General features: G+C 40.5%; 54 protein-coding genes, 1 rRNA gene and 1 pseudogene. 23 read left to right on the forward strand and 33 right to left on the reverse strand.

Annotated features, from left to right (window positions below; all coding sequences use genetic code 11):
• Positions 1–48 precede the first annotated feature (48 nt).
• Positions 49–1,584 (reverse strand): 16S ribosomal RNA (locus L641_RS22250).
• A gap of 595 nt (positions 1,585–2,179) precedes the next feature.
• On the opposite strand from L641_RS22250, the gene L641_RS0106485 reads away from it, so the two are divergent.
• Positions 2,180–2,719 (forward strand): gamma carbonic anhydrase family protein, encoded by a 540-nt coding sequence (locus L641_RS0106485; RefSeq protein ID WP_016900050.1) that lies wholly within the window; start codon positions 2,180–2,182, stop codon positions 2,717–2,719.
• A 14-nt stretch (positions 2,720–2,733) separates the two neighbouring features.
• On the opposite strand, the gene L641_RS0106490 is transcribed toward L641_RS0106485, so the two are convergent.
• Positions 2,734–2,988, reverse strand: a complete 255-nt coding sequence (locus L641_RS0106490) for a DUF1488 domain-containing protein (protein WP_013463676.1) — start codon at positions 2,986–2,988, stop codon at positions 2,734–2,736.
• A complete protein-coding gene (gene aroE, locus L641_RS0106495; RefSeq protein ID WP_016900049.1) occupies positions 2,985–3,809 on the reverse strand; it encodes a shikimate dehydrogenase in 825 nt (274 codons plus the stop codon). The genes L641_RS0106490 and aroE overlap by 4 nt, the downstream gene beginning before the upstream one ends.
• 52 nt (positions 3,810–3,861) lie before the next feature.
• Here aroE and L641_RS0106500 point away from each other — a divergent pair, with 52 nt between their 5' ends.
• Positions 3,862–4,299 carry a group II truncated hemoglobin gene (locus L641_RS0106500; RefSeq protein WP_013463674.1) on the forward strand — a complete coding sequence of 146 codons (438 nt, stop codon included), beginning with the start codon at positions 3,862–3,864 and terminating at the stop codon, positions 4,297–4,299.
• Between the two features lie 102 nt (positions 4,300–4,401).
• A complete protein-coding gene (locus L641_RS0106505) occupies positions 4,402–6,006 on the forward strand; it encodes a methyl-accepting chemotaxis protein (protein WP_020476972.1) in 1,605 nt (534 codons plus the stop codon).
• 46 nt (positions 6,007–6,052) lie between these two features.
• Here L641_RS0106505 and hemF read toward each other — a convergent pair whose 3' ends face one another.
• The 6 genes from hemF to L641_RS0106535 form a co-directional block, all read right to left on the reverse strand.
• Complete coding sequence (gene hemF / locus L641_RS0106510; protein ID WP_016900046.1) at positions 6,053–6,970, reverse strand: oxygen-dependent coproporphyrinogen oxidase; 918 nt, start codon at positions 6,968–6,970, stop codon at positions 6,053–6,055.
• A gap of 2 nt (positions 6,971–6,972) precedes the next feature.
• A complete protein-coding gene (locus tag L641_RS0106515; RefSeq protein WP_016900045.1) occupies positions 6,973–7,536 on the reverse strand; it encodes an L-threonylcarbamoyladenylate synthase in 564 nt (187 codons plus the stop codon).
• Positions 7,537–7,559: 23 nt separating this feature from the next.
• Positions 7,560–8,135, reverse strand: coding sequence for a type I DNA topoisomerase (locus L641_RS0106520; RefSeq protein ID WP_024601479.1), 576 nt, complete (start codon positions 8,133–8,135; stop codon positions 7,560–7,562).
• 111 nt (positions 8,136–8,246) lie between these two features.
• A complete protein-coding gene (locus L641_RS0106525) occupies positions 8,247–8,720 on the reverse strand; it encodes a DUF494 family protein (protein ID WP_013463668.1) in 474 nt (157 codons plus the stop codon).
• Position 8,721: 1 nt separating this feature from the next.
• On the reverse strand, positions 8,722–9,813 hold the full coding sequence (gene dprA, locus L641_RS0106530; RefSeq protein WP_024601480.1) for a DNA-processing protein DprA: 1,092 nt from the start codon (positions 9,811–9,813) through the stop codon (positions 8,722–8,724).
• A gap of 28 nt (positions 9,814–9,841) precedes the next feature.
• On the reverse strand, positions 9,842–10,963 hold the full coding sequence (locus L641_RS0106535) for a LysM domain-containing protein (RefSeq protein ID WP_016900042.1): 1,122 nt from the start codon (positions 10,961–10,963) through the stop codon (positions 9,842–9,844).
• Between the two features lie 119 nt (positions 10,964–11,082).
• Between L641_RS0106535 and def the strand changes: the two genes are divergently transcribed.
• From def to trkA, 4 genes are all read left to right on the forward strand, one after another.
• A complete protein-coding gene (gene def / locus L641_RS0106540) occupies positions 11,083–11,589 on the forward strand; it encodes a peptide deformylase (RefSeq protein ID WP_013463665.1) in 507 nt (168 codons plus the stop codon).
• 31 nt (positions 11,590–11,620) lie between these two features.
• Positions 11,621–12,574, forward strand: a complete 954-nt coding sequence (gene fmt, locus L641_RS0106545) for a methionyl-tRNA formyltransferase (RefSeq protein WP_016900041.1) — start codon at positions 11,621–11,623, stop codon at positions 12,572–12,574.
• Positions 12,567–13,862 carry a 16S rRNA (cytosine(967)-C(5))-methyltransferase RsmB gene (gene rsmB / locus L641_RS0106550; RefSeq protein WP_016900040.1) on the forward strand — a complete coding sequence of 432 codons (1,296 nt, stop codon included), beginning with the start codon at positions 12,567–12,569 and terminating at the stop codon, positions 13,860–13,862. The genes fmt and rsmB overlap by 8 nt, the downstream gene beginning before the upstream one ends.
• A 75-nt stretch (positions 13,863–13,937) precedes the next feature.
• Positions 13,938–15,314 (forward strand): Trk system potassium transporter TrkA, encoded by a 1,377-nt coding sequence (gene trkA / locus L641_RS0106555; RefSeq protein ID WP_008112933.1) that lies wholly within the window; start codon positions 13,938–13,940, stop codon positions 15,312–15,314.
• 85 nt (positions 15,315–15,399) lie between these two features.
• Here the strand turns inward: trkA and L641_RS0106560 are convergent, their stop codons facing one another.
• The 9 genes from L641_RS0106560 to L641_RS0106600 form a co-directional block, all read right to left on the reverse strand.
• Positions 15,400–15,615, reverse strand: a complete 216-nt coding sequence (locus L641_RS0106560) for an EF-hand domain-containing protein (RefSeq protein ID WP_016900039.1) — start codon at positions 15,613–15,615, stop codon at positions 15,400–15,402.
• Between the two features lie 64 nt (positions 15,616–15,679).
• Positions 15,680–15,892, reverse strand: a complete 213-nt coding sequence (locus L641_RS0106565; RefSeq protein WP_016900038.1) for an EF-hand domain-containing protein — start codon at positions 15,890–15,892, stop codon at positions 15,680–15,682.
• Positions 15,893–16,030: 138 nt separating this feature from the next.
• Positions 16,031–16,243: an EF-hand domain-containing protein gene (locus L641_RS0106570; RefSeq protein ID WP_013463659.1), complete on the reverse strand. Its 213-nt coding sequence runs from the start codon at positions 16,241–16,243 to the stop codon at positions 16,031–16,033.
• A gap of 70 nt (positions 16,244–16,313) precedes the next feature.
• A complete protein-coding gene (locus L641_RS0106575; protein ID WP_013463658.1) occupies positions 16,314–16,526 on the reverse strand; it encodes an EF-hand domain-containing protein in 213 nt (70 codons plus the stop codon).
• Between the two features lie 513 nt (positions 16,527–17,039).
• Positions 17,040–17,702: a flagellar brake protein gene (locus L641_RS0106580; RefSeq protein ID WP_016900037.1), complete on the reverse strand. Its 663-nt coding sequence runs from the start codon at positions 17,700–17,702 to the stop codon at positions 17,040–17,042.
• 24 nt (positions 17,703–17,726) lie between these two features.
• Positions 17,727–19,178 carry a TrkH family potassium uptake protein gene (locus tag L641_RS0106585; protein WP_013463656.1) on the reverse strand — a complete coding sequence of 484 codons (1,452 nt, stop codon included), beginning with the start codon at positions 19,176–19,178 and terminating at the stop codon, positions 17,727–17,729.
• A gap of 93 nt (positions 19,179–19,271) precedes the next feature.
• A complete protein-coding gene (locus L641_RS0106590) occupies positions 19,272–19,886 on the reverse strand; it encodes a YigZ family protein (RefSeq protein ID WP_016900036.1) in 615 nt (204 codons plus the stop codon).
• Between the two features lie 97 nt (positions 19,887–19,983).
• Positions 19,984–21,306, reverse strand: a complete 1,323-nt coding sequence (pepQ, locus tag L641_RS0106595) for a Xaa-Pro dipeptidase (RefSeq protein ID WP_013463654.1) — start codon at positions 21,304–21,306, stop codon at positions 19,984–19,986.
• A gap of 117 nt (positions 21,307–21,423) precedes the next feature.
• Entirely contained in the window at positions 21,424–23,310 is a 1,887-nt protein-coding gene (locus L641_RS0106600; protein WP_024601481.1) for a lytic transglycosylase domain-containing protein, read from the reverse strand.
• Between the two features lie 303 nt (positions 23,311–23,613).
• On the opposite strand from L641_RS0106600, the gene fadB reads away from it, so the two are divergent.
• The 3 genes from fadB (at position 23,614) to tusA (ending at position 27,437) form a co-directional block, all read left to right on the forward strand.
• Entirely contained in the window at positions 23,614–25,773 is a 2,160-nt protein-coding gene (gene fadB, locus L641_RS0106605) for a fatty acid oxidation complex subunit alpha FadB (protein WP_024601482.1), read from the forward strand.
• A 4-nt stretch (positions 25,774–25,777) separates the two neighbouring features.
• The gene (fadA, locus tag L641_RS0106610; RefSeq protein ID WP_013463651.1) at positions 25,778–26,947 is read left to right on the forward strand and encodes an acetyl-CoA C-acyltransferase FadA; all 1,170 of its coding nucleotides are present in this window, start codon (positions 25,778–25,780) and stop codon (positions 26,945–26,947) included.
• Between the two features lie 250 nt (positions 26,948–27,197).
• Positions 27,198–27,437 carry a sulfurtransferase TusA gene (gene tusA / locus L641_RS0106615; RefSeq protein WP_024601483.1) on the forward strand — a complete coding sequence of 80 codons (240 nt, stop codon included), beginning with the start codon at positions 27,198–27,200 and terminating at the stop codon, positions 27,435–27,437.
• Positions 27,438–27,498: 61 nt separating this feature from the next.
• Here the strand turns inward: tusA and L641_RS0106620 are convergent, their stop codons facing one another.
• The 8 genes from L641_RS0106620 to dnaA form a co-directional block, all read right to left on the reverse strand.
• On the reverse strand, positions 27,499–29,124 hold the full coding sequence (locus L641_RS0106620) for a P-loop NTPase fold protein (protein ID WP_024601484.1): 1,626 nt from the start codon (positions 29,122–29,124) through the stop codon (positions 27,499–27,501).
• Between the two features lie 71 nt (positions 29,125–29,195).
• Positions 29,196–29,648, reverse strand: coding sequence for a hypothetical protein (locus L641_RS0106625; protein ID WP_024601485.1), 453 nt, complete (start codon positions 29,646–29,648; stop codon positions 29,196–29,198).
• 79 nt (positions 29,649–29,727) lie between these two features.
• On the reverse strand, positions 29,728–31,797 hold the full coding sequence (gene glyS, locus L641_RS0106630) for a glycine--tRNA ligase subunit beta (protein ID WP_024601486.1): 2,070 nt from the start codon (positions 31,795–31,797) through the stop codon (positions 29,728–29,730).
• Between the two features lie 2 nt (positions 31,798–31,799).
• On the reverse strand, positions 31,800–32,702 hold the full coding sequence (glyQ, locus tag L641_RS0106635) for a glycine--tRNA ligase subunit alpha (protein ID WP_024601487.1): 903 nt from the start codon (positions 32,700–32,702) through the stop codon (positions 31,800–31,802).
• 142 nt (positions 32,703–32,844) lie between these two features.
• Positions 32,845–35,271, reverse strand: a complete 2,427-nt coding sequence (gyrB, locus tag L641_RS0106640) for a DNA topoisomerase (ATP-hydrolyzing) subunit B (RefSeq protein WP_013463644.1) — start codon at positions 35,269–35,271, stop codon at positions 32,845–32,847.
• Positions 35,272–35,283: 12 nt separating this feature from the next.
• Positions 35,284–36,378 (reverse strand): DNA replication/repair protein RecF, encoded by a 1,095-nt coding sequence (gene recF, locus L641_RS0106645; protein WP_024601488.1) that lies wholly within the window; start codon positions 36,376–36,378, stop codon positions 35,284–35,286.
• A gap of 15 nt (positions 36,379–36,393) precedes the next feature.
• On the reverse strand, positions 36,394–37,497 hold the full coding sequence (gene dnaN, locus L641_RS0106650; RefSeq protein ID WP_008112965.1) for a DNA polymerase III subunit beta: 1,104 nt from the start codon (positions 37,495–37,497) through the stop codon (positions 36,394–36,396).
• A gap of 13 nt (positions 37,498–37,510) precedes the next feature.
• On the reverse strand, positions 37,511–38,899 hold the full coding sequence (gene dnaA / locus L641_RS0106655; protein WP_024601489.1) for a chromosomal replication initiator protein DnaA: 1,389 nt from the start codon (positions 38,897–38,899) through the stop codon (positions 37,511–37,513).
• A 506-nt stretch (positions 38,900–39,405) separates the two neighbouring features.
• Here dnaA and rpmH point away from each other — a divergent pair.
• From rpmH to L641_RS0106685, 6 genes are all read left to right on the forward strand, one after another.
• A complete protein-coding gene (gene rpmH / locus L641_RS0106660) occupies positions 39,406–39,540 on the forward strand; it encodes a 50S ribosomal protein L34 (RefSeq protein ID WP_008112968.1) in 135 nt (44 codons plus the stop codon).
• 7 nt (positions 39,541–39,547) lie between these two features.
• Positions 39,548–39,973, forward strand: coding sequence for a ribonuclease P protein component (rnpA, locus tag L641_RS0106665; protein WP_008467046.1), 426 nt, complete (start codon positions 39,548–39,550; stop codon positions 39,971–39,973).
• Positions 39,974–40,099: 126 nt separating this feature from the next.
• The gene (gene yidD / locus L641_RS0106670) at positions 40,100–40,375 is read left to right on the forward strand and encodes a membrane protein insertion efficiency factor YidD (RefSeq protein WP_024601490.1); all 276 of its coding nucleotides are present in this window, start codon (positions 40,100–40,102) and stop codon (positions 40,373–40,375) included.
• 8 nt (positions 40,376–40,383) lie between these two features.
• Positions 40,384–42,021, forward strand: a complete 1,638-nt coding sequence (gene yidC, locus L641_RS0106675) for a membrane protein insertase YidC (protein WP_024601491.1) — start codon at positions 40,384–40,386, stop codon at positions 42,019–42,021.
• A gap of 130 nt (positions 42,022–42,151) precedes the next feature.
• Positions 42,152–43,516: a tRNA uridine-5-carboxymethylaminomethyl(34) synthesis GTPase MnmE gene (mnmE, locus tag L641_RS0106680; RefSeq protein WP_024601492.1), complete on the forward strand. Its 1,365-nt coding sequence runs from the start codon at positions 42,152–42,154 to the stop codon at positions 43,514–43,516.
• A 176-nt stretch (positions 43,517–43,692) separates the two neighbouring features.
• Positions 43,693–44,826 carry a site-specific integrase gene (locus L641_RS0106685; protein ID WP_024601493.1) on the forward strand — a complete coding sequence of 378 codons (1,134 nt, stop codon included), beginning with the start codon at positions 43,693–43,695 and terminating at the stop codon, positions 44,824–44,826.
• Between the two features lie 307 nt (positions 44,827–45,133).
• Here L641_RS0106685 and L641_RS0106690 read toward each other — a convergent pair whose 3' ends face one another.
• Positions 45,134–46,426: a hypothetical protein gene (locus L641_RS0106690; protein ID WP_024601494.1), complete on the reverse strand. Its 1,293-nt coding sequence runs from the start codon at positions 46,424–46,426 to the stop codon at positions 45,134–45,136.
• On the reverse strand, positions 46,423–46,983 hold the full coding sequence (locus tag L641_RS0106695; RefSeq protein WP_024601495.1) for a recombinase family protein: 561 nt from the start codon (positions 46,981–46,983) through the stop codon (positions 46,423–46,425). Before L641_RS0106695 ends, L641_RS0106690 begins: the two co-directional genes overlap by 4 nt.
• 333 nt (positions 46,984–47,316) lie before the next feature.
• On the opposite strand from L641_RS0106695, the pseudogene L641_RS23570 reads away from it, so the two are divergent.
• The 3 genes and pseudogenes from L641_RS23570 to L641_RS23360 form a co-directional block, all read left to right on the forward strand.
• Positions 47,317–47,604, forward strand: a pseudogene (locus tag L641_RS23570) (PAAR domain-containing protein); the annotation flags it as partial.
• A gap of 909 nt (positions 47,605–48,513) precedes the next feature.
• The gene (locus L641_RS0106705; protein ID WP_024601497.1) at positions 48,514–49,017 is read left to right on the forward strand and encodes a hypothetical protein; all 504 of its coding nucleotides are present in this window, start codon (positions 48,514–48,516) and stop codon (positions 49,015–49,017) included.
• Positions 49,018–49,056: 39 nt separating this feature from the next.
• Positions 49,057–49,218 carry a hypothetical protein gene (locus L641_RS23360; protein WP_171048693.1) on the forward strand — a complete coding sequence of 54 codons (162 nt, stop codon included), beginning with the start codon at positions 49,057–49,059 and terminating at the stop codon, positions 49,216–49,218.
• A gap of 648 nt (positions 49,219–49,866) precedes the next feature.
• Here the strand turns inward: L641_RS23360 and L641_RS0106720 are convergent.
• Complete coding sequence (locus L641_RS0106720; RefSeq protein ID WP_024601498.1) at positions 49,867–50,973, reverse strand: XRE family transcriptional regulator; 1,107 nt, start codon at positions 50,971–50,973, stop codon at positions 49,867–49,869.
• A 5-nt stretch (positions 50,974–50,978) separates the two neighbouring features.
• The gene (locus L641_RS0106725) at positions 50,979–51,653 is read right to left on the reverse strand and encodes a hypothetical protein (protein ID WP_024601499.1); all 675 of its coding nucleotides are present in this window, start codon (positions 51,651–51,653) and stop codon (positions 50,979–50,981) included.
• Positions 51,654–52,289: 636 nt separating this feature from the next.
• Here L641_RS0106725 and L641_RS0106730 point away from each other — a divergent pair.
• Positions 52,290–53,156, forward strand: coding sequence for a phage integrase N-terminal domain-containing protein (locus L641_RS0106730; RefSeq protein WP_024601500.1), 867 nt, complete (start codon positions 52,290–52,292; stop codon positions 53,154–53,156).
• 69 nt (positions 53,157–53,225) lie between these two features.
• Here the strand turns inward: L641_RS0106730 and L641_RS23365 are convergent, their stop codons facing one another.
• Entirely contained in the window at positions 53,226–53,375 is a 150-nt protein-coding gene (locus tag L641_RS23365) for a hypothetical protein (protein ID WP_006793968.1), read from the reverse strand.
• A gap of 286 nt (positions 53,376–53,661) precedes the next feature.
• On the opposite strand from L641_RS23365, the gene L641_RS0106740 reads away from it, so the two are divergent.
• The 3 genes from L641_RS0106740 to L641_RS23715 are packed head-to-tail and all read left to right on the forward strand — an operon-like array spanning position 53,662 to position 54,386.
• Entirely contained in the window at positions 53,662–53,862 is a 201-nt protein-coding gene (locus tag L641_RS0106740; protein WP_024601501.1) for a hypothetical protein, read from the forward strand.
• A 29-nt stretch (positions 53,863–53,891) separates the two neighbouring features.
• Positions 53,892–54,254 (forward strand): hypothetical protein, encoded by a 363-nt coding sequence (locus L641_RS0106745; RefSeq protein WP_239982414.1) that lies wholly within the window; start codon positions 53,892–53,894, stop codon positions 54,252–54,254.
• Positions 54,255–54,263: 9 nt separating this feature from the next.
• Positions 54,264–54,386, forward strand: coding sequence for a hypothetical protein (locus L641_RS23715; RefSeq protein ID WP_275450848.1), 123 nt, complete (start codon positions 54,264–54,266; stop codon positions 54,384–54,386).
• Positions 54,387–54,489: 103 nt separating this feature from the next.
• Here L641_RS23715 and L641_RS0106760 read toward each other — a convergent pair whose 3' ends face one another.
• Positions 54,490–55,200, reverse strand: a complete 711-nt coding sequence (locus L641_RS0106760; protein ID WP_024601503.1) for a reverse transcriptase domain-containing protein — start codon at positions 55,198–55,200, stop codon at positions 54,490–54,492.
• The gene (locus tag L641_RS0106765) at positions 55,197–55,958 is read right to left on the reverse strand and encodes an IS5 family transposase (RefSeq protein ID WP_024600859.1); all 762 of its coding nucleotides are present in this window, start codon (positions 55,956–55,958) and stop codon (positions 55,197–55,199) included. Before L641_RS0106765 ends, L641_RS0106760 begins: the two co-directional genes overlap by 4 nt.
• Between the last annotated feature and the right edge of the window lie 90 nt (positions 55,959–56,048).

The following is a 56,048-nucleotide window of genomic DNA, read 5'->3' on the forward strand; positions in this document are numbered from 1 at the left end:
TAACAATCATCTGTGTGGACACTACGAACAAATAAGTTCTAAATCGTATAAGGAGGTGATCCAGCCCCAGGTTCCCCTAGGGCTACCTTGTTACGACTTCACCCCAGTCATGAATCACTCCGTGGTAAACGTCCTCCCGAGGGTTAGACTATCTACTTCTGGAGCAACCCACTCCCATGGTGTGACGGGCGGTGTGTACAAGGCCCGGGAACGTATTCACCGCGTCATTCTGATACGCGATTACTAGCGATTCCGACTTCATGGAGTCGAGTTGCAGACTCCAATCCGGACTACGACGCACTTTAAGTGATTCGCTTACTCTCGCGAGTTCGCAGCACTCTGTATGCGCCATTGTAGCACGTGTGTAGCCCTACACGTAAGGGCCATGATGACTTGACGTCGTCCCCACCTTCCTCCGGTTTATCACCGGCAGTCTCCTTAGAGTTCTCAGCATTACCTGCTAGCAACTAAGGATAGGGGTTGCGCTCGTTGCGGGACTTAACCCAACATCTCACAACACGAGCTGACGACAGCCATGCAGCACCTGTATCAGAGCTCCCGAAGGCACCAAACCATCTCTGGTAAGTTCTCTGTATGTCAAGTGTAGGTAAGGTTCTTCGCGTTGCATCGAATTAAACCACATGCTCCACCGCTTGTGCGGGCCCCCGTCAATTCATTTGAGTTTTAACCTTGCGGCCGTACTCCCCAGGCGGTCTACTTAATGCGTTAGCTTTGAAAAACAGAACCGAGGTTCCGAGCTTCTAGTAGACATCGTTTACGGCGTGGACTACCAGGGTATCTAATCCTGTTTGCTCCCCACGCTTTCGTACATGAGCGTCAGTGTTGACCCAGGTGGCTGCCTTCGCCATCGGTATTCCTTCAGATCTCTACGCATTTCACCGCTACACCTGAAATTCTACCACCCTCTATCACACTCTAGTTTGCCAGTTCGAAATGCAGTTCCCAGGTTGAGCCCGGGGCTTTCACATCTCGCTTAACAAACCGCCTGCGTACGCTTTACGCCCAGTAATTCCGATTAACGCTCGCACCCTCCGTATTACCGCGGCTGCTGGCACGGAGTTAGCCGGTGCTTCTTCTGTCAGTAACGTCACAGCTAGCAGGTATTAACTACTAACCTTTCCTCCTGACTGAAAGTGCTTTACAACCCGAAGGCCTTCTTCACACACGCGGCATGGCTGCATCAGGCTTGCGCCCATTGTGCAATATTCCCCACTGCTGCCTCCCGTAGGAGTCTGGGCCGTGTCTCAGTCCCAGTGTGGCTGATCATCCTCTCAAACCAGCTAGGGATCGTCGCCTTGGTGAGCCATTACCTCACCAACTAGCTAATCCCACTTGGGCCAATCTAAAGGCGAGAGCCGAAGCCCCCTTTGGTCCGTAGACATTATGCGGTATTAGCAGTCGTTTCCAACTGTTGTCCCCCACCTCAAGGCATGTTCCCAAGCATTACTCACCCGTCCGCCGCTCGTCAGCAAAGTAGCAAGCTACTTTCTGTTACCGCTCGACTTGCATGTGTTAGGCCTGCCGCCAGCGTTCAATCTGAGCCATGATCAAACTCTTCAATTAAAAAAGTTTTATGTCTTTCGACAGCTCAATGAATTCTGAATTTATTTAATATCTTTCGATATTGAATTGACTGTGCTGAATAATTACCGAAGTAACTATTCTGTTGGTCACTCAGCTTCTCTTTCGAGAAATCACATTGAGACTCTAAATTTGTTTGCCTCACTACCTAAGTAGCTTGGCTGTTAGAACTCAATCTGTACGAGTGCCCACACAGATGATTGCTTTATATTGTTAAAGAACGTTGCGACATTGTCGCTAGGGATGCGTATAATACATCCTTTATTTTTCGAGTCAACACTTAATTTTAAACTTTCTTTCGATGATTTAAACTTAAGTTTTACTTAACTCTTTGAGTAGCTCGTGCCTCGCTATGCGTTGCCCTTCCCCGTCTCAGTGGGGTCGCATTATAGGGAGAACAGATTTTTACGCAAGTACTTTTTTAAAGAAAAACTAAAAAAACACACTGCTCGGTCAGTATCTGAGCTAAAACAGATGAAACAGCTAGTTTTATAATCAAATCAGGCTTTGCTGGTACTTAAATAAGCGCTACTGTTACACTGATACTATTCATATTGTTTAATTTAAAGGTGCATATATGGCAATACGTTCTTATAAAGGAATAACTCCTGCGTTTAATGATTCTGTTTATATAGACGAGTCGTCTGTATTAGTCGGTGATATCACTATAGGTGATGATAGCAGTGTATGGCCGTTAGTTGCTGCCCGTGGTGATGTTAACCATATTCGTATTGGTCAGCGTACTAATATACAAGATGGCAGTGTTTTACATTTATCAAGAGCGACTAAAAGCAATCCTGAGGGTTACCCACTTATTATTGGTGATGATGTTACCGTGGGTCATAAGGTAATGCTGCATGGCTGCGTTCTAGGTAACCGCATACTCGTGGGCATGGGCGCCATTATTATGGATAACGTGATTGTAGAAGACGAGGTGATTATTGGTGGTGGTGCTTTAGTACCTCCTAATAAGCGTTTAGAGTCTGGCTATTTATATGTAGGTAGCCCAGCGAAACAAGCCCGCCCTTTAACAGAGCAAGAGCTGAGCTTTTTAAAAGTGTCTGCCGATAATTACGTGCAGCTTAAAGATGAATACTTAGCTGAAGACGCGAAATAACCACAACTTTTTGCTTAATTAAGTAAACTCACTTCTATTTGCCCTGCCGAGTTATAGCTTTCGTCTTCGATTAGCTGCTCGGCACGCTCTTCATAATCAAATCGGTATTGTTCAAAATAACGCGTTGCATGACTCTCATCGGCTAAATTTAAACTACTTACAGCAATCACACACTCAACTAGCATTCCGCTTACTTGTGCAAAAAAAACTAATTGATGAGTTGGCTCTCTAAATTCGAGTCGGTCTATAAACTGTATTGCTTGGTTCATTTAAGTACTCCCTGCTTTAATGCAATAACAACGGGAACAATGTCCGGCATTTTATTTCGCCATACATAATAAGCTTGTGCAGCTTGCCCTACTAACATGCCACTGCCATCTAATAGCTTAGCCGCTTTATTGTGTTCGCTCACCCAATTCATAAATAGCGTATTTTGCGTCGCATAAAACATATCGTAAGCCATTTCACATGCGCTTAAGTGCTTTTCGCTTAACGCAGGTAACTCGTTATTCATGCTACTTGAGGTTGAGTTAATAACTAAATGATAATCGGCAGAAGGAAGGTCGTCAAAACCATACCCCGAAACATTGCCGTGCTCGGTAAAGAGTTTTGCCAATGTTTGGGCTTTGTGTGCCGTGCGATTAACGATAATAATTTCTTTAGGCTGCTGCTCAAGTAAAGGTAAAATAACACCACGGGCAGCGCCACCTGCACCAATTATCAATAGGCGTTTACCTGTTATTATTATTTTATTCGCTAGTAAATCGTTCACAAAGCCTATGCCGTCGGTGTTATCACCGAGTAAGGTACCATCATCGCGCTTTTTAAGGGTGTTTACTGCGCCTGCAAGTTTAGCCACTGAGGTTAGTTCATCGGCTAAAGCAAAGGCCTGCTCTTTAAAAGGAACAGTGACATTTGCGCCTTTGCCCCCTTGCTCAAAAAAAGTCGCGACTGTTTTTTCAAATCCATCGATAGGTGCTAATATTGCGCGATAGTCGATTTGCTCTCCCAATGACTTAGCAAACTGCTGATGTATGCTGGGAGATTTTGAATGTTTGATTGGATTTCCAAAAACCGCATATTTATCCATTTTAAACAACCTCTTTGCAGTTTTAGTACTGCCTATTAACGATGATAAAACTATGATTAAAAGACTCTTTTCAAGATCAAAGCCGTCTACAACCACTCAAGCGCCTACGCCAGAGAAAACCCCGTATGAAATCATCGGCGGAGAAGCGCCCACGCGTGCAATTGCCAATAGATTCTACGACATAATGGCCAGCGATGAATACGCTAAACCGTTATATGATATGCATCCTCAACCATTAGATAGAATTCGCCAAGTATTTTTTGAGTTTTTATCGGGTTGGCTTGGTGGCCCAGACTTATTTGTAGAAAAACATGGCCATCCAATGCTGCGCAAACGCCATATGCCATTTCCTATTGATCAAGATTTACGTGATCAGTGGATGTATTGCATGAATAAAACCTTAGACATAGAAATTGATAACCCCGTTTTACGCGAAGGTTTACGCCAATCACTGGCACAGCTTGCCAGTCATATGATTAATCAGCATTAATTTACCCCGTTCTTTAATTGGGGATTATTTGCGCTAAGTCAAAACCCGCTTTTCTAAAATAGAGATAATACCCTATTAAATAGTTAGAAAAGCGTGGCGCGTGTGAAATCAATCCAACATAAAATTTATGCTTTGTTAGCGTTAACCGGCATTATTGTACTCATAGCCAGTATTTTTAGTAGTGCGAGCCAACAGCGCACACTCGCACAAGATACGGTGGCAGAAAACATCAAGCTACTTGCCGACAATTACTTCGACTCAATAAACACCATGATGCTAACGGGCACTATGGCTAATCGAGAATTATTGAGCCAAAAGCTTCGTAAACATCCTAATATTGAAGACGCTCATATTATTCGCTCTGACATAGTCAATAAGCTGTATGGACCAGGCAATAAAAACCAAACAGCGAGTAATAACAACGAACGCGAAGCACTGCAGGGTAAAGAAAGCTTATTTATAGAGCAAAACACTGATAGCCGCAGTATGACCTACCTACGCCCGATGTATGCGAGCTCTGATTATAAAGGTACAAACTGTTTAGGCTGCCATCAAGCACAAGAAGGCGATGTACTGGGTGTGGTAAAAATTAGCTATTCCTTAGCCGATATTGATAGCGAGGTAACTTACAACACCTTAATAACCACCAGCCTACTGTCTACTATTTTTATTATTGCCTTTGTGCTGCTAGGTATAGTGTTTAGAAAAATATTTATAGTGCGCCTTAAAAAGCTCGGCCATGCAATGCACCTAGCCACTACTAATAAAGATTTAACCTTACGCATTGAAGATAACGCCGAAGATGAACTCGGCTGGCTTGCCACTAGTTTTAACCAAATGATTGCTACGTTTAAAGATAACATTGCTCAGGTATCTCACTCTTCAAAAGTGCTTATTCATTCAGCAGAGAAAATTTATACTTCTGCCGATACTACTGAGCGCGCTATTTTAGAACAAAAGAAAAGTACCGACTCGGTAGCCGCAGCAATTAATGAGCTAGAAAGCTCATCCAATGAAGTAAGAAACACCACTCATTTTGCTCAAGAAAAATCTGAGAACAGTAATGAGCTAGCACAGCAAAGCATGCAGGTTGCAGAGCAAACCGAACTCAGTATAAATCAACTAGCTGAAGATGTACGCCAAGCGGCAGATCAAGTGAGACAACTGCAAGAGCAAACGCTTGAAGTGGGTAAAGTGCTTGAGGTGATCAGCAGTATCGCCGAGCAAACAAATTTATTAGCACTTAATGCAGCCATTGAAGCTGCCCGTGCAGGTGAAGCAGGAAGAGGATTTGCCGTTGTTGCTGATGAAGTACGAACTTTAGCAACCCGAACTCATGCCTCTACCGATGAAATACGCCGTACTATAGATAAGTTGCAATCAGAAGCAGCGCAAACAGTTAAAACCATGGGTGAGTCCTGTGCGGAGGCAGACGAAAGAGCGCAACAAGTACAACAAGTTGCACAGGCTTTAAAAGATATTTCTAGCCAAATGAATGAAATAAATGAGCTAAATATACAAATAGCCGATGCAACAGAGCAGCAAAATCTAGCCGCCGAAGAAATAAACAGAAGCGTTGTTGGTATCAGTGATAATGCAGAGCAATCGTTAGTGGATGCGGATGAAAATCAAAAAGTCAGTGAAGAGTTACTCAATTTAGCTCGCTCGTTAGATGAGCAGGTACGAAGCTTTAAACTAAAACAATAATTTTAAAAGCCAGTCAATAAGTAGTTTATTGACTGGCATATCATTCTTAGCCCAGAGCTAACCAATCACGTGGCTTTAAGAAGTCTTTATATAGCAATGCCTCTGCACTATCTTCGGCTGGGGTAAAGTTATATTCCCAACGGGCTAAAGGTGGCATCGACATTAAAATAGATTCAGTTCGGCCACCGCTTTGTAAGCCAAATAATGTGCCGCGGTCCCAGACTAAATTAAACTCAACATAACGACCACGGCGATATAATTGAAAGTCGCGTTGTTGTTCGGTGTACTTATCGTTTTTGCGACGCTCAATAATAGGAACGTAAGCATCTAAAAAGCCATTACCCACCGATTGCATAAATGCAAAGCTTTGCTCAAAACCTAACTCATTCAAATCGTCAAAAAATAAGCCGCCTACGCCGCGGGTTTCATCACGATGTTTTAAATAAAAGTATTCGTCACACCATTTTTTATATTTTGGATATACATCATCACCAAACGGCTGACACACATCGTGCGCAACTTGGTGCCAATGCACTACATCTTCAAGTACAGGGTAAAACGGGGTTAAATCAAAACCACCACCAAACCACCAAATCGGTTCTTCACCTTCTTTCTCGGCAATAAAAAAGCGCACATTGGCATGGCTTGTTGGTATATGTGGGTTTTTAGGGTGGATCACTAACGATACACCACACGCATGAAAACTGCGCCCGGCAAGCTCAGGTCTATGTGCAGTGGCAGAGCCCGGCATAGAGGCACCAAATACATGAGAGTAATTAACTCCCCCTTGCTCTATCACATTACCATTGGTGATAACGCGAGTACGACCACCGCCGCCCTCTTCTCGCTGCCAGCTGTCTTCAACAAACTGTGCTTTCCCGTCTGCTGCTTCTAAGCCTTGGCAAATGGTATCTTGCAAAGCCATAAAGTACGCTTTTACTTGTTTTAATAATTCGCTTTGCATCGTTAACCTCTGAATACATTGCCTGTCATGGCATCTTTAATGGTACTTGGTTGCGTATTACCACCTAATGGTTCATCAACATAAAAACTAACCTGCTCGCCAAACTGCTGCTGAGCTTCAACAATACTTGTTACCGTTGCTTGGCCGGTTAAATTTGCACTTGTTGATACCAGTGGTTTACCAAACTGTTGGCATAAACGTTTAACTGTAGGGTGGTTAGTTACTCTTACTGCAATAGTATCAAACTGCCCTGTTAACCACTTTGGGGTAGACTTAGCTGCAGGCATCACCCAAGTGAGTGCGCCTGGCCAACTTGAAAAAATATCGGCACGTTTATCCATAGGCAGCTTAGCGTCATCGACGTATTTTAATAATTGCCCGTAATTGTCAGCAATTAAAATAAGCCCTTTTTCAACGGAGCGTTGTTTAATATCAAGTAAACGTTCCACCGCCTGTTGATTGTCAGGATCGCAACCAAGGCCATAAACAGCTTCGGTTGGGTATAAAATAACATCGCCTTGTTCTAAGCTAGTTATTGCAGCAGATAAAGAAGAAAGGTCAGACAAAATTGTCTCCAGAGATATTTACGTTATTCAGTGGCAGCAAACTTATGCATACAGCTTTTTTGTGGGCATTGTAACACAACACCACTCGCAGTTTTTTTCTCAGTAACAACTGGCCAGTCACATACAGGACACGCTTGAGCTACTGGCTTGTGGTTTAGCGTATATTTACAGCTTGGGTAACAGTCGCAAGAATAAAACACTTTCCCAAATTTATTGCTGCGTGAAACCAAGTGGCCTTTTTTACATTTAGGGCAACTAATCACAGGCTCTTCACTTGGCGTATCGTCATGCTCACTGGCAATATAATGACATTCAGGGTAACCGGTACAGCCAATAAACATACCATAGCGGCCATTTTTCACCACCAGCGGCTTGCTACACTCTGGACACTCGCTGTCCTCAAGTACTTTGATTTCATTGCTATCATGATGTGCAAGCGGGCGAATAAAATCGCACTTAGGGTAACTAGCGCAGCCTAAAAAAGGCCCAGATTTACTATTACGAATGACGAGTTCTGAACCACATTGCGGGCATATCTCATATTCTTTTTCTAAGGCGTGTTTATTAGCCGAGAAAAGTGAATGATCGATTTTACTCATGTAAATCCTAGTGGTTGGTGAATTTTCGCCTAATATACCCAAAACCCTTAAAGATACAAGCTATGGCAGTCGGTTTGTTAACGCTGAAAATAATAAAACACGCAATAATGATTAATGTAACACTTCACTGGGCTCATCAAAAATAAGATCTTCCATTTGCTCATACGCCTGCTGAGAATCAGGGGCGTTAAATAACACCATAAGAATTAACCATTTTAAATCTTCCAAAGTAATAGCTGAATTATCAAGCGCCGCTAAACGGTCCATCACCATTTCACGAGTGGTGCTATTAATAACGCCCGTTTGTTCAACAAACATTAAAAAGCCGCGACACTCGGTGTCGAGAACTTGGCACTCACTGTCGGTAAAAATACGCACTGCATGTTGTGGAGTGGCTAATAAATAAGGCGATTCATTGCTGTATTGTAATGCGGCAAGTTGATCTAACCAGTCAATGGCTTTGTTAATTTCGGGTTTGTTAAACCCAGCGCGCAGTAGCTCATCAGTAAGTGTGCTTTGCTCAACAAATACATCACTTTCGCTGTGAACATAGTTTTCAAATAAATACATGAGAATATCAAACATATTATCCTCCAGCGCTTAATTTAATATAGCCGTCTAATACACGTTCAATTTGATCGTCTAACTCTAAATCAAGCAATCGCGCTTGTACTTTATCAATTGGCCACTGTACTCGACGCATAATATCGTCCACACTGGTCACCTCAAAACCAATACTGTTAAGCACCTCGCAATCTGAGGTTACAGCATCAGTTAACTCTTTATAGTTTAGACCAGAAGGGTATGAAAAGTTCATCTCATCAAGAATATCGGCGACGTTTTCTACCAGCTTAGCACCTTGCTTAATTAAAAAATGACTTGCTTGTGCCAGCGGGTTTTTAATTGAGCCTGGCACCGCAAAAACGTCTTTATTTTGTTCAAGCGCATAACGTACGGTGATCAGTGAGCCACTTTTAATTTCGGCTTCAACAATTAAAACGCCTAAAGAGAGTCCTGAAATAATACGATTACGCCGTGGAAAGTTATGCGCGTTGGCCGCGGTGCCCGGTAAAAACTCACTTACCAATAAACCCTGTGTTAATACTTGATCTGTAAGTAACTTATGGCGTTTAGGGTAATAAACATCAACACCAGTCCCTAGTACGGCAATGGTTTTACCATTTCCTGCCAGCGCTCCTTTATGGGCAGCACCATCAATGCCACGCGCCATACCAGAGGTTACTGTTATGCCAGCAAGCGTTAGCTGATGTGCAAATTCTGCAGCAATTTCAAGTCCTGTGGTGGTTGCATTTCGACTGCCAACAATCGCAATTTGTGGAGAAGACAGTAAGCTGATATCGCCTTTACAAAAAAGTAATAATGGCGCACTGGCTATTTGTTTTAGGTGTTCTGGGTAGGTGGTATCAAAAATACTAATAACAATAATATGTTGCTGGCTAATAAGCTGTTCATAATGCGCAACTTGCTGCCAATTTGTATTACGTAAATTGCTTGCTTGGCTCGCTGTTAAGCCCAACATAACCAGCTGGGAATGCGATAAGGAAAACAGCGACTCTAAACTGTGCTGCTTAGAGAGGGCTAATAGCGTTTTTATTCCAAGCCCTTTGCATAAGTAAAAGGCAAGCCAATGGCTTAGCTTGCCAAACGATTGCTCCATGTTCCCTCCTAGAACACCGACTCGCTACTTAATGAATTACTGCCAAATCTCCAATGCGAATTGGGTGCTGATTTTTAGTGATCAGCGCATAACTAACTTTGTCATACACTTTAAAGATAATCATTTCACCAACTTTCTCTGCTGGCATTTTCCAAGTAACGCTATCTTCATCGGTTTCTGAGCCAAATAATTCGCTAGTAGCCGATACCAATTTTTCTAAACGACTTGAATCTTCGGTATAACGCGGGCCTCTGGCACTATCAATCACCTTAGGTGACTGACGTTCAATATCCAGTACATGACCTACTTTAACTTGTTGCTCTGAACCTAAGTTTAGCACCACTACATCCATCGTGCTAAATTCTCTCACCTCGCGCGGAGAGGCAATCACTTGACCCTGCATTGGCTGTTCAGGACGATGCATCTCAAAATATACTGGCAGCATCTGCCCTTCCATTGCAGGTAATAAAAAGTCACCCTGTTTGATCTCACGTTTTACTGATTCAACTCTTACTGAGGCAGGTTCGCCATTGGCCGCATCACCTGTTCTAAATGCACGAGCCATACCCACATAAGATGCTCTACTCGCTAACTCTTCACCGGTATTAGGGTCAGTATAAGGCGCACCTTTATGATAAATAGCATATGCCTGATGACGTTTTAAGTTACCTTTTACATATAAAATATGGTCAATAGTTTGGGTTTTGGTATTTTCGTTGGCGCCCAAAATATAGGGCTTTTCTTTTATCGAATCGCTGTTAATAGCTTGCTCAAACGACAAATACGGTTTAATCAACGCAAGAGGTAAAGTTGTTATCGCATCTTTCCCTTTTGGCGTAATACGTCCCATAGGTGATAGCTTTCGATACGCTTTATTAATCACTAAACGCGGATTACCGTCTGTATCGTAAATTAATGCTAACGCATCTCCCGGATAAATAAGGTGAGGGTTGTCTATTTGTGGATTCATTTGCCATAGTTCAGGCCATAACCAAGGTTCGTTTAGATATATAGCTGAGATATCCCAAAGCGTGTCACCTTTTTTCACAACATACTGTTTAGGCGCATCTTTTTTTATAGTTAGTACATCTGCCAGCACAGGAAAAGTTGCACCTAATGCAAGTATAATTGCAATTAATGGAGATTTCATTGAGCTTCCTCATAGTGTTTTTTCATTATTATTAACCAAAACCTGTTAAAGGGGAACGTGAATGGCTAAAATAAGAACATACAATACCCTAAATTTAAGCATAAGTGTAAAAGGTAACTATGGCTAGGTTAGAAGTTTTAAGATTTCCAGATGAACGTTTACGTACAATCGCAAAAGAAGTAACTGTTGTTGACGATCAAGTGCGTGAAATTGTCAAAGATATGCTAGAAACTATGTACGATGAAAATGGTATTGGGCTTGCTGCTACACAGGTTGATATTCACCAGCGTATTGTGGTGATCGACGTATCAGAAGAGCGCAATGAACCACTCGTGCTTATCAATCCGCAAATTATCAAAAAAGATGGCTCAACCGTGAGCGAAGAAGGCTGTTTATCAGTTCCTCATTCGTATGCAAAAGTTGACCGTGCAGAAACCGTTACCGTAGCTGCACTGAACGAAGAAGGTAAAGAATTTATTCTTGATGCTGACGAATTATTAGCGATTTGTATTCAGCATGAACTTGATCACCTTCAAGGTAAATTATTTATTGATTATTTATCTCCATTAAAGCGCCAACGCATTCGTAAAAAGCTTGAAAAAGAAGCGAAGTTTGCAGCGCAGTAATAAGCACCTTAGTAAATAATTAGGAAACTCAGTGACACAACCATTACGCATTATATTTGCCGGTACGCCGGACTTTGCTGCACGCCATCTGCAAGCACTCATAAATAGTGAACACCAAATAGTGGGCGTTTACAGTCAACCAGATCGTCCAGCGGGTCGCGGAAAAAAACTAAAAGCCAGTGAAGTAAAAGCGCTTGCATTAGAACATGACCTACCCGTTTTTCAACCGCAATCACTCAAAACAGACGACGCACTTGAAGAGCTAAGCAGCCTCAATGCCGATATCATGATTGTCGTTGCCTACGGTTTAATTTTACCTAAAGCCATTTTAGATGCCCCACGTTTAGGGTGTTTAAATGTACATGGTTCTATTTTACCGCGCTGGCGTGGCGCCGCACCTATTCAACGCGCTATTTGGGCAGGGGATCAGCAAACCGGTGTAACCATAATGCAAATGGATGAAGGGCTAGATACCGGCGATATGCTGCATATTAGCCGCTGCCCTATTGATAGTACTGAAACCAGTGCAAGCTTATACACTAAGCTTGCTGAACTGGGACCTGATGCATTAATCGACACCATAAATCGTTTAGCCAACGGGGACATAACGCCTGAGCCACAAAACGATGCTGATGCCAATTACGCTAAAAAGCTCTCAAAAGACGAAGCCAACATTGATTGGTCTATGGATGCCGAGCAAATCGAGCGTAACATTCGTGCATTTAACCCATGGCCAGTATGCTTTACCCAAATGCGTGGTAATACGGTAAAAATATACCAAGCAAATGTAGTTGAACAATCAGGCGCAGCTGGCACTGTATTAGCAAGTGATAAAAACGGTATCGTTGTGGCTTGTGGTAAACACGCTTTATCTATTGGCGAATTACAACCACAAGGCAAAAAGCCAATGGCAATTAATGATTTTTTAAACGGTCGTAGCGACTGGGTCACACCCGGCACCGTATTAGGCGAAAATAATGAGTAATGTAAGCAATGTCAGAGCGCTAGCCGCTGAAACTTTATATAACGTGGTTGATAAAGGCGCATCGCTTAATCAAGAACTCCCTTTCGCTAGCCAAGGCCTATCTCCTAAAGATAAAGCCTTACTGCAGCAAATTTGCTATGGAGTATTACGTTACTTACCTAGCCTAGAAAATTATTGTCAGCATTTAGTAGAACAACCGCTTAAAGGCAAACGCCGTATTTTCCAGTTTTTGTTGTATGTAGGCATTTACCAACTACAACACATGCGTGTACCGCCGCATGCAGCAATTAGCGAAACCGTTAATGCGTTACAACAATTACGCGCTCTTGGCTTAAAAGGGCTTATTAACGCCATTTTACGAAGCTTTCAGCGCCAACAAGCTGAGCTTGAAGAAAAAGCCAAACAAATTCCGGTGTGTTTATACAACCATCCAAACTGGTTTATAAAGCAAGTAAAAGAAGCCTACCCAGATAGCTGGGAAGACATTCTAGAAGCTAATCAGCAACAAGCGCCAATGTGGCTTCGAGTGAATCAATCGCAGTTTAGCACCCAAGAATATAGCGAAATGCTAACCGCTAACGATATTGAACATACTCTAAATCCTGATTTTATTGATGGCATTAAACTAAGCAAACCACGCGATGTGTTTTCACTTCCTGAGTTTGATACCGGTGCCTGTTCAGTACAAGATGCGGCAGCGCAGCTTGCTGCACGCTATCTAGACCCACAAAATGGTGATTCAATACTCGATGCCTGCGCAGCGCCTGGTGGTAAAACCTGTCATATTTTAGAGCTTGCCGACGCAGATGTGCTTGCGCTTGATAGCGATGCCACACGCCTAGAACGTGTTAAACAAAACCTAGAACGCATAGGTTTGGGCGCCGACTTACAATGTGGTGATGCATCGCAACCTCACACTTGGTGGGATGAAGAACAGTTTGATCGTATTTTGTTAGATGTACCCTGCTCTGCAACTGGCGTAATTCGTCGTCACCCAGATATTAAATGGTTACGTCGCGCATCCGACATTAACGATTTATCGACCCTCCAAGGCGATATACTCGACAGCATTTGGCCATTGTTAAAGCCAGGCGGTACATTGGTGTATGCAACCTGTTCGGTGCTTCCACAAGAAAACCAACAACAAGTTGCTAAGTTTTTAGCTAATAATGGAGACGCAGAGCATATTCCTTTGCACAGCGAAGACACTAAAACCACACCAGGCTTGCAGTTATTACCAGGCGAAAGTGACGGTTTTTACTACGCTAAATTAGTTAAAAAAGCCTAGGCAACACATTTAGCTACTTCAATTTAGAGGTAGCTAATACTTTGATGTAATTAGTATTAATAATACGGGTACATAATGAAAATAATCATACTCGGTGCTGGGCAAGTTGGCGGCACACTCGCAGAAAACCTAGTGGGTGAACAAAACGAAATAACCGTAGTTGATATCGACGGTAACCGCTTGCGCGAACTGCAAGATAAATACGATTTACAAGGTGTTGCAGGCCACGGCGCCCACCCTGACGTGTTAAGTCGCGCAGGGGCTGAAGATGCCGATATGATTATTGCGGTGACCAGCTCAGATGAAGTTAACATGGTGGCATGCCAAGTTGCCTACAGTATTTTTAATACACCGACCAAAATAGCCCGTATTCGCTCTGAGCAGTATTTAAAATACCGCGAAAAACTCTTTCATAATGATGACTTACCTGTCGATCATTACATAGCCCCAGAAGCACTCGTTACTAAGTATATTCGCCGCCTAATAGACTACCCTGGCGCATTACAAGTACTGCAATTTGCCGATGGCATGCTCTCTTTAGTGGCTGTAAAAGCCTACTATGGCGGCTTATTGGTAGGCTATGCCCTATCTACACTTAAGCAGCATATTCCTAATGTTGAAACTCGGGTAGCCGCTATTTACCGCCAAGGTAAAGCGATAAAACCCTTAGGCACCACCGTAATAGAAGCCGACGATGAAGTATTTTTTATTGCCGCAACCAAACACATTCGTGCGGTAATGAACGAGCTACAAAAGCTGGAACGCTCGTATAAAAAAATCATGATTGCCGGTGGCGGTAATATTGGTGCAGGTCTAGCCCGTTCACTGGAAAGAAACCACAGCGTTAAGTTACTAGAGCGAAGTAAAGAGCGTGCCGAACAGCTTTCTGAAATGCTCGACAACACCGTGGTATTTTGTGGTGATGCATCCGATCAGGAGCTGCTCTCTGAAGAACACATTGAACAGGTTGATGTGTTCATTGCCGTTACCAACGACGATGAAGTAAATATAATGTCGGCTATGCTCGCAAAACGCATGGGGGCACAAAAAACCATGGTACTTATTCAACGAGGCGCTTACGTTGATTTAGTACAGGGCGGCGAAATTGATATTGCGATTTCACCACAACAAGCGACTATTTCTGCATTGCTGACTCACGTGCGCCGTGGTGATATTGTAAACGTGTACTCGTTGCGTAAAGGGGCTGCAGAAGCCATAGAAGCGGTTGCCCATGGTGATGAAAATACCTCTAAAGTGGTAGGTCGCGCAATTGCCGATATTAAATTGCCAGCAGGTACCACAATAGGTGCAATTGTGCGAAATGACGATGTACTGATTGCCCATGACGATACAATTATTTTGTCAGGCGATCATGTAATCATGTTCTTAATTGATAAAAAGCACATTAACGTGGTTGAAAAGTTATTCCAAGTTAGCGCTATTTTTCTATAATTAAACTGCTTGAGTTAAGTAATCAACAAACACAAAAAAGCCGCTGACTATTAAGCGGCTTTAGTGGAGTATGATGGGTTAATACTTATTGTACTCTTGCAAACTCTTCTTTAGAAAGTTCACCATTTCCGTCGGTATCTAAATCATCAAAAATGTTCATTAGTTGTTTATTAGCGGCGGCTTCCTGCTGGCTAATTACACCATCGCCATTACTATCAAAAGAGGCAAAATCTACCGCTGCATAAGCTGCTGATGATGACGCTAATACTAAAATCGCAAGTGTTGTGTTTAATGCTTTCATAATAATTCTCCTATAAGAGGGAAATCCTTTTCTGAGATCCCTGTGCAATGAAAAAAGTCAAAAATTAAAAGTTTGCAAACTCAGCTTTAGAAAGCTCACCATTACCGTCGGTATCAAGCTCAGTAAATGCGGCTGTTAAATCAGCGTTTACAGCGGCTTCACTTTGACTAATAGCGCCGTTACCATCAGTATCAAGCGCGTCAAAGTCGCTTGCTGCAAAAGCAGCTGATGAAGAAGCTAGCGCGATAAGTGCAAATGTTTTATGTAATGTTTTCATAATTTAATCCTTCAAAATGTAATGCAATGGTTTATCAAAAAATTGTGTCTAGCTATCACGATCCTTGTTATTCTCTTTCATAGGCTTCCTTGCCTATTTAGGTTGTCTTTGGCAACTCAGAATATACTTAGCCTTGCCTTATGCTTTCGAAAATTCTTCTTTTGATAGCTCACCGTTTTGGTCAGTATCAAGCTCTGAGAACATGCTCATTAATTTTGCATCAACCGATGCTTCGCTTTGGCTAATAGCACCGTTGCCGTCGGTATCTAGTGTGTCGAAGTCGCTCGCTGCAAAGGCAGCTGATGAAGAAGCAAGAGCGATAAGTGCAAATGTTTTGTGTAATGTTTTCATAATGAGTATTCCTTAAAATCGTTTAAATAATGAGGGAGCTTTTAACTCCCAAAACTTTAATAGCTTAGGGTTATGCTTTAGAGAACTCTTGTTTTGATAACTCACCGTTTTGGTCAGTATCAAGCTCTGAAAACATGCTCATTAATTTTGCATCAACCGATGCTTCGCTTTGACTGATTGCGCCGTTGCCGTCAACGTCTAGCGTGTCAAAGTCGCTTGCTGCAAAAGCGGCTGATGATGAAGCTAATGCGATAAGTGCTAAAGTTTTATTAATGCTTTTCATAATCAATCTTCCTTCAAAGTTTATGTTTTATGCGATTAAGTGTTTTACTTTAAATCACGTTTCGTTCTATACAGCCTGACTATTACAACTTCGATGCCAAAAATATAAAAACCATAATTTTCAATAAATTAACCAGCAACTAGCTGAAAATGGCGCTATTTAACTCGTTATTTTGTTGCTTTTTAGCAACAGTAGATAAGGCAATAAAATTAAAACAATAAAAATCAAAGAGTTGAGTTTAGGTAAAACCCCACACAGTCGGTGAGCAACCGCTAAAAAAGAGGATTAAATAAACAAAAAGGAAGGTGAGTTGAGTTTAATTTTGTTATAAACAAAAAAATTAGAATAAAAGACATATTTAACTAATTGTTTTTAATGAATTTGTAAAATAAATTTGAAATGGCTTTTAAAAATAACAACAACACATGGCTATTTGTTGCAAAAGAGCGAAAATGTTAGAGCTTGTTGATATTTTAGAATTGTAAAATGTTCAGCGTCGAAAGATAACAGGTCTTATACAATTTCAACTTCAAGTGCATTAGGGTCAATGAAGTGATCCCCCATCAGGGCTTTCATTTGCTCTTCACTGGCAAATAATCGAATTCCGCAATATATGCCCTTAGCATGTTTTTTCACACTGCATATTTGCCCTTCGTGCTTTGTATCTTCATCAAACACTACGATGCAACGCATATCTTTAATGTCGTCGATTTCTTGGGTTGTTTTAATATCAAACATAACACCCGTTAACGAAATATCTTTTATAACGCCTTCAAAAGAAGGGCGATCATCCGATAATTTTAACTTGGCTGGAAACAGCGTCGGTATACGCGCTTGCGAGCGCAGTTCAAATAGCTGTACTTGTGAAGGATAGTCGATAAACAATAACTTAGCTGGGTGAGATGCTACAGACATAAGCTGCTGACGAAACGCTAAAACATGCCCACCACTGCCCTCTATAAGCGCTCTTACCACCACCATCACACCATCGCGTAAATAATCACTTGCCATGGGGAGCCGTTTTGCATTGGGGTAATTTAAAATAATAAACTTATTTTCTAATAAGCCTATAAACTCTGTTTTTACGCGTCGGCTACTCGTGGGGGTGAGGATTTCTAAATCAACTATGCCACCCGTGACGATTTGGTTTAACTTTTCCAAATTGGTTTTTCGCATATTTCCTTCCTGATATTTATAACGTTATCCACGCCAAAATGTTGGGGTAAATAGCACAAGTAAGGTAAATATCTCTAAACGACCAAATACCATTGCCACGGTTAATATCCATTTTGCAGTATCGGTAATAGCGCCATAATGAGAAGCAACATCACCTAAACCAGGCCCAAGGTTATTTAAACACGCTGCCGTTGCTGAGAATGCCGTTATATTGTCTAACCCGGTGCCCATTAACGCTAACATAATAATAATAAAGACTAGTGCATAAGCCGAGAAAAAACCCCATACCGCTTCAACTACTTTATCTGGTAGCGCCTTTCGTCCTAACTTTATAGAGTATATAGCTCGAGGATGCACTAAGCGGTTTAGCTCTCGCACTCCTTGTAGATAAAGTAAAAACACGCGCACTACTTTCATACCGCCACCAGTTGAACCAGCACAGCCACCAATAAAACTAGAGAATATTAATAAAATAGGTAAAAACAAAGGCCAAGCAGAAAAGTTATCTGTGGCAAATCCTGCGGTGCTGCTTATAGATACAGCTTGAAACAATGCCTGATCGAGGGTTTCATCGCCATTGGCATAAACATCGTGAGATGAAAGTACCGTGAAACAAATCACCACCAGCGCGAGCTGAATACATAGAAACACTTTGAATTCAGGGTCACGAATGTAGACACTAATATTACGACTCGCTACAGCAGCATAATGCAGAGAAAAGTTAATGGCTGCGATAATTAAAAAGAACACACAAATAAAGTTAATTACTGGGCTATCAAAATGCCCCATTGAAGCGTCATAAGTAGAAAAACCACCAATAGCCACCGTAGAAAAAGCATGGCAAATTGCATCAAACCAATTCATGCCAGCGCTCCAATACGCCAAAGTACATGCAAGGGTAATAGACACATAAATATACCAAAGGTGTTTAGCGGTGTCGGCTATACGCGGGGTCATTTTGGAATCTTTTACGGGGCCTGGAATCTCAGCCCGATACAACTGCATACCACCTACGCCAAGCATTGGCAGGATTGCTACCGCTAATACAATGATCCCCATACCACCAAACCACTGTAATTGTTGGCGATAAAACAATACCGATTTAGGCAGATACTCTATACCGGTCAGTACGGTAGCTCCTGTAGTGGTTAAGCCAGAAAAGGCTTCAAACACGGCATCGGCCAAAGAGAGATTGGGTTCTTGTAAAAATACCAGCGGTAAGGAGGCAAACGCGCCTAGTACCAGCCAAAACAAAACCACGATTAAAAAGCCTTCGCGGGCTTTTAAATCGCCATGCTCATGCCTATTTGGGTAATAAGCCATTAAGCCAATAACAACACTGAATATAAAGGCTAAAACAAACGGCACCCCTCCACCATCTTTATAAATTAAAGACACTAGCGCTGGTGGCACCATAGTAATACTGAATAGCGCAACCAATTGGCCAAGAATTTTTATGATGGTACGAAATTGCATTGAGCGTATCGCTTTTTTATTAGTAAATTAAAATAACTACTGTATGACTCGAAATTTAATGTTTAATCATTAAATGGAATGAATGTAAGACTATTACTCTTTGATTGTTAACTCAACTGCGCCGTGGCTTAAATCAAAAATATCTTTGATGGCTTGCTGCGCTTGGCGACTATCAATGGTAATAGTCCACTCAATATTTGCAGTAAACTGCTTTTCAATATTAAGTACCTGAAAGTTGGTTTTTAAGTATTGCTCTATCGCCCCTTGCATACTGTATTCACTAAAGCCCACCAGCTCAGCACTCGGCACTTTCACCACGGTTTGTAGTTTTGCTAAGGCATTATTGAGTGAACCACCATAAGCACGCACCAGCCCACCCGTACCGAGCTTTATACCTCCAAAGTAACGTGTTACCACAGCGGTCACTTCACCTAAGCCTGAGCCCACTAGCACATTGAGCATGGGTTTACCGGCGGTGCCATTGGGCTCTCCGTCATCAGAAAAGCCATAAACATGGCTGCCCCCTGGGTTACCTGCAACATGTGCCCAGCAATTGTGGCGTGCATCACTATATTTTTCTTCAATATTTTTAATAAAGGCTTTCGCAGCATTTAGATCGGGCGTGTGACCTATATGAACGATAAAGGTACTTTTTTTAATTTCTTCTTGATGAAATACAGCTTCGGCTGGGTATTTATATTCAGACATAGCACTTACTTAGGCTTTAATTAAAAAAATGGGGCCAAAAGGCCCCTTTGTATCCGTTTATTTTAGCGCGTATTGGCTAACTCGTCTTTATAAGGATTTAGTCGAGTAATAAATTACGCGTCATATTTTCTAGGCTATCTTCGTGAACAATAATATTGTCCTCGATACGAATACCGCCAAAAGGTTTAAACGCTTCGACCTTTTCCCAGTTAATAAACTGCTTATTGTCTGTTTGTGCTAAATCACCCAATAAAGAGTCAATAAAGTACAAACCTGGCTCAATAGTAAATACTTGGTTTTTCTCAATTAAGCGAGTACAGCGCAAGAATGGATGACCCTCTGGTGGCGCTTGATGTGCCCCTGTTTCATCACGCATAAAACCACCCACATCGTGAACCTGTGCACCTAAATGATGCCCTAAGCCATGCGGGAAGAAAGTTGAGGTAATTTGACGCTCAACAATTTCGGCTGCAGGTAGTTTAACAATATCAAAATCACTTAATAGCTGAGCAATACGGTTATGACAATCAATATGCAGATCGCCATACAGTAAACCTGGCTTTAAGCTTTTTCCTAACTCAATTTGATGCGCTGTCATAGCGTTAACTAAGTCAGCAAACTCACCCTGCTTTTTAAAGTCGTAGGTACGGGTAATATCCGCAGCGTAACCATTAAAATTAGCGCCCGCATCAATTAAAAATGAATTATGCGTTTGTGGTGCTTTTGGCTCAAAATGGGTGTAGTGCAAAATAGCGCAGTTTTCGTTAAGTGCCACAATATTGCCATATGGCATTTCGTTTTCACTTTGGCGCGTTGCCATTAAGTAAGCTTGCTGAATATCAAACTCGCTACCACCATTAAAAAACGCATCACGCGCTGCTTTATGGCCATCAACCGCAATACGATTCGCATTACGTAAACATTCAAGTTCATATTGCGTTTTATAAGCACGGTGGTAATGAATATAGTTAAGTACTGGCTCAGGGTTCATAATACTAAAGCCAAGTGCTTGTGCTACTTCGAGGTATTCACCAATGTAGGCAAATTTAGCTTTATCGTAAGGTAGTAGCTTTTCAACCTGATCGGGTTGTAATAACAATTCAATATCGAAGTATTCTGCCCAAAAATCTCTTGGCTCATCAGGTACTTTATGCCAAAAATCAATTGGGCGATAAAAAATAAGTTTTGGCTTATCGCTACCATTTACCACAATCCAGCAATGTGGATTATCAATAACCGGTAGCCACGCTTTAAAATGAGGGTTAACTTTAAACGGGTAATACATATCATCTAAAAATTGGCGCTTAGCTTGGCCTGAATGAATGACTAATCCTTCTAACCCTTCTTGCTCACAAATAGTACGTGTACGCTGCTGCAATGTTGCAATATGTTCGGCGTATAAAACGGCTAATTTTTCCATAATAAACCCATCTGTTAAATTTAACTTGCTTTGAGTCTACCACTTATACACAAAGCGCTCAAAAAAGAGGGATACGTACTGTGTAAATATCCCTCTGTGGTTGTAGATTTATTTTTACTATCCGCCCATCGTCATTTCTAATATGGGGGCTAGAAGGTTTCCCTCCCGACCAAGGCGAGTATGATAAACCTGCCGATAAGCAAATACATTTTTTACATAATCTCGGGTTTCTCTGTAAGGAATAAGTTCAACCCATAGCTCAGCCGGCATTGCTTCTTCTGGTAACCAACGCTTAATACGATGATACCCAGCGTTATAAGATGCTGTAGCTAACACCTCATTGCCGTGGTTTTTCTTTTTTAAATACTGTAAATAACGAGTCCCAAGACGAATGTTGGTTTTTGGTTGATACAAACGACGATTAGAAACCGTGCCTTTATTAATATACTTTGCCGTACTCGGTAATAGCTGCATTAACCCGCGTGCATTTGCATGGGAGCGCGCATCAGGTGCAAATGAGCTTTCGCGACGTGCAATAGCAATACTCCAAGTTAGGTCAATTTTGCTTCGCTTGCTGTAACGCTCAAACATTTCTTGAAATGCAAAAGGGAAACGCAAATCCACATAATCCCATGCTTTTATTTTTGCTAGGGTGAATATAGTACTATCAAACCAATCCAGCTCGGCTGCAAGTACCGACGCAGCTAATTTTTCATCATCAGCTGAGGTATCAGTTAAATAATTCCACTCGCGTCGAGCAGCAGTAAAGCGCTCTAACTCATACAAGGCTTTGGCACGCTTAAAGCCCGGTGCGTTACTCACTCTTGTTACTAAAGCTTGATTTACATTAACGGGCAACTCATTTAAATCAACCGGTATGCCCAAACGTGCAGCGGCTAAAAAGCCGTAATAATCACGATTAGCGGCCACTTTAGTCCAAATTGCCTTAGCTTTTTCATGATCTGCGCGTTTGTCATAACTATAAGCAAGCCAATACTGTTGCCCTAAGCTAAGATTTTCTTTACCTGTAAAAAATGCCGCAATTCCCTCCCAATCTTGGGTTTTGAGTAGATTAGCTAACTGCCATTGCATTAATTTACGATCTTGGCGCTCTTTGGGTACTTTATTTAAATAGAAGCTAGCTTGGCTATGGCCGCTCGACGCCAATGAAAGCGCAAAGGTATAATATACATCCGCTTTTTCATCATCAGTGTAATCAAATAACCCCTCAATTTTTTGCCATGCCTTTAATGCCAACTCTTTATCACGCCAAATTAAACGCTTAATACCATAAAGCGCTATTTCACCCTCTTTCACTGTTTTGCGCTTATAACGGTATAACCCCGCCGCTGCACTTGGGTCACGTCTTACTTTTGAGTATAAATCGGCTAAGTAGCGCTCATTGGCTGGCAACAATGTTTTTAAATAAGGCAGTAAACGATAAGACCCGCCTTGTGCCGCTAGAGTGACACGTTGCCAAACAACATCGGGCGTTAAATAACCATTTTGACGCCAGCGTTTAAAAAGGCCATCGCATTCACTTGGCTGCGACTCACCCACTGTCCATAAGTCGGTTACCTGATTGAGTATTGCTTTTTTAGGCGCACCAAGATCAAGCTGAAAAGTAAGGTGGGTACAAGTAAGCTCACTGTCAGAGGTTTCACGGTAGTTTTTAATAAACGCTGCTTTTTGATTTCTGCGTTTTAAATAGTTTAACCATGCTTTACGCACTGGCCACTCTAATGGCGTATGTTCATAAACAGTGAGAAAATTTTCTATCTCTGTTTGGTGGGCTAAGCTTGGGTAACGTTCCCAATAGGCTTTTTCAACATACGGTTTAAGCGGATGAGACAATGAATCCACCGCTTCTTTAAAATTTTGATAATTGCCATAGCGCGCCTGTTTTTCAGCGTCTAAAAATGCATCAATATCAGTTTTCGCGTTGGCAGAGGGGAAAGAGAAAAATAGAGTCGCTGCCGCTACGCTTAATAAGTATTTTTTCATAATGTCCTTTAGGGCATAGTAACCTTCAAGGCTGACGAAGTGTGGCGAAGAGTAAGTAAACAACAGCACATACACAGCTGTACTATTTATTCTAATAAAACCCAAGCTATGAACACTAAGACAGCGCAATAAAATGAATAAAGAAAACTTTCAAACCCACCTTAGCACCAAACCAGCTATATTTTAACCAGACGTTTGTAACCAAGATAAATTTTTCGTTGCATTTTTAATTTAAAGCAAGCACACTGGTCTGAATATGAACTCATCGTACCAGTCTTAGTTCATCAACTAGGGAGAATAATAATGTTATATAAAAGCGATTCCTTTGAAGTTAGCTTCGTGAAGGAAAACATCGCCGAGTTTAAGTTTTGTGCTACAGGTTCTGTAAACACATTATCTCAAAAAACTCTTTCAGATTGCGCGGCAGCATTAAAAGAATTAGCCGCTAACGCTGATATTAAAGGCATGATTTTTACCAGTGATAAAGACCACTTTATTATTGGTGCAGATATCTTCGAATTTTTACCTACTTTTACTAAACCTGAAGCAGAATTAGTAACGTGGATCAAAAATGCAACTGACGTTTTTGATGCAATTGAAGATTTACCATTCCCAACACTAAGTGTTATAAACGGCTTGGCGCTTGGCGGCGGCTGTGAGTGGGCACTTGCTACCGATTATCGTGTTGCAAGTGACTCAGCAAAAATGGGTTTACCAGAAGTTAAATTAGGCATAATGCCTGGATTTGGCGGTACAGTGCGCCTTCCGCGCATTATTGGCGCCGATAACGCGATGATGTGGATCACCACAGGTAACGAAAATCGCGCAGCTGATGCCCTTAAAGTAGGTGCGTTTGACGCAGTAGTTAGTGCCAACAAACTACAAGAGTCAAGTATAGCAACATTAGAATTAGCGATTGCTGGCAAGCTAGATTGGCAAGCAAAACGCGCTGTAAAATTACAACCGCTTAAATTAAACCGTGTTGAGCAAGGCATGAGCTTTGCAATGGCAGAAGGTATGGTAATGGGTAAAACCAAAGGCCACTATCCTGCTCCAGTTATGGCCGTTCGCACTATTAAAGCAGCAGCAAACTGCTCACGCGCAGAAGCAATGGCAATTGAAAATGCCAACTTTGCAAAGCTTGCTCGTACCAACGAAGCAGCCGCGCAAACAGGTATCTTTTTAGCGGATCAATACATTAAAGGTAAAGCACGTAAATTTGCTAAGCACAGCGATGTAGAAATTAAACAAGCTGCTGTATTAGGCGCAGGTATTATGGGCGGCGGTATTGCATACCAATCTGCTTATAAAGGTACACCAATCATAATGAAAGACATCCAACAGGATGCACTTGATTTAGGTATGGGTGAAGCGTCTAAGCTATTAGGTGCAAAAGTTAAGCGCGGCCATATGCCAATGGAAAAAATGCTAGCAACGCTTAGCAAAATCAAACCGACGCTTAATGATGCAGACCTACAAAACGCCAACATTATTGTTGAAGCGGTAGTAGAGAACCCTAAAGTGAAGCAAGCCGTACTTGCTGATCTTGAAAAGAATATGCCTGAAGGCACTGTGCTCACGTCAAATACATCGACTATTTGTATTGACCTACTTGCAGAAGCACTTGAAAAACCAGAAAACTTCTGTGGTATGCACTTTTTCAACCCAGTACCAAAAATGCCATTAGTAGAAATTATCCGTGGTGCAAAAACCTCAGATAAAACCATTAATGCCGTAGTTGATTACGCACTTAAACTAGGTAAATCGCCGATTGTTGTTAACGATTGCCCAGGCTTTTTTGTAAACCGTGTTTTATTCCCTTACTTTGCAGGCTTTAGCAAATTAGTGGTTGAAGGCGCTAACTTTGCAAAAGTAGATAAAGTCATGGAAAACGTATTTGGCTGGCCTATGGGTCCGGCTTACCTACTTGATGTAGTCGGTATTGATACTGCTTTCCATTGTACTGGCGTAATGGCAGACGGCTTCCCTGAACGTATGGCACTTGCAGAGAAAGATCCAGTGACTGTTTTTGCTAACGAAAAACGTTTTGGTCAAAAGAACAAAGCAGGTTTTTACAAGTATGAAACAGACCGTCGCGGTCGTCTTAAAAAATCGCATGACCAAACAGCGATTGAACTACTCGCACCAATTACAGACGCACCAAAAGAATTTGATAAACAAGAAATCATTGACCGTTGTATGATTCCAATGATCAACGAAGTGCTACTTTGTTTACAAGAAGGCATTGTTGCTTCTCCTCAAGAAGCTGATATGGCACTTGTATACGGTGTTGGTTTCCCTCCATTTAGAGGCGGCGCGTTCCGTTACTTAGATCAAACAGGTTTAGCTAACTTTGTTGCAGCAGCAGACAAATACGCTCACCTAGGTGCGATTTACCAAGTATCAGAGCAAACTCGCAAGTGGGCTGAAGAAGGCCGTGTTTTCTATAAGGTGGAAGGTTAATATCATGAATAATCCAGTAATTGTAGATTGTATCCGCACACCAATGGGTCGCTCAAAAGGCGGCGTATTTAAAAACAAACGTGCAGAAGACTTAAGCGCTCATTTAATGAAAGGCTTATTAGAACGTAATCCAGCAGTTGACCCTGCGTCAATTGACGATATTTATTGGGGTTGTGTACAGCAAACTTTAGAGCAAGGCTTTAACGTTGCACGTAACGCATCTCTACTTGCAGGCATTCCACATTCAGTGCCAGCAACCACAGTGAACCGTTTATGTGGCTCATCAATGCAAGCATTGCATGATGCTGCTCGCGCTATTATGACTGGCGCTGGCGATACTTACCTAATTGGTGGTGTTGAGCACATGGGCCACGTACCTATGACTCACGGTAACGACTTTCACCCAGGCTTAGCTACATCAATTGCACAAGCATCTGGCTCTATGGGTTTAACTGCTGAGTACCTTGCTACTATTCACGGTATTAGCCGTGAGCAACAAGATGAGTTTGCTTACCGCTCGCATCAACGTGCACATGCTGCAACAGTTGAAGGGCGTTTCCGCCGCGAAATTTTAGCAATGGAAGGTCACGATGCTGACGGTTCACTTATCCTTGTTGAAGATGATGAAGTAATTCGCCCTGAAACAACCGTTGAAGGCTTATCGCAACTTCGTCCAGTATTTAACCCTGCTACGGGTTCTGTTACAGCGGGTACGTCTTCAGCACTTTCTGATGGCGCATCAGCTATGTTAGTGATGAGCGAAGAAAAAGCAAAAGAACTTGGCTTACCAATTCGTGCATATATTCGCGCGATGGCCGTTGCCGGTTGCGATCCATCAATCATGGGTTACGGCCCAGTACCAGCAAGTAAAAAAGCATTGGCACAAGCTGGTATTACTATTGATGACATCGATGTTGCTGAACTTAACGAAGCATTCGCAGCACAATCACTACCCGTACTTAAAGACTTAGGTTTAGCGGATGTGGTTGACGAAAAAGTGAATTTAAATGGCGGCGCTATCGCACTGGGTCACCCGCTGGGTTGTTCGGGTTCGCGTATTAGCACCTCACTTATTCACTTAATGGAAGACAAAAACGCAAAATACGGTTTAGCGACTATGTGTATTGGTTTAGGCCAAGGCATAGCAACTGTATTTGAACGTGTTCAAGACTAATTAGTGTTGAATATGTAAAACCAGCTTGGTGATTAAAAAGGCGAACTAGCGCAAGTTAGTTCGCCTTTTTTATACCACCCGCTTTTGCAGGTTTAAAATGAATAATGTGATCGGGTGCATTAAATTTATTTCAGATTATCTATTAATAAGTTGAGCTGTTTTGTTATACGTAAAATAGTTAACCAACAGCTTTATTTGCGCTAAACTACCCGACCTAACCAAGCCACGACTATTTTTGCAGGTAATTTTTATGAGCTTTGATAACCCCGATCACCAATTAGATGCTATCGGCCTTCGCTGCCCAGAACCTGTGATGATGATACGCGCTGCAATTCGCAAAATGAGCGACGGCGAAACACTGCTTATTATTGCCGACGACCCCTCAACTACCCGTGATATACCCAGCTTTTGTACGTTCATGGATCACACGCTAGTGGCTAAAGAAGTTGAAGAGTCACCATATAGATATGTGGTGAAGAAAGGGTTGTAAAGCTATCAGCTATCAGCTATCAGCTATCAGCTATCAGCTATCAGCTATCAGCTATCAGCTATCAGCTATCAGAAAATTTATTGGTTAAGCTTATTAAGTTCAAGTAATAAGTAATACTGCTTTTATTTAAACCGTAATATGTCATATAGGCTTCTAATAACTGATTATTATCAATTGTCCTTTGACCTTTGTAACCAAAATTTGTTAAATAGCCGGTATTATTAATTTCTTTACGATTTAAAACTCTCTTAATTACTTTTATATATAACAGAAAGTTAAAATCTTTATAGCTAGCTCTTTTACTCTTAAATATATTAGTTTCATACTCTGATAAATTGAACTGTTGCTCAAATCTGCTTATTTTTTCATTATTAGTTATTAGGCTCTCTAGTGAATTTTCTAAATTGAAGTTCTGCCCAGCTAGGCGTAACTTTGAGTTCGTAGTTTGTATATTAAAATTTGGATTATCTAATTCTAATTGGCCAATAACATAATCATATTCAGGGTTGCTAGTCACATAAAGACACAACAGAACAGATAAAAGCACAATATCTATAGTTTTATTGCTCTCAACTAACTCTATTGAAATGAGTAATCGTTCAGCAAATTGAATAGCAGTTCGCGGAGAAAGCTCCTGCCAGCTAGCAATGGAGGCAATTAAAAGCAATATATTTTCTTTCAATTCATTATTAGCTGTAAAAACATAAGGAAATAAAATTACCCCTCGACTACTCACCCCACCATCTTTAAGCATTGAAATATCACAGTTAGCTTTTATTAAGCTTGCTGATACGCTAACGTCAAGGTGATACTTAGTATCAAAAAACCGCTTAAGGTAGTCATTTGCATTAAAATCACTCCCGTACAATGCTTTAATTGTGTGCTGAAGTTCTTCTGTATGTGTTGAAACGACTATTACTAACCCTTCAATATCGAAAATATGCTTTATTGCTTCTAGCATTTCAACTGCATAAGTTGGGCGGCAGCGGTCTAACTCATCAATAAAAATGAATGCGGGATAATCACGAGCTGTTGCTCGAAGTCCATTTTTAGGTTTTTCAATAGAGTATTTAACTAACTCTTTTATTGTAGCTTTTAATTCTTTTACGCCTTTTTTATAATCACTATGTTCTTTGAATGCTTGTGTTGTCATAGCTTCCATAGCTGCTGACAAATCCAATGATTTATTGTTTTCTGTTGATGCCGTAACTTCTGTGTCAGAACTTTCATCAACAAATATATCTTCAATATCAAACCCACCATAGCGTTTAACTAACGCAGCTAGAATTTTAGGTAATACTGATATGCCAATATTCTTAAAGCTTTTTCTTTTGGCTTGAGTTAAATGACTTTTGTTAATTGTTTCTAATAGTTGCTCTTGAATTTCAGCTAGTACAGTAATTATGGGGGAATCCATAAAGTCATTCGACCAAGCATCTATATAGACAACTGGGTGTTCATGCTTTAAATCTTCAGCCCAACGTTTTACAAAGTAAGTTTTACCTGCGCCCCATTCAGCATTAACGTTAATTACATAAGAGGATTTATTAGGCTTTTCTCTATTCGAGTTTGAGCGGCGAACAAGAATTTTAGTCAGCAGTTCAGCATCTTGCTTTCTATTTAACTGATCTGCTGGGTAAGTAACACCATCAATTTTTATCTCTTCATTCCATTGCTTGGCACACATATACTAACGTCCTTGTCACAAATCTATAAGTTTACTCGAGCAACTGAAAGCTGACGGCTGACGACTTACAGCTATTTCTTAGTTATCGTCACTTGCGGCTCATCGTAGTCACTAAAATCAATGCTGACTATGTAGGAGCCTTTAATCGCTGGTGTGTAGCTAAAGTAATTATAAATGGTATTACAGTCGGCGCGTGTTGATTGGCCGAGTGTTAGGCTTTGCCCTGATGGCTGTGAATCGCTGTAGCCACAGTTAAAACCTTCACTAAAATCCGCATCGGCTATTTTAAATTCGTACACTTTGCCAGGGGTCGAAAACCTAACTTGGGCTTGGTAAAGCGCAGGGCCGACTTGTTTAAATTGATATTGAGGTTCGGCATCCCATAATGTGAAGTCCCCTCTTAAATAAATACTACGATCCAATTCTTGCTGCGGCAACACGTCGTTAATTGAAATTTGGCTGGTACAAGCACTCAATAAGCCCACTAAGGCTAACGTGAAAATGCGTTTCATTGGGAGCTTCATGGTGAATCCTCTATTAACTAATATAAATAAAACACTAAAAAGCCAGCATTATGCTGGCTTTTTTAATAGCTGTTAGCTGTTATTTTTGTAATACAGAAATATCTGCAATTTCTAAAAATAACCCACTTAACTGACTTAAAAGCGCAAGGCGGTTTTGCTTAACCGCTTCATCGTCGGCCATTACCATGACATTGTCAAAAAAGTTATCAACACTGTCACGAATGCCTGCTAATTGGCTTAATGCCTCTTGGTAGTTTCCATCGCTGTACAGTGGTGCTAAATCAGTGGCAAATTTTGCAACTTGCGTAGCCAATACTTTTTCTGCGTCGTCACTTAGTAAGCTCTGATCAACATCACCTTGCGTTGTAATGTTGTTTTTAGCCAGAATATTACTTACACGCTTATTAGCGGCTGCAAGCGATTCTGCGGCGTCTAGAGTGCGGAAATGGCTTACGGCTTTAACTCGTCGATCAAAATCAACAGGCTTCGTTGGACGGCGCGCAAGTACCGCTTGAATTACATCTACCTCAATGCCTTCATCTTGATACCAAGCACGGAAACGCCCTAGCATAAATTCGAATACATCGGTCGATACATTTAGGTTAGTCAGCTTTTCACCAAACAAGGTTTGCGACTTAGCAACCAGGTCTAAAATATCAAGTGGTAGCTGCTTTTCTACCATGATACGTAATGCACCAATGGCCGCACGACGAAGTGCAAATGGGTCTTTATCACCTTTTGGTGCTTGGCCTATACCAAAAATACCCACCAGCGTGTCAAACTTATCTGCAATAGCCACTGCACAGCTGATCAAACTCGTTGGTAAGTTATCGCCGGCAAAGCGTGGCATGTACTGCTCGTTTTGCGCAACAGCGACATCTTCAGCTTCACCGTCATGACGTGCGTAATGCATTCCCATTACACCTTGTACGTCGGTAAATTCCATCACCATTTCGGTCATTAAATCGGTTTTACTTAATAAGCCAGCACGCGCTGCTAGTGCTTTATCTGCACCTAGTTGCTCTGCAATGTAACCGGCAAGTTCACTGATACGCTGTGACTTATCTTTAAGTGTGCCCAACTGCTTTTGGAATAAAACGCTGTCTAGCGACTCAAGTCGGCTTTCAAGTGTTTTCTTTTTATCTGTTTCAAAGAAGAACTGCGCATCAGCTAAACGCGGGCGCACTACTTTTTCGTTACCAGAAATAACCACACTTGGATCTTTACTTTCGATGTTAGAAACAAACAAAAACTTATTTAAAAGTTTGCCGTTTTGATCTAATAACGGAAAGTATTTTTGATCGTCTTTCATGGTGTAAATAAGCGCTTCGGCTGGCACATCTAAAAATGCTTCTTCAAATGTAGCTGTTAGCGTTACTGGCCATTCAACCAATGAAGTAACTTCTTCAAGTAAATCTTCATCCATAGCAACTACGGCATTAACTGCTTTTGCTGCGTCTTCTATTTGCGCACGAATTTGTGCTTTACGCTGTTCATAGTCAGCTATCACGTAAGCTGATTTAAGTACGTTAAACACATCATCAGCATGGTTAATGCTAATTTTTTCTGGATGATGAAAACGATGGCCTTGCAGTTGATTGCTCACTTGCTTACCCAGTATCTCACCTTCTATTAGCTCATTACCCAGTAAAATAGTGACTGTATGCACAGGGCGAATAAATTGTGTTTTATTCGCGCCCCAACGCATTGGTTTAGGAATAGGTAATTTAGCAAGCGCTTTACTAATTGCATCAGCCATTAGTAATTTGGTTTCTTGCCCTGCTACTTTAGCAATATGCAATAACCATGCGCCTTTATCGGTTTCGAGTGTTTGCGCATCTTTTACTTCAATTCCACAACCACGAGCCCAACCCATGGCTGCTTTGGTTGGGTTGCCCTCAGCGTCAAATGCCGCTTTAGTTGCAGGGCCGCGTTTTTCAACTTCTTTGTCTTGTTGTTTAGCGTCTAGCGCTTTTACTTGTAAACCTAAACGGCGAGGCGATGCATACCAGCTCACACCTTGGTGAGCAAGTTCTAAGCTTTCAAGTTCTGCTGTTAAGTTTGCAGCAAAGGCTTCGGCTAATTTACGAAGTGATTTTGGTGGCAATTCTTCGGTGCCAATTTCTACTAATAAATTTTCTGCTGACATGCTTACTTATCCTTACACAACGGGAAACCAAGCGCTTCACGTGCATCGTAATAACTTTGTGCACACGCTTTTGATAATGCACGAACGCGTAAAATGTAACGTTGACGCTCGGTCACCGAAATAGCATGACGTGCGTCTAATAAGTTAAATGCGTGCGATGCTTTCATTACTTGCTCGTAGGCAGGTAATGGTAAGTTTGCTTCAATTAACTTTTGGCTTTCTGCTTCGCACTTATCGAACTGTGCAAATAAGTCTTCTACGTTTGCATGTTCAAAATTATAAGTAGACTGCTCTACTTCGTTTTGATGGAATACATCACCGTAGGTTACGCGCCCTAATGGACCGTCTGCCCATACTAAGTCGTAAATGCTATCTACGCCTTGAATATACATTGCTAAACGCTCTAGGCCGTAGGTAATTTCACCTGTGACCGGTGAGCATTCTAAGCCGCCCACCTGCTGGAAGTAGGTAAACTGGGTTACCTCCATGCCATTTAACCAAATTTCCCAGCCCAGTCCCCATGCACCCAGCGTTGGTGATTCCCAGTTATCTTCTACAAAGCGCACTTCGTGAGTGAGGGTATCAATACCCATCGCCGCTAAAGAGCCTAAATAAAGCTTTTGGATATTATCTGGAGATGGCTTTAACACAACTTGGAATTGGTAGTAATGTTGTAAGCGGTTTGGATTCTCACCGTAACGACCATCGGTAGGTCGACGACACGGTTGAACGTAAGCGCTCGACATAGGCTCTGGGCCAATTGATTTTAAAAATGTTTGCGGGTGAAATGTCCCTGCGCCCACTTCCATGTCAAGTGGTTGAATAATGACACAGCCTTGCTGTGCCCAATAATCCTGTAAAGCCAGGATCAAACCTTGAAAGGTTTTAACGTCATATTTTTGCATATTTTGGCTTTTTACTATCTGAGAAGTAGCGTGAAAATTACCCTCAGTATACCTTGTGCACACTCAGGTTTTAAGCAGTTTGTGCAATTGAGAAAATAAAAAAGGAGCCTAAGGCTCCTTTTTTGTGATTAGCATAATTTAATTATACGTCTAAGTTAACCACACGCAGTGCATTCGTTTCTATGAACTCACGACGAGGCTCAACTTGATCGCCCATTAACGTGGCAAATAATTGATCCGCTGCAACAGCATCTTCAATCGTCACTTGCAACATACGGCGTGCGCTTGGATCCATGGTGGTTTCCCAAAGTTGATTTGGGTTCATTTCACCTAGTCCTTTATAGCGTTGAATATAGATCCCACGCTTAGATTCTGCGATCAACCATTCCAATGCATCCACAAAGTTATCAACAGGTTTTGTTTTTTCACCGCGTTGGATGTAAGCACCCTCAGTGATGATATTAGCAATATTTTTACCTGTTACAGCAATACGTTGGTAATCTCTTGAAGTAATAAAGTCATAATGAAGTACATGCGCTTTATCCACACCATGCTGACGAATATTCACAACAGGGTAATATAAATTACGCTCTGTATCGTGTTCAGTACCTGCGTGGAAAATAGTTGCATCTTCATCACGCGCAACTAAGTCATCAACAAGCTCTTTGGTCCAAGCAATTACCTTAGCCTCGTCTGAAAGGTCTTCTTTTTTCAGCTCGCTTTGGTAAATCAAACGGTTCATCACTGTGTTTGGATACTTACGCTTTAAGCGCTCGATAACTTTAACCGTGTTTTGGTAATCATGAACGATTGCTTCTAACGCTTCACCATCAACCGCTTCTGCACTATCACTCGTGTAAAGAGCAGCATTACTTAGCGCTAAAGATGTAAGGTAATCAACTAATGCAGGGTCATCTTTAATATAACGCTCTTGCTTACCTTTTTTCACTTTATAAAGAGGTGGCTGAGCAATATAAATGTAACCACGTTCAACAATTTCCGGCATTTGACGGTAGAAGAACGTTAGTAGCAAGGTACGAATGTGAGAGCCATCCACGTCGGCATCGGTCATGATGATGATACGGTGGTAACGTAGTTTTTCTGGGTTATATTCGTCACGGCCAATACCACAACCTAATGCAGTAATTAGCGTTGCCACTTCTTGTGAAGAAAGCATTTTATCAAAACGTGCTTTTTCTACGTTTAAGATTTTACCTTTAAGCGGAAGAATCGCTTGATTCTTACGGTTACGACCCTGCTTGGCTGAACCGCCAGCTGAGTCACCCTCCACTATGTATAGTTCAGATTGGGCTGGATCTTTTTCTTGGCAATCAGCTAATTTACCTGGTAAACCAGCTAAGTCCATAGCGCCTTTACGACGTGTCATTTCACGCGCTTTACGCGCTGCTTCACGGGCGCGTGCTGCATCAATAATTTTGCCAACAACAATTTTTGCATCCAATGGGTTTTCCAATAAAAACTCAGTGAATTTTTCAGCCATTGCTTGCTCAACTGCCGACTTAACTTCGCTAGAAACTAGCTTGTCTTTTGTTTGTGATGAGAACTTTGGATCAGGTACTTTAACACTCACAACTGCAGTTAAGCCTTCACGCGCATCATCGCCCGTTGCATTACTGGTTGTTTTAGCTTTTTTGTTAAAGCCTTCTTTTTCCATGTAGTTATTGAGCGTACGCGTTAGCGCCGATCTAAAACCAGCTAAGTGAGTACCACCATCACGTTGAGGAATATTATTTGTGAAACAGTAAATGTTTTCTTGGAATGCATCATTCCACTGCATTGATACTTCTACACTAATACCATCTTCTTCACGTTCGTGAGTAAAATGGAATACCCCTTTATGCACTGGTGTTTTATTGCGGTTTAGGTATTCAACGAATGCTCTGATACCGCCTTCGTACTTAAAGTGGTCGCTTTTATTTTCTTCGCGCTCATCGCTTAATATGATACTTACACCTGAATTCAAAAACGACAGCTCGCGTAAACGCTTTGCTAAAATATCGTAATGAAAATCAAGGTTAGTGAACGTTTCGCCACTTGGCCAAAAACGAATTTCAGTACCATTTGTTTCAGAATCACCAATTACAGCTAGTGGTGCATCAGGTACACCCATAGTGTAAAACTGCTCATGAAGCTTACCTTCACGACGAATGGTTAGTTTTAATTTTTCTGATAATGCATTTACTACCGATACACCAACACCGTGTAAGCCACCTGATACTTTATAAGAGTTATCATCAAACTTACCACCGGCGTGTAGCACCGTCATAATTACTTCAGCTGCAGATACACCTTCTTCTTCATGTATAGAAGTAGGAATACCACGGCCGTTATCTCTTACAGATACCGAACCGTCTAAGTGAATAGTGACATAAATATCATCACAGTGACCCGCTAAGGCCTCATCGATAGAGTTATCAACGACCTCAAACACCATGTGGTGTAAGCCCGTACCATCATCGGTGTCCCCTATATACATACCAGGGCGCTTTCTTACTGCATCTAATCCTTTAAGTACTTTAATACTCGACGAATCATAATTCTCAGACATGGTTAATCCCACTTATCTTGTTATTAGGTTGCCATGTTTCACGTGGAACATTTTTAGTTCTCGTTGCATGGGTTCCACCACAGCAGAAATACTTTCAGATAAAATTGAAGAAATAAATATTTGAGAACTACAGTGAGTCAATAACTGGCCCACTTTCTCTTTTGTATCTTCGCTTAGTTCTGAAGGTAGATCATCTATTAGCAATATTGATTGCTTATCTGTCTCTGACTCAATTAAGCTATTTTGCGTTACTTTTAACGCATACAACAATAACTTTAATTGCCCGCGTGAGAATACATTCTCAACACTGCTGCCAGCGACACTAAAACTAAAATCAGCCTTATGAGGGCCTTTACTTGTAAAGCCTTGGCGAGAATCTCGCTCAAAACTTTGCTCTAACGCATCACAAAGAGATTCACTCTCTTTCCAGCCCGCATTGAAGCTAATTTCTAAATCGCGTATTAGCGTTAATTCTGCACACATTTTATCAAAAAATTGCTGCTTAAACCTATTTATATACGCGATTCTTAATTTATTTATTTGTTCTGCCAGTCTAACAAATTCTTTGTCCCAAAACTTGATTTGGTCAAAATAATTCTTAGGCTTAGATTTTAATAAGGCGTTGCGTTGTTTAAGCACTTTATTAAACGATTGCCATAAGAAAAAAAACTCATGTTCCACGTGGAACAAACCTAAGTCTAAAAACTTTCTGCGCTCCTTAGGACCGCCAAAAAATAGTGAGTAGCTTTCTGGTGTTATTATTTGTACCGGCATTAACTGGGCAAGTTCAGATACTTTTCGACTCGCCTTACCCTGGATTTTTAAATTGGTTTCACCCGATTGGGTTTTACTAATACCAATAGGGATAGATAAATCGTATAACGCTTTGCGGCCATGAATAACAAACTGATCTTGCTGGTGTGCAATAATACTTTTATGTTTAGAAGTTCGAAAAGATTTGCCGTGAGAAAGGTAATATATAGCCTCTAAAAGGCTGGTTTTTCCGCTGCCGTTTTCACCATAAATTATATTAACGCCATTAACTGGTTCTAGCGTCAGCGCCTCAATATTACGAAAATATTTGAGGCTCAAATGACTTAAGCTCATTATGTATTTATAATCTTATAAACGCATAGGCATAACGACGTACATCGCTTCTTCATCGCCTGCACCTTCGATTAGTGCACTGCTATTTGAATCGGCAAGTGTAAATAACACATCTTCAGTTTTTAATGTATTTAATACATCAAGCACATAAGACACATTAAACCCTATTTCTAGGTCATCGCCCTCGTACATTACTTCAACTACTTCTTCCGCTTGTTCTTGCTCTGGGTTGTTAGCCGTAATTTTTAATAAACCGTTTGATAAATTTAAACGTACACCACGAAATTTTTCGTTCGATAAAATCGATACGCGTTGAAATGCATTACGTAACCATTCTCTGTTTGCTGTAATAACTTTATCGCCACCGCGTGGTAAAACACGACGGTAATCAGGGAAACGGCCATCAACTAATTTACTCGTAAACGTAAATTCAATATCAATAATACGAATGTGGTTAGCACCAAACTGAATAGTCACTAACTCTTGGTCGGCAACCATTAGGCGCATAATTTCTTGCACGCCTTTGCGCGGTATAATTAATTGGCGCTGTGTATTTAATGACTGACCTAGTTGCTTTTGTGCAATCGCTAAACGGTGCCCATCAGTGGCGACTGTTTTTATATCGCTGTTATCAACTTCAAACGACATGCCGTTTAAGTAATAACGTACATCTTGGTTTGCCATTGAAAAGTGCGTGCTTTCAAGTAATTTACGTAACTCTAAACGCGTTAGTTGAAATTCAACTTCACCATCCCACTGCTCCAAATTAGGAAAATCTTCAGCCGCTAATGTGGTCAATGAAAAACGACTTTTACCACTGGTTAAAAGTAGCTGATGGTCTTGCAAGCTTAAAGTAAGATCAGAACCATCCGGTAAACTTTTACAAATATCGAGTAATTTTTTAGCCGGTAATGTGAGCTTGGTATCGGCAACATCATCACCTACAAACACGCTCGCCACTAATTCAATTTCAAGGTCGGTCCCTGTCATTGAAAGCTGGCCATTTTCTACCACGAGTAATACGTTAGATAAAATGGGTAACGTATGCTTACGCTCTATGGCACCCGATACTTGCACCAATGGTTTTAAAAATTGTTCTCTTGATATTGTTATTTGCATAATAAAGTCAGCCCTAAGATGACAATGTTCTTATTAAATTTTGGTAATCTTCTTTAATCTCGTGGCTTTCGTCACGTAATGATTTAACTTTGCGACACGCGTGCAGTACTGTTGTATGGTCACGCCCACCGAAGGCATCCCCAATCTCAGGTAAGCTGTGATTAGTGAGTTCTTTAGATAATGCCATGGCAACTTGGCGCGGCCTTGCTATAGAGCGGCTGCGGCGCTTAGACAGTAAATCAGACACACGTATTCTATAGTATTCTGCTACCGTACGTTGAATATTGTCTATGGTGACTAGCTTATCTTGCAGTGCGAGTAAATCACGCAGTGCTTCTTTTACAAAGTCGATAGAAATTGGGCGACCGGTAAAGTTTGCGTTAGCAATTACACGGTTTAATGCCCCTTCAAGCTCACGTACGTTTGAGCGTAATTTTTTAGCAATAAAAAATGCCACTTCATGCGGTAAGTTAATTTTACTTTGCTGGGCTTTTTTCATCAAAATAGCAACGCGAGTTTCAAGCTCTGGCGGCTCAATCGCGATGGTTAATCCCCAACCAAAACGAGATTTAAGGCGATCTTCAACCCCTTCAATCTCTTTAGGGTAACGGTCAGAGGTTAAAATAATTTGTTGGTTACCTTCTAATAATGCATTAAAGGTATGAAAGAATTCTTCTTGAGAACGTTCTTTATTAGCAAAAAATTGAATGTCATCAATCATTAATGCGTCAACACTACGGTAATAACGCTTAAACTCTTCGATCGCATTATTTTGCAGTGCTTTAACCATGTCTTGAACGAAACGTTCTGAATGCATGTAAACAATTTTAGCATCGGGCTTATTGGCCATAATACCGTTGCCTACCGCATGTAATAAATGCGTCTTACCTAAGCCTGTACCACCGTAAATAAATACAGGGTTAAATGCAGAGCCAGGGTTGTCTGCTACCTGAGTGGCAGCCGCTTTTGCTAATTGGTTAGATTTACCCTCAACAAAGCTATCAAAGGTATAGTTTTCTTTAATGTTTGATTTATAACCAGATTTAGGAGCTGGTTCTACAACCGGTTTTTGTTCTCGAGGTTGTTGTTTTGCCGTTGATTGCGTGCTTGGCGCTGATTGTGTTTCAACCACCGGTGCAGCTTGTGCATTTAATAGCGGCTTACTACCTACATCAAAACGTAACTCGGGTGCTTCTACACCACAAATTTCTACCAATAATTCATTTATTCTATTTAAGTACTTCTCTCTCACCCAATCAAGTACGAAACGATTAGGCGCATAAATCGTCAAGGTATCTTCGGTACTTTCTGCTTGAAGTGGTCTGACCCACATACTGAATTGCTGCGAAGGCAACTCATCTTGCAATACATATAAACAACTTTGCCAAACCGACAGATACACAGTAAAACTCCCAGAGATATGATTTTTATTCCCGCACATCAATAATGATTCAAAAATCACACCTGTATTGCGTTTAAATGGCTCAATAAGCAGCCCAAGACCGACTATTATGAATGCACTTTATCCACAAGTAAAAGATTGATTTTTGTAAAATTGTTGATATCGATGTATAAATATAATAACAGACTGATTCTAATAGCTTTTTATTTTAAAGCTTGATTAGAGATCATAACAAAACTGGCAGCAGATCGCGACCACAATTTACGATCTAATTTACTTTTCCCATGCTTTTATTCACTTTTTATACAGGGGCTGTGGAAAACTTCTTATTTATGATGATCCTATCGGATCATGAAAATTGATCATAAATAAACATGCTTTACGCACTCTATTATGATTGACTTTTCGTCACTTCATCTATAATATCTCGCGCTCGCAATGGCACCTGTGCCAGGATCGCGACCTGCATAGGATGTTTTAACTTTAACCGATCGGATGAGATTGTTATGAAAAGAACTTTTCAACCTAGCGTTTTAAAACGCAAACGTACACACGGTTTCCGTGCTCGTATGGCAACTGTAAATGGCCGTAAAGTATTAGCTCGTCGCCGTGCTAAAGGCCGCAAAGTTCTTTCTGCTTAATTTATAAGTGGAAGACTTTAGCTTTGGCAGGGAGTTACGTCTGTTAACTCCCTCGCATTACTCTCGCATATTTAACGAACCCGCTCGGGCTGCAACTCCTTTCTTTACCTTATTAGCAAAACCAAGTGACCAGTCTAAACCTAGGTTAGGCCTTACTGTTGCTAAAAAACGTGTAAAAAAGGCATGTCAACGAAACCGTATTAAACGTCTTGCTCGCGAAAGTTTTCGTTTAAACCAACACACGCTCGATAATATTGATATTGTGTTGATGGTTAAAAGTGGCATTGATGAACAGTCTAATGAAGAATTAACCAAACAACTTACAAAGCTGTGGCGTAAGATTAATGAACGCTGCAAACCTGGTGCCCCTAAACCGCCACCATTTAAAAAACGCCCAAACAAATCAGCTAAATCGACTAAACAAACCCAATAGCAATAGAATTACAGGGTTAATTAAGGTATCTTTAGCTCACCTTTTAATCATGCGTTTAAAATCTCATAGTGAGTCTTTAAATACATGGTATCTATTCACTAAACATAACGTAGGGGCATGTACAACATGAGGTTACTTAAACCACTTGCTGCTTTACCAACACGTTGTTTAGTTTTATTTATCCGCGGTTATCAAAAGTGGATTAGCCCGCTATTAGGTCCGCATTGTCGTTTTAATCCAACATGCTCTAGTTACGCTATTCAAGCAATTAATTTGCATGGATCGGTAAAAGGGAGTTGGTTAGCTGTTAAACGCATATTAAAATGCCATCCTTTACATTCAGGTGGAGACGACCCCGTTCCTGAAAAATTAACCCGTATTAACCACCAACACGAGAAATAAGAGCTGTTATGGAATCGCAACGCACGTTTTTATTCATCGGCCTAATGCTAGTGTCGTTTTTATTATTTCAAGAATGGAATAATGACTACAATGCACCAAAAGCCGATCCTAGTGCCACTACACAAACACTAAAAGCAAACTCACCGGAATCAGATGATTATGTTCCAGCTTCATCAGACTCTGGTTTACCTGCTTCAACAACTTTAGCTAAACGCGCTGTTATAAATATTACAACAGACGTGTTCAAAGTTAAAATTGACACCAAAGGCGGTGACATTGTTGAAACAGACTTACTTCAGTATGAAGAAGTAAAAGGCGAAGAAACACCTTTTATGCTGCTGGGTGAATTTGATGGTAATCAATACTTTTCACAAAGTGGTTTAATTGGTTTAAATGGCCCAGATGCATCTGCAAATGGTCGTCCTACTTACCAATCAGAACAAACTTCTTATACTTTAACGGGTGATGAACTTCGTGTTCCTCTTCAGTTTACTGATAGTAACGGTGTAAGCTTTACTAAGACTTATGTATTCAAAAAGGGTCAGTATGATGTTGGCTTAGAATATAAAGTTAACAACACCACCAGCGCGCCAGTTCAAGTACAGCTTTACACACAAATAAAGCGTACCGTACAAGAAAAAGGCAGCATGGTTGATCAAAACTATTTAGGGGCTGCATACGGTACTGATGAAGAAAAATACGAAAAGTATAGTTTTTCAGATATGGCCGATAAAAACCTAAATAAAAATACTCAAGGTGGTTATGTTGCCTTTATTCAGCATTACTTTGTAAGTGCTTGGGTACCAATGCAAGATCAAACTAATACTCTTTATAGTTTAATTACTAAAAGTAATGCGGCTATTATTGGTGTTAAAGACGAAGCGGTTAATGTTCAAGCTGGTAGTGAGCAAGTACTTACTGCAACTTATTACATGGGCCCTAAAGAGTCAGATAAACTTGAAGCCATTCATCCAGACCTAGACTTAACAGTTGATTATGGTTGGTTGTTTTTCATTTCGCAGCCGTTATTTGTGCTATTAAAATGGTTACACAGTATTTTAGGTAACTGGGGTGTAGCAATTATTGCCATCACTATTATCGTTAAAACATTAATGTACCCACTGACTAAAGCACAGTACACCTCAATGGCTAAAATGCGTGCATTACAGCCTAAGATGAAAGCGCTAAAAGAAAAGTATGGCGATGATCGTCAAAAATTCGGCCAAGCGACTATGGAAATGTACCGTAAAGAAAAAGTGAACCCTATGGGTGGCTGTTTCCCTATTTTACTGCAAATGCCAATCTTCTTAGCCTTGTTCTATGTATTCTTAGAGTCTACAGAACTTCGTCACGCTGAATTTGTACTTTGGTTAACTGACCTTTCTGCGAAAGACCCATACTACGTATTACCAATTTTATTTGGTGCGAGTATGTTCATAACGCAAAAACTACAACCTATGACGGTTACCGATCCAATGCAGCAAAAAATGATGACCTTTATGCCGGTTATCTTCTCTGTATTCTTCTTATGGTTCCCATCTGGTTTAGTACTTTACTGGTTAGTGTCTAACCTTATTTCTATTGTCCAGATGTTAATCATCTACCGTGGCATGGAAAAGAAAGGAATTAAAGTAAGGGGCGATTAAACTCCCTACTTATATAAAGGCGACTTAGGTCGCCTTTTTTATTGTCAATTTTTTATAACAGCATTCGCGAGTGCCTATTTGATAGGTTACAATACCGCCATTACGTTATTTAAGTTGGCAAATAAACCGCATGATCAATCACGATACAATTGCAGCACAAGCCACTGCCCCAGGCCGAGGCGGTGTTGGTATTATTCGCGTTTCAGGAAACCTAGCCAAACAGGTTGCTGAAAAAATAATAGGCAAAGTCCCTAAAGTTCGTTATGCCGACTATGTGCCATTTAACACCCTTGCAGGTCAGCAACTTGACCAAGGTATTGCGATTTACTTTGCTGGCCCAAACTCATTTACCGGTGAAGACGTACTCGAACTCCAAGGCCATGGCGGCCCTGTTGTTCTTGATATGCTACTTAAAGAAATAAGTAAAATAGACGGTGTACGTTTAGCTAAACCAGGGGAATTCTCTGAGCGTGCGTTTATGAACGACAAGCTTGATTTAACTCAAGCAGAAGCAATCGCCGACTTAATTAATGCAACTAGCGAGCAAGCCGCTAAAAGCGCTTTACAATCACTTCAAGGGCAATTCTCTAAGCACATAGAAACCTTAGTTGAAAAAGTTATTCACTTGCGTATGTATGTAGAAGCGGCTATTGATTTCCCTGACGAAGAAATCGATTTTTTATCAGACGGAAAAGTGGGTGGTGATTTAAATGCCATCATCGAGCAGCTTAATGCCGTGACCAATCAAGCCAAACAAGGCAGCATAATGCGCGAAGGTATGCGCGTCGTTATTGCTGGTCGCCCTAATGCAGGTAAATCAAGCTTACTTAATGCATTAGCAGGGCGAGAAGCGGCTATCGTAACTGAAATAGCCGGCACCACACGTGACGTATTACGTGAGCATATACATATAGATGGTATGCCACTACATATAATAGATACCGCAGGCCTACGAGAAAGCCCAGATAAGGTAGAGCAAATAGGCATTGAACGTGCCTGGGATGAAATAAACCAAGCCGATCGGGTGCTATTTATGCTTGATGGCACCGACACCACTGATACCGATCCACATGCTATTTGGCCTGAATTTATGGCTAAGTTACCCCAAGGTATGGGCGTGACTGTGATCAGAAATAAAGCCGATTTATCAGGTGATGTAGTCGGCATAGATCAAAAACAACAATATCCGGTCATCAGTTTAAGCGCTAAAAATGCTGATGGTATAGAGTTAGTTCGTACTCACTTAAAAGCTTGCATTGGTTTTGATGGTGCTACAGAAGGTGGTTTTATGGCACGCCGTCGTCACTTAGATGCACTAGAACATGCTGCGTATCATTTAGATACAGGTAAAACACAATTAGAGATGCATGTGGCCGGTGAAATCCTCGCGGAAGAACTGCGTTTAACACAGCAGTATCTTAACGAGATAACTGGTGAATTTACTTCTGATGATTTGCTTGGCAAAATTTTCAGCTCGTTCTGTATCGGTAAATAACAAGGTAAACTAAAGGAAATAAACATCCAATTTAAGTTAAAAAACCTAATTTATTCATACATTTAATAACTTTTTTATCTTTCAATAGTTTCCTTTAGTTTCATAATATGGGTCTTGAACGGCCCACCTACTTCTTTAATGTGGGCCACTACTGGTCCACCAAAGAGGAAGTTATTATGAAATTAACTATCGAGAAAAAGTCACCTGATAGCACAGGCCGCCAACAACTACTGTTAACCAGAAATTATGGTTCTTACCTAAACGAAAACGGCAAACGAGTTAAACGCCGTAAAAGACAATCAATGGACTTGTTCATTTATGCTAACCCTAAGGACAAGTTCCAACGTGACCACAATAAAAAGACCTTAGATATTTCAGAAAAGATAAGAGCGCAAGCGATTGTCGATTTAGCTAACAACAAGCACCACTTTGAAGACTCAGAAAAACAGCAAGAAAGCTTTTATAGCTACATGCAGCAAATAATTAATGACAAAGAGCACACTGATAGCCCATCAAACGTATCATTATGGGAATCATCGTTAATGCATCTAAAGAGATATTGTGAGGGTAACCCTTTATCCTTTGCTGACTTCGATGCTGATGTATTACTTGGGTTCAGAACATACCTAATAAAACATGCACGAACAAAATCAGATAAGCTACTTTCTTCAAATACTACATCATGCTATTTCAATAAAGTGAGAGCGGCTTTAAACAAAGCATTTCACGAAGGCATTATTCGCCGAAATCCTGTAAACGAAGTAAAAAGCATCAAGATAGAACAAAACCTTCGTAATTACTTAGAAGAGGAAGAAGTAACTGCACTTTATAAAACAGAGTGCCGGTATGATGTACTGAAGCGAGCATTTTTATTCGGATGCCTCACAGGTATGCGCTGGAGTGATATTCAAAAGCTAACGTGGGAAAAACTCACAATGATAGATCCACGAGCAACTTTTAATCACATTAAAACAGGGCAACTTCAGTACTTATACCTTCCGTCTGATGCCACTATGCTTTTAGATTCGCCAGGAGAAGACCATGAACTTGTTTTTAAAGGTTTAAGATACTCAAGCTATACAAATGTTGCCCTAACACAGTGGATGCTCAGAGCGGGGATTACAAAGCACATTACCTTTCACTGTGCGAGACACACATTCGCTGTACGTATGCTAACTAATGATGTCGATATTTATACCGTTTCAAAATTGCTTGGTCATTCAGAGTTAAAAACAACACAAATCTATACAGACATCATTGATCGTAAGCGAAAAGAGGCTATGACCACTCTACCTAGTCTATTTCAATAAAGGATATTAGGTTGGGAAATATGGGAAACTGGGAAAGTATAATAAAAACATATAAATATAAATCTATTTACCTTCCCTCTTTCCCGTTTTTATTTGAAAAGCCAGTTGTATCCAGGAGGTGTGAAAGCGTCGAGTGCTTGCCACTCAGAGCGCCGCATACCTCTTGGATAACCTTCACTACGCAGTGAAAAGCCAGTCAAGCTAGAAATCGCCCGAAGGGTTGCGTAGCAAGGGGGCCCCGCTTGCGGGGTTCCGATTTATGGCTTTACAGGATTTGAAAGGAGTGGTTGTGATTTAGCTTTTATGGTCAGTCATATTCTCTCAATGATCCACCTATTTTTAAATTATATGAAGAAAGACCATAAGTACCTATAATAGGTTTGCAAATTGCAGATACATTAATTGAAATATCACGTCCTGGCATATCCTCCTCTCTTCTATGGTGCCCGCTAGCATAACCATTTAGATTTACTTCAAATCCTTCATCAGGTTTAAAAGTGAAGTGTTCTATCTCTAAGTATACTTCTTCGAATATAGTATCCGTTTCAGCGATTGTGCTAGATAGCTCTTCGCTAGCCAAAATATCGTAGCTATCTTCATTAACACTTTCACTGACTCTTTCAGCGAGAGTATCCTCTGATGAGAAATAAATAGAGAAATCCTCAAGCATTCCACTTAAATGATCGAAAAGAAGACCCTCGGACAAATCTTCATTATCTGAATTTTCTTTAATGATAATTTCTTCTAATCGTTTTGTTAGTACAAGCGGTTGATGATAAACATATTTGATTTCATTTAAATTTTCGTTATTAAAATTTTCATCATCAATCATTTCCTTACTATCAGAATAGCCGAAAAGAGCAGCTAAACTACTTACTAACCCTTCTAAGCTCATAACAATACCATCCTGTCGAAGGCTATCTGATAGTGATTTCATCATTAGGTGGATAGCAGGGTATCTAGCTGAACTAATGGTAGCTTTATGGATAGCTGTTTGCTGCTCAAATCGTAGTTTTTCTATTTCTTCCTTACGTTTTTTGCTTTCGAGTTCAATACGTTCTTTTTCTGCCTTAGCACTTTGTTCTTCTTCATATGCTTTTGCCGAACTAAGTTTGCTATCAATATAACCTTGAATCTTATTCCGACGAATTAATTTTTGTTCTTCTTCATATAAATCTAGTCTAACTTCTTGAGCTAGAAAATCTTTCTCTGGATTTGCGCGAAGTGCAACTTTATTTAAATTCTTTTGTTGTTCAGCTCGTTTGATTTCTAGTTGGATCGCATGAGAATGCTGTGATAGTACAGTTTTATTTTGTAATTTCTTAACCCACAGTGAAATAACAGGCAGAATGAATAAGTACAGAAGAGTTAAAATGCTAGGGATAATCATTAGATCTAAATCATTTTTTAGTAAGCTAGGATCTTCTATCACAGCCATACTTTTTCCTAGAGCATTGATTCGCTTTTCAGCTTCACCATTCCCCCACACCAATACAGCTAATTTATCCCAATTAGGGGTTTTGTGCCCATCCCCTCGAAAATAACCTTGGCCTGAAATAGCCGATCTCCTCGAAATCGGCATTAACTTGATGTGCATCATTCTTTTTGTGCTTCTTCTTTGAGAATTGCATATACTGTAGAGCGTCCAATACCTAGTTGTTTCGCTATTTCTGTAGCTCCAACCTTTTGAACATCTAAATGAATCACTTTCTCGCGGTCAATAGAACGTTTTCTACCAAATTTAATCCCCTTGGACTTAGCATCAATTCTCCCTTCATTTGTTCGCTCCAAAATACGCTCTCTTTCGGCGTCAGCAACAGCACTTAATATTGTTACTACCATTTTGCCCATTGTACCCTCGGTACTTAATCCTTCCTTGATGAAACGGATATAGACTCCTAATTCTGAAAACTCTTTAATTAATTTAATCATTTCAGATGTATCGCTACCCAATCGGTCTAATCGAGTAACAAGCACTAAGTCTCCTTCTTCTACTTTTATTCGAAGTAAATTTAGTCCTTCTCGATCTAAATTTGCTCTACTACCAACATCACTAAATATTCTGGAACTTCTTACACCTTCCTTTAATAAGGCCTTTTTTTGGACTTCAAGTGACTGCTGACTAGTTGATACACGAGCGTACCCAAATTTTCTCATTACGTGTCTACTAAATGGATTATTAGAAAAACTGTCTATTAATTAATAATAATCGAATTAGTAGACATTGAAAACACCCATTGTTAGGATGTCTTATATATTATGAGTTTGTAGACAATTTAAGGTGATAGCAATCTTAGTATTAAAAGCTAACTAGAATTAACTAATTTGCGCTACGCTAACAACATAAAAAAGGAACAAAAGAGTATTGTAATGGTAGAATTGCTATATCATAGTTTTGGGTCAGCATAAATTTAAACTGAGCCTATTGCTGTCACTTTTCGATGTAAGGAATTCAGTAAACCCAACCAATTAAATAATAAGGAATGTTATATGAGTAAACCCGCTGCCCGTCTGGGCGATATGCATGTTTGTCCAAAAGTTGAACCGGGACCAGTGCCACATGTAGGTGGCCCGATTATTTCCGGCTCACCCAATGTGATTATTGGTGGTATGCCTGCTGCGCGTGTTGGTGATGCAGCTGTGTGTATTGGGCCACCTGATAAAGTATCAGCAGGGTCTGCAACCGTGTTAATTAATGGCAAACCCGCAGCTCGTTTGGGGGATTCATGCGGACATGGTGGAAAAATTGTTGTGGGATGCCCAACCGTATTAATAGGCGATGGGCGTGGCGCTCGCGGTGTTGCGCCTGCCAGTAGCAGCAGTCATTTACCCAAACCACCACAAAGTAAAGAAGAAACCCTTGCACGTATGGAGCAAGCGACAAAAAAAGTACAAGCATCTCGTAGTACCCAGCAACCACTGCCACAATCTCCTTACAGCACCGCAGATAAAGTTCGTGTTGTTGAAGAGGGGTTAAATGAAAAGTTCATCGTCCGTGTCATTGAAACAAAATACGCAGGAGACGATGGCACCATTGGCTATATGCCGCAAGGCGCAACCACCGCCACTTATTGGACCACCACTTACACCCAGTTAGAACATGCAGATACAGATGCCGAGCTAATAACGCAATCAGTCGGCATTGACCATAACCCCGATGCAAAATACACCTTACTGTTAATAGACCAAGAGCAAGCCAATGCCAACGGTGATATGGTAAGCCTTATTCCTACCTATGATAACCTTACCGAGTTTTCTCAAAAAGAAGTTGCGCACAAGTTTGCAGGACATGAACATTTAATCGAGCCGTGTATGACACCTCAATTTAGTGAGGCTTATGAGCGGATACATGAAACAGCTCAGAAAAAAGGTGTTGATTTAAATGATAAAGATGAGTTTAACCGTTTAGCGAAAAGTCTCGACTTTGATGCTGACCAACGTCGGATACTACAAGTTCGCCATCAAATGAACAAAAAACTCGGCGCAAACGAACAATTCTTAGGTAATGGCATGACCAAAGACAATAATGCAGATAACCCCATTACCCCGTTTGGCCCTGCCCAAGAAGGCCAACAATTTGGGCCAGTAGAAACATTTACCCTTGATAAAAATCCGCAAACATTAGGCAAGCTGGAAAAAGCCGGTATTGTCACTCGTATTCCACTTAATAATGCCTAAGGAACAAGCATGAGACATTTTAACGATATAGACCCTTTAACCGTGGCACAAGACCCGCGAGTGGTAGCCAGTATTCAAGATGATCGCAAACCACATAAAACATGGTATTTTTTAATCGATCAAGACCATATGATTATTTCTAACGCTACATATTTTACTGATCTTGAAACGAATGAAAGTGAGTGGCTCCACTACCAAATCGAGTTCCCGAAGCGAGGTTTACAGTGGTATTTAGATACATTAGAGCATAAGTTTTTTAAAACTGAGGCTGAAGGAGGGTTACCAAAAGGTAAGTTTTATGATATCGCTGAAATTGATGGTGAACGTTTATCGATAGACCGTGCTTTTAATGCTGATGGTAATGGTGGTGGTGGGTATTCTTTTGTGACCTTAGATAGAAAAGAAGATGATTTAGCAAAAGAATACACATTTACCGATGCATTTTTATTTGAAGGTGGGCTAATCCAAATCTTTGAAGATATTGCCGCTAAAATTAAAGGTGGACAGCTATAGCTGTCCATTTTGGATTAATCTTACTGAAGCCTATTTTCTATGAAATGCCCTAATTGTGATCAACATATTGAGATTGAAGACTGGCAAGATTTAGAGCCATTTACTTGCGAAGAATGCAAGGAGTCACTTTGTTTAATAATTGATGAAAGTACATACCAAGGTGCCACTAATACACGATTAGTTATTTGTGATGATCAATAATAAATTTGATATTTACCCTAAACTAACCTGCATTATTCTTCTATTGGCTCGATATTACTAACCAGATCAAATGAGAAATTAAACACTATTGGACGAGAGCGAAAATAGCCAAGCAGCAATATAAAATAAACTCTGGTTTCTGTGCGCCTTAGCTCATTAACCAATTTTTGGGTTTCATTATCTAAAGAAAAGTAATCATCACGTTCTTGGCGACTAAAGTTAGGTAATGCGTAGAGTTCATTAATTTCAGATTCACTAAGAATCTGTATACGCTTGGTTTTTGATGAAGAAATAGTGGTAAACCTTTCTTGTTGTTTTTTATACGCATACCTTAATAAATGGGAACAAAGTTTACCAGTGCAGAACGAAATGATACCAAAATACCGTATTTAATTATCAAGCGGTAAGCTTTCTCTAAGAAAATTTACCACTTGATAATTGTGCTTTTTAAATTTACTGCCGATTTCGAGGAGATCGGCTAATTCAGGCCAAGGTTATTTTCGAGGGGATGGGCACAAAACCCCAATTACAAACCGCCCATGAAACTATAAATGTTCCAATAACAGGATCCCTGACTCTAGCCTTAGAATTACCTTTAATCGAAGACCATATATCATCTAGTACTTGCATGATTTAACCTATATATCCCTAAGTAACCAATGTTAAATGCGGTTTTTTATTTAATTGAGATTCTTTTCTAATCGAAATATTACCACTATGAACGACACCCATCTTAAACAATAGCGCTGATAGCTCATCAAGTGGTAAGTGAAGCTCTTTCGCTAATATTAGAAGACCTCCTTTCTCTTCATCTAATGAACTTGCTATTTTATCAAAAACCAATGACCGTTCTCTTGGTATTCCATCTATTTCTCTAGTTCTGAGTCCCATTTTACTAGCTGTTATGATTAGGTTTTTATATTGCCACTCGCTCAAAACCCCAACATTTTTCATTTGAACTATAAGCGCCATTGCTGACACTTTCCATTTAGCTTTAAGTTTCAGAATCGATTCTATGGTCATTGCCCTTCCTTTATAAGGTAAAACAGTAGCCTTAGGCATGAGCAAAGCTGACGCAAATCGATCTGCTTCATACTCAGCATCTCTTCCTTGAGGAACCCCATGTCTATGAAGGACTAAATGGCCTAACTCATGAGCGGCATCAAAACGACTTCGTTCACCTGATTTCATAGTGTTGAGGAATATATAAGGTACACCATCTTTCCAAAAGGAAAATGCATCAACATCCTGAGTATTTTCGGCAAGAGAAAATACACGTACTCCATGCTTTTCAAGTAAATGAATCATGTTGCCTATACTTATATATCCGATCCCCCACTCTTGCCTAACAGCTTCAGCTGACGCTTCAGGTTCTACGCCTCTGTAATCTGGAACATTTACACTAGGTAAGTTAAACCGCGCTTCAAAAAAGTCATTAAGCATTACCCCAAGTTGACCAGCTCCAATAGCGGCATGTTCTTGAGCTGCTCTCATGCTTTTTAGTGATCTGAAAGAAACTGTTTCTTTGTCTACTGATTCAATTGAGTCTTGCTCTAAGAAAAAGCTGACAGGGTAGTTAAGGGCCTTTGAAAATGCCTCAATAGTTTCCTCTTGAGGAATATGCTTACAATATTCTTTTTCGTGCTCAGACACCATCCTTGAACTCATACCAACCCTATCAGCTAAAGCTTTTAAGGTAAGCTGACGTCGAGTTCGAGCCAGTTTTAGCCTAGAAGGGTTAAATTTAACCGCCATATATTTTACTTTTCTTCTATATCAAAAAAATCCGTGTCATCTGTGAAATCATTATCAAGCTCAGGCAACGCAAGTTCATTATAAGAAATTGCTGGAAAAATAAGCCTAGTTTGCCAATCACAGATTTTTATCTTGCCCTTATTTCCAGAGATACTGGTGCTAGTAGGGAGAGATAATTCATATCTAATTTCTAATCTGTTTTTATCAAATGTGTATAATAAAATCCAAGTTTGATGACTATCAATAGGATTGAATAACTCATCCACATTATTCATATCATCAAATAAGTCGTAATTACGCTCTACAAAGCCCTCCGTTACTTGGCCTTTTGCATTTTTAGTTTTTGGTGAAGATGATTCTTTGAGCCCTGTATTTTCATCTCCACTGGTAATAACTATAGTGATGCCCCGCTCAGAGTTGATGAGGACCGGCATACCACTTTGTTGTACTGCCTTCCATCCATCATTATACTCAATCACCAGCTCTCTAAATGTAGCTACAATTTCTTCCCAAGCTCTAGAGCCGCCAGCTGTTAAAGGGTGAAATTTCGTAACACTTCTAGACAATACTAAACCGCTGTGAATTGCATCTCGGAAAATACTTGGGTTAATACCATGGGTTAAATCATTGCTAGAAAATTTATCTTCAAACTCTTCTAGCTTAAGAACATTTTGATTCATTGGAAATCTCTCTATAATTAGTTTAATTCGATGAGCTGCAACGCTACATTTCCTATTTTAACCTACTTTTGTAGGAAAAAACAGGAAATGATTTTTTTATATTGAACCTTTCCCTGCGAGTCGTCCCTACTCGAAAGAGGTAGGGACGACTCACAGAGTCGCCCGTCGAGGCCACTGCTCATGATGCCTCGACATCCAATCCGCCCTGAAAAATTGCAGGGCCAAAAGAGGGATGGAGATTTGAGCGCGTCAAAAAGGTGTTGCAATCTCTGATCACTGTGATAATTTTATTTATGAACTAGCTCGAAATGAGCACAAAGAAAAAGGGCGTATTCACTGCCCGCAACACGTTCCTGAGGATCTGCATTCGCAGCATTATGGGTCACACGACCACCCCACTATAAACAACACAAATATAAACCACGGTAGTTCGCGCTGTATTTCAACAGAAATCACACGGCTCAGCTTTGTTGCTTTAGACCAGTTAGCCTTTATGTCTTTCGACAATATGCTCGGTTACGCACCGTTCATATGGCTTTAAAACTTACCTATTTTGGCATTTCGCCCCCTGGTCTTCGGTTTGGTGTTTTTCTCAATACTTTCAAAATTACTTTTTAAATTTATGAGGAACATGAAATGAGCCAATTAGGATATCGACTTCACCAAATGGTAAACGACACACACCGCGAAAGTAGCTTTAGCACTAGAGCTACCCGTAGCAAAGTATTAAACCTTGCAGCAGCACAACTACTTAGCCATGGTTATAGATTAAGAGATCCATCAGGTCTTAAAACCAAACATATCAATCACCTTGTAACGCGTTGGCAAGATGAAGGTTTAGCACCAAAAACGATTAAAAACAGAATGGCCGCCTTACGTTGGATTGCCGAAAAAATAGGTAAACCTAATATCTGTTCACGCAGCAATGATGATTACGGCATTCCAAGAGTTCGCAACAACCCTATTGGCAAGTCAAAAACGTTAGACATGGATAAGCATGCCAAGATCAAAAGTGACTTAATCAAGCTTTCCCTGCGTTTGCAGCAAGAGTTTGGGCTTAGAAAAGAGGAGTGTATGAAATTTAGCTTATCTTATGCTTTGATAGATGCTAACACTCTGCAAATAAAAGGCTCATGGGCTAAGGGTGGCAAATACCGAAAAATTCCGATCTTAAAAGAATCTCAACGACATCTCATTCGTGATATTGCCGCTGTTACGAAAGGCGCACTAATTGAACCTGACAAAAACTATAAGTCACAAAAGGAACAGTACGATCGCGAAACAATTCGAGTTGGATTAAATAAAAATCACGGACTGCGTCATCATTACGCAAGGGAGCGTTATTTAGAGCTTACAGGCTGGAAATGCCCTGCCGACGGTGGCCCGCATAGAAGAGAGCTGTCGCCCACCGATTATGATCACGATACCAAAGTCCGAGAGCAAATTAGCCAAGAGTTAGGTCATGAACGTTTGAAGATAACCTATGCTTACTTGGGAAGTTAAAATTAGGCATGCCTAATTTTGAATGGGCGAATACAATAACATCGCCCTAGTTTATTGATCTACTAACCCTCAGTTTTTACATCCGTTTTTATCGCAATTGATTTTAGAGTGAGAGTCTACCCAATGGGTAGCTTCCTTTTTAGTATCAAAACCACATCCTGTTGTTCCACCTTTACTTCCTTTGTGAACAATTCCAGTTGGCACATGTTTAACAGCCATAATTCTACTCCATCAGATTGATTTAAAAATTAACGCTTACAAGTTAAGCATTAATAGGATGGCAATTATTGAGCAAAAAGCTAGTTATTTATTCTTATTTTTTGAAAAAAGTAAAAGTATAGATTTTGAATAATTTACTATAACCACATGAAAGTTATTGTTTTTAGTATTTCAAATTTTAACGTGTGAGACATCTTCCATATTGATTTAAAAGGATTTATTGGCTTAACTAAAAGCAAGCTCAATTATCAACCAAATTAGGCATGCCTAATTTTAGGAGTCTCCTATGTGGAAAAAAGCGTTAAAAGTAACAGGGTTGGTGGCATTAGGCGTTGTTGATGTTTTGCTATCAGTTTCTGAAGAAAATGATCAGCTAGATGAATTGGATGATGGTATGGGTAACATTATAGCTGATGGTGAAGAGATGACTCGCGCAGAAGCTGAAGACGCTAAAGCGCGTGGCGAGCTCTACGATACCTATCTGTAAATTAGGCATGCCTAATTTTAAAGGGGGAAATGATGACAAATAAAGAGCTTTGGCCATTTAAGCCTGTATATGATGAGCTGAAGATCCGCTTAGCTGGTATCGAGGATGAGTGTGAGCCATTAGGTTTAGAGCTTAATCTTCGCAATGAAACGGAAGAAGAGATGTTCGTTGCTTTAACCACACAAAAAGCGTTTGCATTTGATGTTATGAATGAACATGACGATATTTGGGATATTCGACTGGAGTCCTTTTCCGCATTTAAAAATCGTAGCGCTCAGGTTTTCTTTCCTTTCACAGGTCTAAATCCAACTAAACGGTTGAAGATTAGTAACTGGATTTTAGAGCTTTGCAATTGGGAAGGTAATATCTACTTGGGTAATACGAAACATTAAGGTGTACTTATGACTGATTATGAATGGTTTCAAATATGGGTGTTAATGGTGCTGGCTATTCGCGCTACTCACCACTACGACAAATTAAAGCATGATCTATTTGAAGCAATTAAAGAAGGGAGATTTAGCTAATGATACCGCTTTTTGTAGGTTGTGCTCTAATCTTAGGTTTAGTTGCCTTCTTTGCCTTTTTATACAAACTAAACTTAGTAAAAGACGACTAATCTAGAAAGAGCTAATCTTTCTCTATCTCTTCATGAAAACGACGCCATAGAGGCTTCAGTTGTTTTTTTATAGTATTACTATTCATTTTGTTAGCAGCCCTAAGACCATAAGTAATAAAGTTACGCCCTCCAAGATGAGTGTATCTACTGTAAAGCTTTTTCTTGTATAGATCTTTTTCATCTGCCCCTTTCATAGCCCTGATATTATTGTACTTCCTCATCGTTTGTTTGGCTAAGCTGACTCCTCTTCTCATTTTTTCTGAATAGCGGGCCAAAGAAGAAGAGCGTAAATAAATATTTTCACCATCAAAGATAAAACCTAAGTATTGCAAAGGACTATCAGCTTCAAGGGTATTACCAACTTTATTAAATTGTCTAATTTCTGTCTTTTGTGGGTTAATGTGTACTTTTAACTTTTTGATATGTTTTTCAGCAAATCCTGCAACATTCTTTTTCAGTCTTTTAGGCATAATAAAAAGCATATCATCACAGTACCTAAAGTAATAACCTCCATGAATATCTGCATACTTTTTCATTTCCAAATCAAAGTCCAGCATATAAATGTTAGATAGAAGCGCACTTATAGGAGAACCTTGGGGTATACCATAATCATTTAAGTTAGACTTTATTAGCCCCCCACCTCGTACCTTATTTCTAAAGTCTTTGGCACAACATATTTGTTTATGCTTAGGGGCTGTTGATCTTTGTAGTACATATATCAATCAGCCCACATTGGTAGCCACATCATAGTAAATGCTAAAGCGAGCATTGAATGATAATTTCGTTCAAGCTTTTCATACCGCGTGGCTATCCCTCTATATTGCTTAATACGGCCAAATGCATTCTCAACCAAGTGCCGATATTTATACATGCACCAGTCAATATCTTCATTGCCTACTAAACTGTTGCCCTTACGTGGAATAACGGGTGTAGCGTTATTATCACGAACAAACGCTCTCAGTTTTTCACTGTCGTAGCCTTTATCTGCGACAACCATATTACTTGTTGGGCAATTAGCTACGAGTGACTCTGCATGGACGATATCATGCGTATTTCCACAGGATAATTCATAATAAACAGGCAACCCTCCGCTATCGACTGCAAGATGAATTTTCGTAGAATTTCCACCTCGGCTCTTTCCAATTGATTCATTGTCAGCAGTTCTTGCACCGCAACTATGTTGATGAGCCCTGACAATACTGCCATCAATGAAGACCCAATCCATGTCCGCATCACGAGATAATGCGCGAAACAGTTCATTCAAAATCCCTTTTTTGGACCATAAATTAAACCGTCTGTAGATAGCACTCCAACGGCCAAAATCAGAAGGTAAATCTCGCCATGGAATACCTGTGCGCATCTTATACAGTATGCCTTCGAGCGTTTTTCTATGGTCGGGCTTATTATAAATTCGACCACTTAAGTACATTACTTTTGATAAGACATTCCATGTCCCGTCTGTTAGCATTAATCTTGGCATGTAGGTTCGGTGTAAAGTTTTCTGGCGAATTCAATTATACCTTATCTTCATGCTGTTTGTTTTTCATACCACAAAGATCAACACGCCCTA

Origin of the sequence: Pseudoalteromonas sp. TB41, assembly GCF_000497975.1 — a bacterium.
In the GTDB taxonomy this organism is placed as follows: domain Bacteria; phylum Pseudomonadota; class Gammaproteobacteria; order Enterobacterales; family Alteromonadaceae; genus Pseudoalteromonas; species Pseudoalteromonas tetraodonis.

Coding starts and splice junctions, on each gene's coding strand:
- pepQ (WP_013463654.1), bottom strand. CDS start 21,306: ATGGAAAAATTAGCCGTTTTATACGCCGAACATATTGCAACATTGCAG.
- L641_RS0106705 (WP_024601497.1), top strand. CDS start 48,514: ATGAGACATTTTAACGATATAGACCCTTTAACCGTGGCACAAGACCCG.
- fadB (WP_024601482.1), top strand. CDS start 23,614: ATGTTATATAAAAGCGATTCCTTTGAAGTTAGCTTCGTGAAGGAAAAC.
- L641_RS0106575 (WP_013463658.1), bottom strand. CDS start 16,526: ATGAAAAGCATTAATAAAACTTTAGCACTTATCGCATTAGCTTCATCA.
- L641_RS0106725 (WP_024601499.1), bottom strand. CDS start 51,653: ATGAATCAAAATGTTCTTAAGCTAGAAGAGTTTGAAGATAAATTTTCT.
- L641_RS0106740 (WP_024601501.1), top strand. CDS start 53,662: ATGTGGAAAAAAGCGTTAAAAGTAACAGGGTTGGTGGCATTAGGCGTT.
- L641_RS0106685 (WP_024601493.1), top strand. CDS start 43,693: ATGAAATTAACTATCGAGAAAAAGTCACCTGATAGCACAGGCCGCCAA.
- L641_RS0106535 (WP_016900042.1), bottom strand. CDS start 10,963: ATGAAATCTCCATTAATTGCAATTATACTTGCATTAGGTGCAACTTTT.
- L641_RS0106690 (WP_024601494.1), bottom strand. CDS start 46,426: ATGATGCACATCAAGTTAATGCCGATTTCGAGGAGATCGGCTATTTCA.
- L641_RS0106695 (WP_024601495.1), bottom strand. CDS start 46,983: ATGAGAAAATTTGGGTACGCTCGTGTATCAACTAGTCAGCAGTCACTT.
- yidC (WP_024601491.1), top strand. CDS start 40,384: ATGGAATCGCAACGCACGTTTTTATTCATCGGCCTAATGCTAGTGTCG.
- L641_RS0106580 (WP_016900037.1), bottom strand. CDS start 17,702: ATGCGAAAAACCAATTTGGAAAAGTTAAACCAAATCGTCACGGGTGGC.
- L641_RS0106490 (WP_013463676.1), bottom strand. CDS start 2,988: ATGAACCAAGCAATACAGTTTATAGACCGACTCGAATTTAGAGAGCCA.
- def (WP_013463665.1), top strand. CDS start 11,083: ATGGCTAGGTTAGAAGTTTTAAGATTTCCAGATGAACGTTTACGTACA.
- rsmB (WP_016900040.1), top strand. CDS start 12,567: ATGAGTAATGTAAGCAATGTCAGAGCGCTAGCCGCTGAAACTTTATAT.
- dnaN (WP_008112965.1), bottom strand. CDS start 37,497: ATGCAAATAACAATATCAAGAGAACAATTTTTAAAACCATTGGTGCAA.
- dprA (WP_024601480.1), bottom strand. CDS start 9,813: ATGGAGCAATCGTTTGGCAAGCTAAGCCATTGGCTTGCCTTTTACTTA.
- L641_RS0106570 (WP_013463659.1), bottom strand. CDS start 16,243: ATGAAAACATTACACAAAACATTTGCACTTATCGCTCTTGCTTCTTCA.
- L641_RS0106625 (WP_024601485.1), bottom strand. CDS start 29,648: ATGAAGCTCCCAATGAAACGCATTTTCACGTTAGCCTTAGTGGGCTTA.
- L641_RS0106720 (WP_024601498.1), bottom strand. CDS start 50,973: ATGGCGGTTAAATTTAACCCTTCTAGGCTAAAACTGGCTCGAACTCGA.
- gyrB (WP_013463644.1), bottom strand. CDS start 35,271: ATGTCTGAGAATTATGATTCGTCGAGTATTAAAGTACTTAAAGGATTA.
- rpmH (WP_008112968.1), top strand. CDS start 39,406: ATGAAAAGAACTTTTCAACCTAGCGTTTTAAAACGCAAACGTACACAC.
- L641_RS0106620 (WP_024601484.1), bottom strand. CDS start 29,124: ATGTGTGCCAAGCAATGGAATGAAGAGATAAAAATTGATGGTGTTACT.
- glyS (WP_024601486.1), bottom strand. CDS start 31,797: ATGTCAGCAGAAAATTTATTAGTAGAAATTGGCACCGAAGAATTGCCA.
- tusA (WP_024601483.1), top strand. CDS start 27,198: ATGAGCTTTGATAACCCCGATCACCAATTAGATGCTATCGGCCTTCGC.
- L641_RS0106730 (WP_024601500.1), top strand. CDS start 52,290: ATGAGCCAATTAGGATATCGACTTCACCAAATGGTAAACGACACACAC.
- L641_RS0106525 (WP_013463668.1), bottom strand. CDS start 8,720: ATGTTTGATATTCTCATGTATTTATTTGAAAACTATGTTCACAGCGAA.
- glyQ (WP_024601487.1), bottom strand. CDS start 32,702: ATGCAAAAATATGACGTTAAAACCTTTCAAGGTTTGATCCTGGCTTTA.
- mnmE (WP_024601492.1), top strand. CDS start 42,152: ATGATCAATCACGATACAATTGCAGCACAAGCCACTGCCCCAGGCCGA.
- L641_RS0106565 (WP_016900038.1), bottom strand. CDS start 15,892: ATGAAAACATTACATAAAACATTTGCACTTATCGCGCTAGCTTCTTCA.
- L641_RS0106500 (WP_013463674.1), top strand. CDS start 3,862: ATGATTAAAAGACTCTTTTCAAGATCAAAGCCGTCTACAACCACTCAA.
- L641_RS0106590 (WP_016900036.1), bottom strand. CDS start 19,886: ATGTCTGAATATAAATACCCAGCCGAAGCTGTATTTCATCAAGAAGAA.
- L641_RS0106765 (WP_024600859.1), bottom strand. CDS start 55,958: ATGCCAAGATTAATGCTAACAGACGGGACATGGAATGTCTTATCAAAA.
- L641_RS0106600 (WP_024601481.1), bottom strand. CDS start 23,310: ATGAAAAAATACTTATTAAGCGTAGCGGCAGCGACTCTATTTTTCTCT.
- L641_RS0106560 (WP_016900039.1), bottom strand. CDS start 15,615: ATGAAAGCATTAAACACAACACTTGCGATTTTAGTATTAGCGTCATCA.
- recF (WP_024601488.1), bottom strand. CDS start 36,378: ATGAGCTTAAGTCATTTGAGCCTCAAATATTTTCGTAATATTGAGGCG.
- L641_RS23365 (WP_006793968.1), bottom strand. CDS start 53,375: ATGGCTGTTAAACATGTGCCAACTGGAATTGTTCACAAAGGAAGTAAA.
- L641_RS0106745 (WP_239982414.1), top strand. CDS start 53,892: ATGATGACAAATAAAGAGCTTTGGCCATTTAAGCCTGTATATGATGAG.
- aroE (WP_016900049.1), bottom strand. CDS start 3,809: ATGGATAAATATGCGGTTTTTGGAAATCCAATCAAACATTCAAAATCT.
- L641_RS0106585 (WP_013463656.1), bottom strand. CDS start 19,178: ATGCAATTTCGTACCATCATAAAAATTCTTGGCCAATTGGTTGCGCTA.
- L641_RS23715 (WP_275450848.1), top strand. CDS start 54,264: ATGACTGATTATGAATGGTTTCAAATATGGGTGTTAATGGTGCTGGCT.
- L641_RS0106485 (WP_016900050.1), top strand. CDS start 2,180: ATGGCAATACGTTCTTATAAAGGAATAACTCCTGCGTTTAATGATTCT.
- fadA (WP_013463651.1), top strand. CDS start 25,778: ATGAATAATCCAGTAATTGTAGATTGTATCCGCACACCAATGGGTCGC.
- L641_RS0106520 (WP_024601479.1), bottom strand. CDS start 8,135: ATGAGTAAAATCGATCATTCACTTTTCTCGGCTAATAAACACGCCTTA.
- trkA (WP_008112933.1), top strand. CDS start 13,938: ATGAAAATAATCATACTCGGTGCTGGGCAAGTTGGCGGCACACTCGCA.
- yidD (WP_024601490.1), top strand. CDS start 40,100: ATGAGGTTACTTAAACCACTTGCTGCTTTACCAACACGTTGTTTAGTT.
- hemF (WP_016900046.1), bottom strand. CDS start 6,970: ATGCAAAGCGAATTATTAAAACAAGTAAAAGCGTACTTTATGGCTTTG.
- L641_RS23360 (WP_171048693.1), top strand. CDS start 49,057: ATGAAATGCCCTAATTGTGATCAACATATTGAGATTGAAGACTGGCAA.